Source organism: Bacteroides sp. ET225, assembly GCF_024733745.1.
Classification (GTDB): Bacteria; Bacteroidota; Bacteroidia; order Bacteroidales; family Bacteroidaceae; genus Phocaeicola; species Phocaeicola excrementipullorum.
Genome location: NZ_JANRHN010000030.1, coordinates 1 through 40,586 on the forward strand (window position 1 = coordinate 1; position 40,586 = coordinate 40,586).

A 40,586-nucleotide genomic window follows, 5' to 3' on the forward strand; every position below is an offset into this window, starting at 1 on the left:
AACGGAAATGCCTCAAAAACTCATCCCAAATCAGCACACGATAAATTCAAAACAGTTTCTAAGAATAAGCGATTCACAAGCTTTCTTCAATAATGCGGACAATGTCACTGCTGCCAGAGGAGGATGTGTCAGAATAAGAAATGACTGTCAAAAAGCCATGCCATGCTGACACATCCGCTGTGCCTTTGTCATTTGTAAAGAGCCTTGCCCAGATCTTCCAGTCCGGCTTCTCCCGGCAGTCCCGGATAAGCTTTCTTCATACCCTCCACAAAGTCATGTGCAGTGCCGTTTGCGCCGAACACCTCTTTCATTTTCTTCAGATAAGCGATCTTGAACTCTGCCGCATCACGTTTTGCCGCACCGCCGTGTCCGCCAATAAACAGTTCCGCTCCGGAGTTCATCGCCTTTTCTGCTTCTGCGATTTCAGCATCGATTGCTGCCGGAGAAGAAACCTGCAGGTGGCTGACATGCGCCTTTGCCGGAGCCCAGTGCGTATAATAAGCCTTGCCGCCTATCAGGATACTTGCGCCGGGAAAATCCATTGCTGCACCGTGCCCGAACGCAAAAGTCACTCCTGCCCATGTCTGCTCCGTGCCGAAAGCCACTTCCGAAGCCTTGCCCGTAGGCATATCAGTCAGTGCATCGCCGAAAGCCTGTGCAAAGCCTTTCATCATGCCGCTGTAAATCTCTCCCTTCGTAAATTCGGGCATACCCTGAGCCATCACCACATCATGACTGCCGGTCCCTCCCACGTGATAGTCCGTAATGCGTTTCTCAACCATCTTGCCCAGGTTCGACAAATAAGAGTCAAATTCATGCACATTCTCCTTAAACAGAGGCTGTTCCATTGTCACAAGCGCATCCTTGCCCTCGATGATATAGCTTGCATCACCCAACGCATCGTTGGTGTAATACACATGCAGTTGGAAATTGCCAAAGTCATGCACCTCGAAACGTCCTTTTTCCTGTGCCACAACTGCAACTGCCAAAAGATTGAACAAAATAAATAATGCCTTTTTCATTGTTTTCTGCCTTTTTATGATAATACCAAGTTTACTTGTCAATACCCGATAGTGAACCGTTCGCAGTGGTGCTTCGGTGTTTCCAGTTCATCCACCATTGCCACCGCATAGTCTTCCACAGAGATGCGGCTGTTACCGTTTTCGTCTACGATAAGGTCGTCCTTGCCCAAACGGAATTTCCCTGTCCGCTGTCCCGGCAACAATGTCCCTGCAGGTGAGAAGAACACCCAGTCGATGTCTTTCTCGTTTATCAGCGTGTTCAGATAGAACTCTCCGAGCGATTTCACACCGCCCATGATGGCATCGGGAATTGCGCCGGAATCGACCACACGAAGTCCTGGAGCGCAGAACAGCGTGCCTGCACCGCCTACGCACAGCAGCCTCTTTACTCCCGACTGCTTGGCCGCCTTCAGAATCAGCGGATAATTGCGCAAGGTATCTTCGTAGATATTCGGATTTGTCCAGCCGGGATTGTATGCGCTGATAACGGCATCCCTGCCTTTGCAGGTTTCAGACAACGCCTCCGTATCAGTTACATCGGCCTTTACAACTGCCAAGTTGGGATTTGATACGCCAATCTTTTCGGGGTTGCGCACCACCGCTGTTACTTTGTGGCCTCTCGCCAACAACTCGTTCAGGATGGCGGTTCCAACGAATCCGCTCGCTCCAATCAATGTTACATTTTTCATAATCCTACATATTAAAAAACTTATTACTTACTAAAAGAGCCTTTGTTTCTTTTGCATTGCAAATGTAGGGATAGTTTCTTGATCCCACAAGAAGTCACTTGATAGTCAGATACTTACCTAAAAGTAACGACTGTTGGGTATGAGCCACTTACTGACAGAATTATTTTAAAAAAAGTTTCTTGCTGCCTGAAAGGAATTTGCTTAGCTCTGCAGAGTGGACGGAATAATCCAATAAGAACAGCACACTGATGAGCTGGAGAAAAGAGCAAGCGAACACAAACTCGCTGCCCTCCCCTGCCATTAACCCAGGCGTTCTAATTCATGGAAACAGAGAAAACATGCATGCCGCCCTGAAAGGCGTAAGTTATTTGCAGGTCGTATGCATTGCAGATTGACTTGACCAGCGCAAGCCCCAGTCCTGTAGATCCCTCCCTCGCAGAGTTTCCTTTATAAAAACGTTCGAAAATCCGCTTTCCGTCAAGCGGGGCGTCACCCGTATCAGCTATCTCAAACGATGAAGACGTGAAACGGACCGAAATCTCCCCTCCTTCCTTTCCATGTACAAAAGCATTCTTCAGCAGGTTAGTCACCAGCACTGTAGCCAGCGATTCGCTCATTTCCAGGCGGAAACACCCCTGCTCGTCTACGTTCACCCGAATCCGACGGTAGGAGTACGCTTCCTTATAATCCTCCAGATACGACTCAAACAGCTTATCCAGGCACACCGTACGGACATCGCTGAACTGGCGGTTGTCTATCTTGCAGAGCAGAAGCAACGAACGGTTCAGCCGCGTCAGATTCTCAAGCGTCTGATGCGTCTTCATCAGTTCCGAAAGCTGCTTCTCGTTTAAAGAATCATCTTCCATCATCATCTCCAGCCTGTTCCGGCAGATGGCAAGCGGGGTCTGCATCTCATGCGAAGCGTTGCCGATAAACAGTTTCTGCTGCTCAAACAATTCGTGGCTCCTTTCCGATGCAGAATTGATGGCCTTGTTCAGCTTGCGGAATTCCACAATCGGCAATTTCTCGTCCAGCTTCACGCTCGTATCCCCCAAATGATAGTTCTCCAGCCACTTCAGCAAGTGATAAAGCGGTTTCATGTTGCGGTGGAACACCCATGCGTTCACCGCCAGAATCATCAGGAAAAGCAGGACATACAGAAACACGATCCATCCCAATATCGCACGCTGCAAGTCGAACTTCTCGATGGTAGGCGTATAGACCACCAGTTCCATGAAAGTCCCGTCATCACGCTGGAAGATTGTCATCAGCACACGCGCAGGTTCTTTTTCAGACTTTTCGGTAATATAAACCATCTCATCACGATACGAAATGCGCGGGTAAGCGCGCGCATAGCTTTCGCTCACCTCATACAGAAAATACTGGTTGTTCGATCCGTTGCTGGCATCAGGCATTTCTTCTCCCGACAGCGAACGCACAATCAGCGACTCTGCATAAGTTTCCAGCGAGTCGTCCACTTCATCGTTCACTTCCTCCATCACCGCCAGGTAAAACAGCACGGCCCAGCAAGTGAGAATCACTATCAATGCGGCCGACATGCGCCACATCACGAGATGAAAAAGTTTCATTCTACCACAAATTTATATCCGATACCATACACAGCCTTCAACTCAGGCGTAGCTCCGTTTTCCTTCAGATGTTTGCGCAGATTCTTTATCTGGGCATAGATGAAATCGAAATTGTCCACCTGGTCTATATGGTCGCCCCATACCGCCTCGGCCAATGTGCTCTTGTTGACCAGCCTTCCCGGGCGCGCCATGAAATAGAACAGGATGTCATACTCCTTACGGCTCAGTTCCACTTCCTTTCCGCCAATAATCACCTTGAACTGGTCAGGCATGATTTCGATGTTTCCATACTGCACCTTTCTTTCTCCCTCCCTCATGTTGCGGCGGAACAGACTTTTCAGGCGTGCATGCAGTTCGGCCAGATGATAAGGCTTCGGCAGATAGTCGTCTGCGCCCAGATCAAGTCCCTTCACCTTGTCTTCAAGCGAGTCTTTTGCCGAAAGAATAATGACGTTGGTGCGTTTGCCCATGGCATGAAGCTCGTCAAGCAAGTCGAGCCCCGACCCGTCGGGCAGCATGATATCCAGCAGGATGCAGTCGTAATCATAGTCCTCAATCTTGCGCAAAGCTGTCATATAGTCGGGTGCCTGCGAAACGACATAACGTTCCTTTTCAAGTGAACGTGTAGTGATTTCGCGCAAATCCGCATCGTCTTCTACCAATAGAATTTTCATAGCCTGAGTCAAATTTTGATTTTACAAATATAGTCTTTTCAGACAAATGGAAAAAATTTTTGCTTTCCATTGACAAGAAAGCCGCTGCTTTGCAAAGCAACGGCTTTCTTTCGGTGCCAGAGCATCCGCTCCGGACAAGTGTCATAAATAAAGTATCCGATTATTCGTTGAACCAGCGGACATAGCAGAAGTCCTGACGGTGCGGCATGTCAGCATTCTTCGGGAACATACGGTAAGAAACCTTGAAGCTTCCTGCATTTGACAGGCTGGCCGTCAACTGGAATGTATACAGGTCGCCTTCGTTCTTCACCATTTCCATTGGAGAAACCGAGTAAATATATTCCTTTCCTTCAGCGTTAGTGTAAGTAACCACCATTTCAATGCCGACAGCATCCTTCAGTCCCTTCTCGTCAACCACACAAGTGATGGTGTAGTCTTTTCCACTCTCAACATTGCCCTGACGCAGTTCCTGGTCTTTGCTGAGTGAAACTACCTGAATAGAATCCCATTTGGCCACAACTTCTTCTTTCCATGCAGCCAGTTCCTTAGCCTTGGCAAAGTCGTTGGCAATCAGCTTGCGGTAACGTTCAGCCTCCTTGTTGTAGAACTTCGAGAAATAGTCGTCAAGCTGACGCTTCATTGTGTAGTGCGGAGCAATCTGTGCGATAGAATTCTTGATTGTTCTGATCCATCCTTCAGAGAATCCCTTCTTGTTGCGCGCATAGTACAGCGGAAGAATTTCTGTTTCCAGAATGCTGTAGATTGTTGCAGCATCCAACTGGTCCTGATGTTCCTGATTCTGGTAAGTACGCTTTTCCGTCAACGCCCAGCCTGCACCTTCACGATAACCCTCGAGCCACCATCCGTCGAGTACGGAGAAGTTGATGACACCGTTCATCAGCGCCTTTTCGCCCGATGTTCCGGATGCTTCAAGCGGACGTGTCGGCGTATTCATCCAAATATCAACGCCCGAAACCAGACGGCGGGCAAGCTTCATGTCGTAGTTTTCCAGGAAAATGATCTTTCCGAGGAATTCCGGACGCTTGGAAATCTCAACAATCTTCTTGATCAGTCCCTGACCTGCACCATCGTGCGGATGAGCCTTGCCTGCAAACAGGAACTGAACCGGATAGTCCGGATTGTTGACAATCTTGGCCAGACGGTCCAAGTCGGTGAACAGCAGGTGCGCACGCTTATACGTTGCAAAACGGCGGGCGAAACCGATCAGCAGCGCGTTCGGATTGATCTTGTCCATCAAAGCCACCACGCGCGAAGGATCACCCTGGTTCTTCAGCCAAGAATTGCGGAACTCGTTGCGGATATAGTTGATCAGCTTGTTCTTCAGTGCCACGCGCGTATTCCAGATTTCTTCATCGGGCACATTATAGATGCGTTCCCAAATCTTCGCGTTCGACTGGTCCTTCATGAAGTTCTTGTCGAAGTATTTGCCATAGAGTGCCTTCCACTCAGAAGCGCACCATGTCGGGAAATGCACACCGTTCGTAACATATCCCACGTGGTTTTCTTCGGGGAAATATCCTTTCCAGATACCGGAGAACATCTCCTGTGAAACTTTCCCGTGCAGCCAGCTTACACCGTTCACTTCCTGACAAGTGTTGCATGCGAAAGTAGACATGCAGAAGCGTTCATTCGAATCGCCCGGATTGGTACGTCCCAAATCCATCAGATCCTGCCAGCTGATGCCCATACGTTGCGGATAACCGCCCATATATTTTCCGAACAGACCTTCGTCAAAGTAGTCGTGGCCTGCGGGAACCGGAGTATGCACGGTATACAACGAAGAAGCGCGCACCACTTCGAGTGCTTCGTCAAATGACAGACCGCCTTCTACGTATTCGCACAGACGCTGCACATTGCACAGAGCCGCATGTCCTTCGTTGCAGTGATAGATATCCTTCTTGATACCCAATCGCTTGAGCAGCAGCACACCGCCGATACCCAACAGAATTTCCTGCTTCAGACGGTTTTCCCAGTCACCGCCATACAGCTGGTGAGTGATGGGACGGTCGAACTGGCTGTTCATTTCGTTGTCAGTATCCAGCAAATACAAAGGCACACGTCCTACATTAACTTTCCACACGAATGCGTGTACATAATAGTTAAGATACGGCACATCCAGCACAAGCGGCTGTCCGTTTTCATCGTTCACGCGTTCGATAGGCAGACTTCCGAAGTTCTGCGCTTCATAGTTTGCAATCTGCTGTCCGTCCATAGACAGGCTCTGAGTGAAATATCCGTAACGATACAGGAAGCCTATACCGCACATGTCAACATTGCAGTCGGAAGCCTCTTTCAGGTAGTCGCCGGCCAAAATACCCAGACCGCCGGAATATATTTTCAACACATGGGTCATACCGTACTCCATGCAAAAATAAGCTACAGACGGGCGCGTAGAATCAGGCTTTTCGCTCATATAAGCCTTGAACTTTGCATAAATTTCTTCAATTCTCCCCAATACCTCTTTGTCTACAGACAACGCCTCCAGTTTTTCATAGCTCAGACGTTCCAACAGGGCGACAGGGTTCTGTCCTACCACACTCCACAGTTCCGGATCGAGTTCTTTAAACATTTCAATTGCTTCATCGTTCCATGACCACCAAATGTTGCGGGCCATTTCTTCCAGCATCTTCAATGATTCAGGAATACGAGATTTCACAGTAACCTCTTTCCAAACAGGAGCATTCGCACAATTTGTTTTAATTCTCATATCTCAAAAACTTAAAAAAAATCACAAATCAGTTGTCTTTTCGAGCCAGACGTTCCGTCCTGTTCCGCAGAGCGAAATCGTATGCCTCATAATAATATTTTATAAAATGCTTCCACAAGGCTTTTTCCGCAATATTTTCCGCTTTCTGCCGGATAGCAAGCACATCCTTTCCGTCAAGCGAAGAAAATTCAGAAACCGTATCCTTAATGGCATCGGCCACTTCCGAATAGTTGTAATCGGTGCGGTGGATAACTTTCACGCCGTCTTCCAGCATGCCATAATGTCCTTCAACCGAGTTCACCCACAGTCCGAATCCCGACAAGTCTGTCGTGATGGTCGGCACATGGAAAGCCACGCTTTCAAGCGGCGTATACCCCCACGGCTCATAATAAGAAGCATAGACAGTGAGGTCAAAGCCGATAAGCAAATCATAGTACGGCATATTCACGATACCATCCCTTCCGTCAAGATAACAGGGGACAAAAATCACCTTCACTTTCGTATCGGCCGCATTTGATATGTTCAGATACTTCAGCATGTCCAGCACCTGGTCGTGGCTCATATTGTGAAGCCAATGGGTGATAAACGGCACATGCAGCGGAGTATCAAACTTTTTGTCGCTGGCCAGACGCTCCTTCAAGTCTTCGCGGGCATCTCCCACCCATCCGGGCACATTGATGAATGCAACCACTTCCTTCTTCAGGTTTTTGTCGCGCGTAAGGCGGTTCAGGGCTTCCAGATAGACATTTATACCTTTGTTCTTGAACTCATAGCGTCCGCTGGTTCCCACAATCAGCGCATCCTCACTGATATCAGTACCCAGCAGCTTGTTTGCCAGATTCAGCAGAACCCCGCGTGCCTTCCTGCGCTTTTCGCTGAACGCATCGCCCTTGGGAACGAAATCGTCCTCAAACCCGTTCATCAAAACCACATCAGCAGGCTTGTCAAGCAATTCCTTGCATTCATTATTGGTAATTTCACTTACGGTGGTAAAGCAATCAACATTGTGCGCTGTCTGTTTTTCGATGGAATGTTTCGATTCCATATTCAGTTCGCGCGACATCTGGTCACCGTTGTAAGCAAAAAGATAATCATAGAGAGGCTTGTTGTTGCCGGCGATCGACCTGCCGATGGAAGTGGCATGTGTAGTGAAGATTGTAGCAATCTGCGGCAATGTTTTTCGGATATATAAGGCGCCCAATCCGGTCATCCATTCATGGGCTTGATAAATGACATTGTCTGAAGGCTTCAGGCAGAAACGGTAAAAACTTTCCAGCACTTTTCCTGCGGCATAGGAGAACATCGACGCTTCATCATAGTCACCGTAAGCGTGCAGCGAATCAACATTGAAATCTATCCACGCCTGCGTATAGATATCGTTTTTCTTAGCATAGAAAGGCGTAAAATCAACCAGAATGGCCATCGGTTTGCCGGGAATATTCCAGCGGCCCACTCTCACATTAAGCCCGTCCTTCTCTACCGCATGTTCACGCCATGCCTTCAACAGTTCATCATCAGAAATAAACGAAGGATTATCCTTGCCTTTCCAACAGTCAGGGCCAATAAAAAAAATCCTGTCCGGAAAATCTTCCTGCAAAGTTTTTGCTCGTGTTGACAAGACGGTATAAATACCTCCAACTTTATTACACACTTCCCAACTCGATTCAAAAATGTAATCAGGTTTCAAAAGCTGTTTCATCATCAATTTTTTTTATCCGGCGCAAATGTACAAAAAAACCTTGAATTTGAGCAATTTTTGCTCAAGAAACTACAAAAACTTAATAAGGAGGACCGTTTTTTTTACAAGCCACACACACAGGGCATATCCACAGCAATCCGGCAAACGCAAATCCCGGAAACGTCAGCGCAACAGCAAAACACAAAAGCCCCGCCTTATGCTTTTTCAGGCACAGGCAGAGCTTTTCATTTATACACCTTTAAACAAAATGAATTTTTACTTATTTGCGTGCTTCGGCGATATAGCCAAGAGCCTCCTTACACTTTTCAGTAACGTAAGCCCAGTCTTCTGCAGCCACCTTGTCTTTCGGGAAGAGTTTGGAGCCCATGCCCACACAGAAAACACCCGCCTTAATCCAAGAGGTCAGATTTTCCTGAGTCGGCTCTACTCCGCCGGTAACCATCAGCTTTGACCACGGCATCGGAGCCAGCATACCTTTCACCAGTTTCGGCCCAAGCACATCACCCGGGAAAACCTTGCAAAGGTCGCACCCAAGTTCCTGAGCAAAACCTACTTCTGAAACGCTGCCACATCCCGGAGTGTATGCCACCAGACGACGGTTGCAGACTTTTGCTATTTCAGGGTTGAACAGCGGACCTACCACAAAGTTGGCACCTAGCTGCAAATAAAGGGCAGCCGTAGCCGGATCAACGACAGAGCCGACACCCATCGCCATTTCAGGACATTCCTTGGCAGCAAACTTAACAACTTCAGCAAACACTTCGTGCGCAAAGTCACCGCGGTTGGTGAATTCAAACGCACGGACACCGCCGTCATAACATGCCTTTACAACTTTCTTCGCAACTTCCGCATCCTTGTGATAGAATACGGGAACCATTCCGGTTGAACCGATCTTGTTCAACACAGCTATCTTATCAAATTTTGCCATTTTATTTCCGATTTACAGGATTCATTTATAAATTATCTCTGAACACGTCCGCTTGCATCACCGCCAGCCAAAGCTTCAACTTCCTCAGCAGAAACCAGATTGAAGTCACCGTTGATGGTATGCTTCAAGGCTGATGCCGCAACAGCAAATTCCAAGGCTTCACCCTGATTCGGTTTGGTGAGCAGTCCGTGAATAATACCTCCGGAGAACGAGTCACCGCCTCCTACACGGTCAATAATCGGATTTATATCATAGTGCTTAGACACGTAGAAGTCCTCACCGTTATAAATCATAGCCTTCCAGCCGTTATGCGTTGCGGAGTAAGATTCGCGCAGCGTAGAAATGACATATTTGAATCCGAATTCCTTTGCCATTGCAGTAAAGATACCTTTGTACCCTTCCGCATCGGTCTTTCCGCCTTCAACGTCAGCATCCGGCTTGAATCCCAGACACAGCTCCGCATCCTCTTCGTTGCCGATACAAACGTCCACATACTGCATCAGCGGCTTCATGATAGACTGCGCCTTTTCTTTTGTCCACAGCTTCTTGCGGAAATTCAAATCAACGGAAACAGTTACTCCATGACGCTTCGCAGCCTCACAAGCCAGCCTGGTAAGTTCAGCAGCCTTGTCAGAAATTGCCGGAGTAATGCCCGACCAGTGGAACCAGTCAGCACCTTCCATGATAGCGTCAAAGTCGAAGTCAGAAGGATCAGCCTCAGCGATTGCAGAATGAGCGCGGTCATAAATCACCTTGCTCGGACGCATGGATGCTCCTGTTTCAAGATAATAGATTCCCACACGGTCGCCGCCACGAGCGATGTAATCGGTTTTCACGCCATACTTGCGCAATGCGTTCACTGCGCTCTGCCCGATTTCGTGTTTCGGCAGCTTAGTTACGAAATAAGCGTCGTGTCCATAGTTGGCACAGCTCACAGCCACATTTGCTTCACCACCGCCATAAACAACATCAAAGTTGTCTGACTGAACAAAACGAGTATTGCCCGAAGTAGACAATCTCAACATGATTTCGCCTAAAGTAACAATTTTTCCCATTGTAATTCTTTTTATGCTTGTTGTAAAATTAATGTGTCTTCCAAACACAGCGGACTTCAATTTTATGACAAATCTCCCGTTCTGTGCACGCACACAAAGGTACGATTAATTTTTTAAATACCAAAAAAAGTAATATATTTGTATCGATAATAATTTTTTTTACAAAAAGCTCTTCATGAAGACAAACATAGACAATCAGCAAGAACGGATTCGGATCAAGGACATCGCACGCCTGGCAGGAGTTTCCGTAGGAACAGTAGACCGGGTGCTTCATTCACGCTCCGGCGTATCAGCAGCCAGCCGGGAAAAGGTAGAAGAAATCTTGCAGCAACTTAACTATCAGCCGAATATGTACGCAAGCGCCTTGGCATCAAATAAAAAATACAGGTTTGCCTGCCTCTTTCCGGCGCACGCCGAAGAAGACTACTGGGTAGATGTAGAAAACGGAATGGGCCAGGCCATAACCGCCTTTTCAGACTTCCACGTATCGCTCCAGTCTTTCTGCTACGACCAGTACGAATCCGGATCATTCACAGAAGAGGGAGAAAAAGTGCTGAACGCGCGCCCCGACGGTGTAGTTCTTTCACCCGCCAGCGAAGAAGAAACCAAAGAACTTGCACACAAACTGCGGGAGGCCAATATACCTTATATATTTATAGACTCAAATATTCCCAATCTTTCTCCACTCGCCTTTTTCGGACAACATGCCCAGAAAAGCGGCTACTTTGCAGCACGTATACTTCACCTGCTCGCCATGGGAGCTAATGAAATAGTCGTATTCCGGCTGATTTATGAAGGACGGCTAGGCTCCAACCAGCAGCTCCACCGCGAAAGAGGCTTTTATGAATACATGAAAACATGTTGCCCGGAGATGAAGATAAGGGAACTGAATCTCTATGCGAAACAACCGGAGCAGAACGAAAAACTGATGAATGAGTTTTTCAGCGCCCACCCGGACATCAAGTGCGGCATTACCTTCAATTCAAAAGCGTATATAATCGGCGAATACATGCAAGCATACGGGAAAAAGGACTTTCATCTCATGGGATATGACCTGCTGCGAAGAAATGTCGCATGCCTTCAAAACGGCTATATCGACTTCATTATAGCCCAGCAGCCCACCGTTCAGGGATACGACAGCATCGAATGTCTTTGCAATCATCTGATCCTCAAGAAAAGGGTAAAGAGCTGCAACTACATGCCTATCCACCTGATTTCTGTAGACAACATCGACTTTTACTTCGACACACATGTCTATGACAGTGCGAACGACTGACATTCAGACGGAAAAGTGTTATATTTGCGCGTTCTTAACTACAGATATGGAAAATGGACTATAACAAACTGACCCCTATTGTCAACAAGCCGAGCGCATGGGCCTTAAGCCCGTTAGCGGTATTCTTGTGCATGTACCTTGTCACATCGTTAATAATCAACGACTTCTATAAAGTGCCCATTACCGTCGCTTTCATGGTGGCTTCCATCTACTCAGTGGCAACAACCAAAGGACTGAGTCTGAACGACCGCCTTATCCAATATTCCAGCGGAGCAGCAAACAAAAACATCATGCTCATGATCTGGATTTTCATCATGGCGGGAGCCTTTACCGAGTCGGCCAAAGCAATGGGTGCTATTGACGCCACCGTAAATCTCACCATGCAGCTGCTTCCGGGAAACCTGCTTCTTGCAGGAATCTTTCTTGCATCCTGCTTCATCTCCCTGTCAATCGGAACTTCTGTAGGAACGATCGTCGCACTCGTTCCCGTTGCAGCAGGCATTGCTTCCAAAACGGATGTCAGCGTCGTATTCATGACTGCAATCGTAGTTGGGGGAGCGTTTTTCGGCGACAACCTATCGTTCATTTCCGACACAACCATTGCCGCCACGCGCACTCAGGGCTGCGTAATGCGCGACAAGTTCCGCGTTAATTTCATGATTGCAATACCCGCTGCCCTCGTTGTCTTCATATACTATATTATATACGGCAGCCACATAGAAGTCACCCATCCTGCCAGTCCGGTCGAATGGGTCAAAGTGATTCCATACATTATCGTATTAGGCACTGCCATAACCGGACTGAACGTGATGCTTGTGCTGATTCTCGGAATACTCTCGGCAGGCATCATCGGCATGTGCTATGAAAGCTTCGACGTGTACGGCTGGTTCGGAAGCATGGGACAGGGAATCGTAGGCATGGGAGAACTTATCATCATTACCTTAATGGCAGGAGGCATGCTCGAACTCATACGCTTCAACGGAGGGATAGACTACATCCTGCATAAGCTTACCCGGCATATCAAAAGCAAACGGGGAGCTGAACTGAGCATTGCCGCCCTTGTGAGCCTGGCCAACGTCTGCACCGCCAACAATACCATTGCCATCATTACTGTCGGGCCTCTCGCCAGTGACATTGCCGACGAGTATCATGTGGACAAACGGAAAAGCGCCAGTATCCTTGACACATTCTCGTGCGTGGTGCAGGGCATCATTCCTTACGGAGCACAAATGCTGATAGCGGCCGGACTGACGCAGCTTTCTCCTCTCAGCATCGTCTGTTACCTGTATTATCCGATGGCTTTAGGCATAGCGGCACTGCTCAGCATCCTGCTGCGTTATCCCAAGCGTTACTCCTGAATGCGGCTGCATGATAAAAAAGTCAATCCGTTATTTGTATATCTCGAAAGAAAACTCTACCTTTGCATCCGCAATTGAGGATGGTTCCGTAGCTCAGCTGGATAGAGCAACAGCCTTCTAAGCTGTGGGTCCCGCGTTCGAATCGCGGCGGAATCACTTAAAAGCTTTACAAATATCACACATCACACAAGGATGGTTCCGTAGCTCAGCTGGATAGAGCAACAGCCTTCTAAGCTGTGGGTCCCGCGTTCGAATCGCGGCGGAATCACTTAAAGGATCGGACAATATCTGAAAATAAATCAGATTTGTCCGTTTTTTTGTTGCAATTTCTTATCTTTGGGGCAATGTATAAACATCGCCTTCTATGGACAGGAAACGAAAAAGAATACTTCTATATATCTCTGCGGGAATCCTGCTGGCTGCCGCAATTTATGTCTCACTCCCTTATTACGCACGCCAGGCACTGATTCATCTGATGCCCGTCATCGACGACCTCAACACATTTCATCGTGACACGGTGCATAACACCCCTTCTGCGGTATGGTTCTGGCCCCATACCAACGACTATAACCGTCATCGCCTTTCACCCGAAGATTCCGCTTATCTGGATGAGCTGAAAACTGTAGCCTTTCTCGTTATCCAGCACGACAGTATTGTATTCGAGAGTTACCGGAACGGGTGGAACGACAGCCTTACATCCAACATCTATTCAGCAACAAAGACCATAGTAGGACTTCTTGCCGGAATAGCTCTTGACGAAGGAAAAATCCACAACCTTGACGATCCGGTAAGCACTTACATTCCTCAATACACAAAAGGAAAACAAAAAGAAGTAACAGTCCGCAACCTGCTCACCATGAGTGCCGGGATGGACTGGGACGAATCGTATGCCTCCCTGTTCTCCGTAACGACCCACGGCTATTACGGAAACGACCTGTACAAGCTAGTTACAGAACTGGATGTCAACGAACAACCCGGCATACAATATTCTTACCGGAGCGGCGAAACGCAGTTGCTGGCATTTGTCATCGAAGCCGCCACCGGACAGACGCTCAGCAAATATGCGGAAGAAAAATTATGGAAGCCGATGCAGGCGGAACGCAATGCCTACTGGCTTTTAGACAAGAAAGGCGGTGACGAGAAAGCATTCTGCTGCTTCCATACCACCGCCCGTGACATAGCGCGCCTTGCACGGCTCATGCTCCATCGCGGAAACTGGAACGGTCGGCAGCTTGTTTCGGAAAAGTACTTGAGCGAAGCCATGACTCCCGCATCCTACCTCAAAGACCAATGGGGCAAGGATTCGCTGGACTATTATGGTTTCCAGACATGGATCATGCACTACCGCGGACAGACAAACCCCTATATGCGCGGTATGCTCGGACAATATGCCATAGCCATCCCCTCACACGATGCGATCGTTGTCAGGTTGGGACACAAGCGAAGCGACATATACCGCCGTGAACTTACCACCGACATTATCCGTTACATGGACATCGCGATGAAAATACTCAACCGCTGACAATTACTTGTTATTCTTCACGAAAGCAAGAAAACGGTTCAGACCGTCCGCTACCCTTTCACGCGGACAGGCAAGATTCCAGCGCATGAAGTTATCGCCATCCTTACCATAAATCGCTCCCGCATTCAGCCAGAGCTTTGCTTCCTTCTGAAGCCTTACGCCCAGTTCTTCCGAAGGAATGTGAAGAGCGGAACAGTCCATCCATGCGAGGTAAGTGCCTTCAAGCACCGCCAGCGGAAATTCCGGCAGATTCACTGCACAGAAATCCTTCATGAACTTGTAGTTTTCCCCAATATAGCCTACGAGCTGGTCAAGCCATTCCTCCCCTTCATTGTATGCCGCAATGGTAGCAATTACGCCGAACGGATTCACGTCGCACACTTCGTTGACATTGATGGCACGGTCTATCTTCCGGCGGATTTCATCGTCCGGAGCGATTATATTTGCAATCTGCAGTCCGGCAATGTTGAAAGCCTTGCTTGGAGAAATGCAGGTAACTGAATGCTTCAGGAATTCTTCAGAAATGAAAGCAAACGGCAGATGCTTGTGTCCTGGATAAACCAGCTCGCAATGGATCTCGTCTGAAATGACCAGCACATTGTGACGGATGCAGATTTCGCCCAGCCTTACCAGCTCTTCATGCGTCCACACTCTTCCGGCTGGATTATGAGGATTGCAGAGAACCAGCACTTTGGCGCGCGGGTCTGCCGCCTTGCGCTCCAGATCTTCATAGTCCATACGGTAAGTCTGTCCGGCATAGATAAGCGGATTGCTCAAGATTTCACATCCGTTGTTACGCACCGAAGAAAAGAAACAGTTGTAAACAGGAGTCTGGAGAATCACCTTGTCACCCGGCTCAGTCATAGCCTTGATAATTGCCGAAATAGCCGGAACCACCCCCGAAGTATAAATGAACCAGTCCTTCTTTGTCTTCAAGCCGTGCCGGCGGTCCAACCAGCTGATTACAGCCTGGTAATATTCGTCCGGCACACGGGTATACCCGAAAATGCCGTGAGCCACACGTTTCTGTAATGCTTCCACGATGGCAGGGGCCGTTCGGAAGTCCATATCAGCCACCCACATGGGCAGCATCTCAGAATCGGCAGAAGCATCCCATTTGATACAGTTCGTGTTCCGCCTCGAAATCATTTCATCAAAATTGTATTTCATCTTCTATGCTAAAATATGTTAGGTTTGACTTATCTTGTATCGTTTTTCCATCCATTTGCCGCGCTCCAGACGTATCAGAAAAATCGTTCCGCGGAAACACAGCTCGATGCACATGGCCAGCCATACTCCTCGCAGCCCCATAGTCGGAGCCAGCCAGAAAGCGAGCGTCAGGCGCACCGCCCATATACTGAAGAAATTCATCAGACTGGGCACCAGCGTTCCGCCTGCACCCACAAACACACCGTATGCAACAATAGACGCAGCAAACATCGGTTCGGCAAACGCCTCTATGCGCAACACAGAAGTGCCCAGTGTGCGAATTTCTTCGACAGGCGTCATTATACCTATAATCTGGGGAGCGAACACGTACATCAGCACGCCCATAAACGCCATTACGCCCATTCCCATATAAACCGTCATACGCGAGAATCTCCGTGTCAGCTCCCTTCTTCCGGCACCCAGACTCTGCCCCACCAGGGTTGTAGCCGCATCCGAAATACCGTAGCCCGGCATATAGCAAAGACTTTCGGCAGTGATGGCAAACGAATTGGCTGCAATGGCAATAATGCCGAGCGGGGCCACGATTACAGTTGTCATGATTTGCGCCCCGCAGATCACCACATGCTCCAGTCCCATAGGCAGACTAATATGGGCTGCCTGCTTCAAAACGGCTCTGCGCGGAATAAACCGGCCCTTCTCGCCCGTAAGTTTCAGTTCAGGCGAGCGGGTAACCAGGTAACCCATCATCAACGCAGCCACAACGACCTCGGCAAAAACCGTTCCCAAAGCAGCTCCTTCCACTCCCAAGCCTGCCCCCGGCATCCGGAACGTGCTGCCGAACAGCTCCACATCGCGCGTAGGGAATATCAGGAAGAAATTGAATATGACATCAAGCACACACATCAGTATGTTCAGCATACTCGGAATACGCATATTGCCGCTGCACCTGAGCATGCCTCCGGCCAGAAAGTTCAGTTGCAGCATAGGCAAGAAAAGCGAAAAAATGAGAAAGTACAGCGAAGAATCGCGCCGTATAACCGGATCTCCTCCCAGCCAACGGGGAAGCGAACCGCTGATGGCTACCCCGGCCAGTCCAAGCAGCAGACTGAAGACAAAGACGGAAACGATTGACTGGCGCAGCACAGCCCGCGCCCTTTCCATATCGCCGGCTCCTATCAGATGCGCCACCTGCACGGAGAAACCCGTAGCCGCAGCAGAACATACTCCCCAAAACAGCCACGTTGTTGTAGATACCAGTCCGATGGAAGCCGACGCATTGGCTCCCAGACTTCCCACCATCGACGCATCGATATACTGCATAAGGATGGACGAAAGCTGCGCCACAATTGCGGGCACACTCAGTTGGACGGTCAGCCATAATTGCTGCCTTCCTGTCATGGGCTTTCCCTGACGGATCATCGCCAGCAGGCTGTTGGTTTCGTTCTTTATCTTGCTCACTTTGTTTTTCTCTTTTTGACGCTGCAAAAATACAAGGATTGTCTGATATATGTTGTATATAAATTACGGCTTTCACAGATAATAACAGAAAAAGAAGGCTTGTCCTTTTCTTCGAGAGAAATTGCGAATTGTGTAACGAAGAACTGCCTGGTGCGCGTAGCAGACAAAATCCTGCCGGTGCACCGCTGGATTTCAATTTTTTCAGTTTAACTTTGTAATGGTTTAATCAAAAAAAACACAGAAGCAACATGAAGAAGCAATTCCTTTTCTCCCTGCTCGCCCTCAGCGCGGCGACGGGAGCCAAAGCCGACGGCAACGAAGCACGGCTGCTCCGCTTCCCCGCCACAAACGGCACGGACATCGTATTCTCCTACGCCGGCGACCTCTACACAGCACCCATTGCAGGCGGTGAGGCCCGAAGGCTGACATCGCACGTGGGCTATGAAATCTTTCCGCGTTTCTCGCCCGACGGCAAAACCATTGCTTTCACCGGCGAGTATGACGGCAACCGCGAGGTTTATATTATTCCCGCCGACGGAGGCGAACCCCGGCGTCTGACCTACACCGCTACCAATGCGCGCGACGATGTGGGCGACCGCATGGGGCCTAACAACATCGTGATGACCTGGACACCCAACGGCGAAGGTGTCGTCTACCGCAACCGCATCAGCGACGGCTTCGACGGACGCTTGTGGACAGCGCCTCTGTCTGACGGTATGCCTCAAGCTCTCCCTCTGCCCGAAGGCGGCTTTTGCAGCTATGCACCGGACGGCAAACGAATGGCCTACAACCGCGTCTTCCGCGAATTCCGCAACTGGAAATATTACCGCGGCGGCATGGCAGATGATATATGGCTTTACGATCCCGATGCCAAGAAAGTAGAGAATTTAACAAACAACGTGGCACAAGATATCTGCCCCATGTGGATCGGCGATGACATCTATTTTATCTCCGACCGCGACCGGACAATGAACCTTTTCGTCTACCACACCGCTACCCGACAGACGGAGAAAATAACCGACTATACCGACTACGACATCAAATTCCCCAGCACCGACGGCAAGCAGATTGTGTATGAACATGCCGGTTACCTCTACCGTTTCGATCCGCAGACAGGCAAGAACGAGCAGATCCGCATCACGCTCAACGCTGAAAACATCTATGCCCGCACCGAACAGAAGCATGTAGCCGACTATGTGACCGCAGCCAGACTTTCGGCCGACGGTAAACGCCTGGCCGTAACCGCACGTGGCGAAGTATTCGACGTGCCCGCCACAAAAGGTGTAACGCGCAACATTTCCCGTACCCCCGGCGCCAACGAACGCGAAGCCGACTGGAGTCCTGACGGACGATACATAGCCTACATCTCCGACCGCACGGGTGAAACTGAAATCTACTTGCAACCCGCTGAAGGAGGCGAACCCGTCCAACTGACCACAGGCAACGACACCTACATCCGCAGCCTCAGTTGGAGTCCCGACAGCAAGACTGTACTCTACACTGACCGCAAGAACCGTATTGTCACCGTAGACGTGGCCTCCAAGACAAAAAACATAGTCATGCAGAATCCCGAACAAGAATTCTACGGCGTGAACTTCTCACCGGACAGCCGCTGGATAACCTACACCAAGCCTGCTGCCAACGACTTTTCGGTAGTCTATGTCTACAACCTGGCCACAAAGCAGGAATATCCCGTTACGGAGAAATGGTACAATTCCTCTTCGCCCGTATTCAGCACTGACGGCAAATACCTGATTTTTGAATCCGACCGTGACTTCAACCCCATCTACGGACGTCTGGAATGGAACCATGTCTACACCCGCATGGGCGGCATTTACCTGGCTCTGCTGACAAACGACACGCCTTCGCCTTTCCTGCCCGCAGACGAAGCGGTGAACAGCGACAAGGAAGAGGAAGGCGGCAAAGTTCCTGCCAAGGACGCGAAGAAGAAAGATATCAAGACTGAAGACAAGGCTGTGGAGATTGCTCCCGAAGGAATCGCAGGCCGTATCGTCAAGCTGCCCCTATCTGCCGGCAACTACTGGAACCTGTACAGCGACGGACAAACCGTGTGGTACTACGGCGACAATGGCACGCACGCCTTCAGTCTGAAAGACCAGAAGGACGAACTGATAGCCGAGAATGCTGTCATGGCACCCATGGATGGCAGCAAAAAGGTTCTCTACATGCGCGGCAACTCCCTCTATGTGGGCGAACTGTCCACACAAAAGGTTACACTGGACAACAAGGTATGTCTGGATGACATGGTGGCTCCGATAGACTATCAACAGGAATGGGCACAAATCTTCGACGAAGCCTGGCGTGCCTACCGCGACGGCTTCTACGTAGAAAACATGCACGGGGTGGACTGGAAAGCCATCAAGGAGAAATATGCCGTGCTGCTGCCTTATGTCAAGACACGCCTCGACCTGAACTATATCATCGGCGCAATGATTGCCGAACTGGCATGCGGACATGCTTACGTCAACCCCGGTGAATATCCAAAGCCCGAACGTATCGGCATGGGCCTGTTGGGTGCCGAACTGAGCCGCGACGAGCAAACAGGCTTCTACCGTATCGACAGAATACTTCCCGGCGCACCTTATAGCGAAAAGCTCCGCTCGCCTCTCACCGAACCGGGCATGAACATTGAAGAGGGCGACTATATCACAGCCATCGACGGTGTGCCTACCACCTCCGTGCGCAACATCTACCAGCTTCTTATCGGCAAAGCAGGCGTACTGACCGAACTGAGCGTCAGCTCCAAGGCCGCAGCCGACGGTGCCCGCAAGGTTGTGGTAAGACCCACGGACAACGAATATCCGCTCTATCACTATAACTGGGTGCAAAAGAACCTGCGCCGTGTGGAAGAAGCCACCGATGGGCGCGTAGGATATATCTATATTCCCGATATGGGACCTGAGGGCCTGAACGAATTTGCCCGCTACTTCTACCCGCAGCTCGACAAAGAAGCCCTCATCATCGACGACCGGGCCAACGGCGGAGGCAACGTATCGCCCATGATCATCGAGCGCCTGCTCCGCAAGCCCTACCGCATGACCATGTCGCGCACGTCTACCCGGACAGGCACCATTCCCGATGCCACACAGTACGGCCCGAAAATCCTGCTCATCAACAAATATTCGGCTTCTGACGGCGACCTATTCCCCTGGAGTTTCAAAGCCAACAAGCTGGGTACGGTCATCGGTACCCGCACATGGGGAGGCATCGTGGGCATCAGCGGTTCCCTGCCCTATATGGACGGCACAGACATCCGCGTGCCATTCTTCACCAACTACGATGCCAAGACCGGCCAGTGGATTGTGGAGAACCACGGCGTTGATCCGGACATCCTCATCGACAACGATCCCATCCGGGAACAATCCGGTACAGACCAGCAGTTGGAAAAGGCCATCGAAGTAGCTCTCGAGCAGTTGAAAGAGCGCAAGCCTCTGCCAAGCGTTCCTGAACCTCGGACAATGAAAGATCTGGGAGTGAAATGATTCCGGAAATGCCAGAACCTGTTTTTTAACGACAGCATTCATTTCTGACCAACGGGAACATAGCGGCAACGGCATCAAGCGACAGCCGCTATGTTCCCAATTTTTAAGCGTACCCCGGCTCTGCCCCAGTCCGGACATCGCTTTCAAGAATGCTTTTCTGCTTTCGGAACATGCGCCGGCATCCCGCAGTTATCAGCTGCTTTCTTTTCAATTGGCGGCCGGCGAAACATAATTTATATCCTCCAGCCAGTCTGCCAGCATAGAATGACAGGCAGCAGTCTGCGACGAACGTATCCACAAGCTGGGTTCCATGAAATTCCCTTCCGGAATAAGGCGCTCGGCATCTGCTTCCACACCGCTGATGCCGCTGCTTGCACTCGACACGACAAGCCCGATATGCTTGCCAGCCATCCGGTCACCGTACCTGAAGAGAAAGGTCTGCATCGGAGCGGCCATGTTGCTCCACCACAACGGAGCGGCTACAATGATGATGTCATACTCATCCAGATTGTCTGCTGTCGTCCGGATGTCAGGGTAAGATGAAGCATCATCCGGATTGTTCCGTATGGCAGAAATCAGAGCGCTCCCTACAGCATAGTTGTTGGCCGCATAGTCAATTCCCTCTTCGGCCGGCTCTACGCGCAGCACATCCGCATCGATCTGGGTCTGCAAATCAGAAACAATGGTATGCACATTGTTCGTGAAACTGTAATATACGATCAACGTATTTCCCGTCACCGGATCATCCGCCGCGCCAGGTTCTCCCCCATTGCCACTGTCGACATCTTCCCCGTTGCTTCCGGGCTCTTCCGTCGGAGGTTCCTCCGTTGCCGGTTCGTTATCACTACAGGCTACAAAGCCTAATGTCAGTACTGTCATAAGCAGAAGATAAAAGAACTTTTTCATACGTATTTTATTTTTAGAAAATTTTCCATTCAAGCAATATTCACAAAACAGAAGCACGTCCCCGATAACATCCGAAAAATAAGCCTGAGCAAAATTAAACGACAGGCTCTTAATGAATGAAGATATTGTGCATATTTCTCAAATCACAGGCTTTTATTCCGGAGAAGTCTGTAAAACAGACAAACAGCCCTTAAGGTTCCGCCGGTCCGACCAATTCCGACGGATTGCGGCGTACCAGCAAGTCCACATCCTCCTGAGCCAGTCCGTTCCGTAACAGAGCCTCAATGCAGCGGCGCATTCCCTCAATCGGGTGCGGCATACCTGCCTGCCCCAGGTCTGTCGTAATGAAACTCCGTTCCGGATTGATGCGGGCAAAGGCAGCAAACGCCTCATCACTCAGCCGGATAAAATCCGGCAACCCGGTTCCCGGTCCCCAAAGGTTGGTAAGGTAACTGTATTCTATCCATGCGCCGAGATCGATGCAACGTTTTATCTGCTCGTGGGTCATCGTCCAGATGCCGGAATTGGCATGAGTGACGACAAATTTCCCTACACCCACCTCGCGTGCCTTGCGTGCCAGCGTGATACATTCTTCGGGCGAAGAATGGCCGGTGGCAAAGATGATGCCGGCCTCCGCACAGATTTCCATGACACGCACCACTTCAGGCAACACCCTGCCACTGTCGTCCAGCACAGGTATACCTTCTTTCTTGCCGCAGCAGCTCAGATTCTGATACACGGCATCCTGCGTAGGCATCCAGATGCACCGGCACAATCCTCCGGTAGTGTTCACCGCTTTCTCGGCAGCAAAGGGATTAACCCGCCCGCCATGCACACGGTTCATGCACATGCTGCCGAACACCTCGAAATCGGGTACTGCCTGACGGATAAGATAAGCGCGGTCGTGACAACTGAAGTCGTTAGATTTGAACATTACAGCACGATAACCCGTCCGCCGGGCATCACGGACAAACGAAAGTTCGTCCGTGATCCGAACTTTGCTGTCGGGGGCACAATGCAAATGAATGTCGCACACACCGTGCAGCATTCCGTCCGCTGTATTTCCCGACTGTTCTTTTGGGCTTTTTCCTGACACGAAAGCACCGGCAGAAAGCATACTGCCTGCCATCACCGCACCGCCTGCCGCCACGCTCCGCTTCAGAAACGTGCGGCGTGAGATAGTCGTTTTCAATTCCTCATACATTTTTATAAAGCAATCCTGATTTTCTACAAACTTGTGCGTATTTTCACCTGCCTACAACACCAAGAAGAACAATAGCAAAAGCTTTATTTGCAGCATAGACAATCAGCTGCATATCAAATGAGAGCAGGTTTCTGTTTCGGCACACCCACTGTTCAAGCTTCAGAAGCCCACCTGCTTCTGCTGTTCGGCGTTGTAGCGGTCGCCCGTCACCGGAATGGCGGCGACAGCATCTTCCAGCTGCTTCCATTCTTCAGCAGTCAGGGCAAAATCCAGCGTGCGCAGGTTCTCCTCGAGGTGCGAAAGCTTCGTTGTGCCGGGAATAGGAACAATCCACGGCTCTTTCTGCAAAAGCCAGCCGAGTGCAAGCTGCGCCGCAGTCATGCCCCGTTCGCGGCCGAAGCGCTGCAGGACATTCACTATACGGTAATTGGCACGCATGGCCTCGGGAGTGAAACGAGGCAGCGTAGTACGGTTGTCGTTGTGCGGATCGAATTCGGTATACTCATTCAGATCGCCGCCAAGAAAGCCCCGGTTCATCGGACTGTAAGGCACAAAGCCGATCCCTAGCTCACGGCATACGTCCAACACACCGTTCTTTTCCACATCACGGTGCATCAGGTGGTACTCGCTCTGGATAGCAGTCAACGGACAGACAGCATGTGCCTTGCGGATGGTTTCAGCACTGACCTCACACATTCCCCAGTGCAAGACCTTGCCTTCCTTCATCAAATCGGCGATAGTCCCAGCCACGTCCTCCACCGGCGTGTTGCGATCAAAACGGTGTTGGTAGAACATCGGGATGACATCGGTACGCAAACGTTTCAGCGATTCCTCACAGTAACGGCGGATGGTAGCCGGACGGCTGTCCTGACGTCCGGTAGCCTTGCCGTCTATGACTTCGTGTCCGAACTTGGTCGTCACGTTTACCTTCCCATGGAATGCGCCGAGAGCCTCACCAGCCAACTCTTCGTTGTTCAACGGACCGTAGATAATGGCAGTGTCGAACAGCGTCACGCCCCGGTCCATTGCCTCATGAAGCAGGCGGATACACTGCTTCTTGTCGGGATGACAGCTCCGGTTGTAAGTCATGCCCATCACGCCGAAGCCCAACGCTGATACCTCAAACGCCGCCTTTCCCGTGCCCAGCGTGCGGCGAGCGGCAACGGTTGCTGCTTTCGCATCGCCGGCAGACGTTGCCTTGCTTCCGGAAGCCGCACCAGTGGCTGCCTGTATCTTATCCAAAGCCGGAGAAACGGCCAATGCAGCACTCACGACAGCCGCCGTTTTCAGAAACCCCCGACGGCTGAAACCTTCTTTGTTGTTCAAATTTCCCATGTCTTTACTTTGATTAAAAGTTCAATGAATTGAAAAAGCCCCGTCCACCAGCAATGCATGGCCGTCAACAAAACTTGCTTGCGGACTGCACAGCCACAGCACAGCGTCGGCAATTTCCTCCGGCCTTCCCAGCCGCCCGGCAGGAATGTCACGCACCAGTTCCTTTTCCAGCGCAGGATTACGCCGCATCAGGTCTTCTGCCATCGGCGTGCGGATAACACCCGGACACACGGCATTGATACGGATGCCCTTTGCAGCATAGTCAATGGCTGCCGTGCGGGTCAGTCCGATGACTGCGTGCTTGCAGGCGATATAGGCAGCCTGCCCGGGGAAACCTGTCACGCCGCCCTGCGACGAAGTATTTACTATCGCCCCGCCACCCTGCTTCAGCATTTGCAGGATTTCGTAACGCATACAGTTCCACACACCTTTCAAGTCGACAGCTACCGTACGGTCAAACTCATCGTCTGTAATCTCCGCCATCGGACGTTGCGGTGTCTGGATGCCGGCATTGTTCAAGGCCGCATCCAATCGTCCGTAGGCAGAAACAATCCAGTCTATCATTTTCCTTACTTCCTGCGTGTCCGACACGTCACAGCGGTAAGCCACAGCCTTGCAGCCTTCTGCCGCCAGTTTTGTAGCCTGTTCCGCAGGTTCCTTGATGTCAGCCAATACAGTAATATAGCCCGCTTTGGCAAACGCTTCGGCGCAGGCAAGGCCGATACCCATTGCGGAGCCGGTAACGAGAGCTACCTTTCCGCTTGCTGATGTTGTTTCCATATCCAATTGATTTATCATATTTTATGTTCTGAAGCAAAGGTAGCGAGTTTGGGAAATACAGGCTTTGCCCATCGGCTCAAAATATTTTGTTCTGAAGATCAAAGCGCAAAAGAAAGCAGCAGATCCGGTTAAAACAGCTTCCGGTCCTGCCGTCATTTTCAGACGGTCTGACCTACTTGATCTTCAGTCCCGGAATCAAGGGCTTTGTGTCAATCAGTTCCAGATTCTTTACCATCTCCTGCGTGCCCTGTTTATACTTCAGGAAATGCGGCGTCTTCAGGTGGCTCTCGTAAGCGGCGCGGTTGGCATAGATCTCAAGAATGGTGATTTTGTCGGGCGCATCCTTCTCGGCTGTGGCATAAAGGGTGAGCACGCCCGGTTCCAGCCGCATGGAAGCTTCTATTTCCTCCTTCAGATACGCATTGTATTCGTCCAGCCGGCCTGCATCGACAGTTATTTTCGATAGGCGTACCAAGTTGTCCTGAGGCGAATCCGCCGGTTTGGCTGCTTCCTGGCTGATGATACGCAGTGCCTTGATTGCCGCAGGAAAGCCGATATACGGAAGACATTGGATGACCGCAGCCGTCATTTCTTCGGGCGTGTTGCCCGCATTGATGTTGCCGTGAAAGTGCGACTGCAACTGGCTTTCCGCCTCAAGTGTGGTCAGAATGCAATAGCCGAGCAGTTCCTTTGCCTTCAGGCTGAGTGCTCCGCGAGTATATATTTCGCCAAAGAAACAGTCGGTCAGGAAACGTGATACATCTTCGCCCATTCCGCCGGGCACGCCTTCCATCACGGCGGAGATCCCTCCGCGATACAGTTTGTCCTGAATTGCTTTGCCTTTCTCGTGTCTGTTTTCTTCGGTAACGGTTGTCCGGTTATCCAGAGGAAGGCTGATGTCTCGTTCCCTGAACACCTCGTTCACCGTTCCGACAGCGTTGAGCATCTTCGGAAAGCCGATGAAAGGAGCTGTCAGATACATCGCCTCACGTAGCTCCACGGGTGTGACACCCACATTCAAGGCGGCTCCTGCATGAGCCTTCAGTTGCGGAAGCGTCTGCATGGTGGCAAGAGTGACGCAGGTTATCATTTCACGCTGCTTCATGCTCAGGCTGCCCGTAGCAAACACTTCGCCAAATATGAATTTCTGGAGAATGTCCATCATCTCCGGATCCGTACCCTGCCCGGTCAGAGCCTCGCCTCCGAAAAGGGTGCGATAGTTTTCCTTGCACATTTCTATCCGATCCGTCTTGCTGCCGGTTTGCGCCGCTGCCGGCAACAATCCTGCCAGCAGAAAGGCTGTAAGAACAATCTGTTTTCTCATATCGCGCAATATCTGTTATAAACTTTTCCCCAATTGATAAGCCTGCTCTCCATAGCGCGTGTTGCGTATGGAACCTGCCGTCCAGACACCCGAAGCAACTACCTCGCCCACGCTCTCCCAGCCAAGATAATCCATCAGCGTGCGGTAATGCAGAAGCATAGGCTCCGCTTCCTTTTTCGCGGTATCAGCGTACGTCATCAGGTAAGCGGCCTTCTTGTAATGGCCTTTGATTTGTCCGTTGATGGCATAGAAGCGATCGATTACCCGTTTCATCTGTGCCGAGATACCGAAATAATACATCGGAGTGGCAAAGACCACCATGTCGGCCGCAAGAAGATGCGGACGCAGCTCGTTGAAGTCATCCTTTATCACACACGGGCCGTCCATGCCGCAACGGTTGCATGCGCGGCAAGGTTCCACCTGTTTGAAGGCACAGTCGAAACGGTAAATTTCATGCCCTTTCTCCTGCGCCCCTTTGATAAACTGTTCCGCAAGATAAGCGGAATTTCCGTTCCGGCGGGGACTGCCGGTCAATACTGTTATTTTCATTGTGCTATTGTTTTTAGTGTTCAAACTTCCAACGGCTTTCACGATGCCGCTTCCCAAGACAACGCTCCCTGCAGCCGCAAGCAGGGATTTGCGAAAAAAGTCCCTGCGTTCCATCACTTGCGCTGTTTAAGTGCTTTTCCAAGCGACGTGCATGGCGCGATTTCCTCCCCTGTCCGCAGGTAAGTATAGCCGGGCATCTCAAAGAGAACGGGCTTCAGCCTGCTGTAGTCCGGTTTTCCCTTATCATTGAGGACGCTCTCCTCAGCATAGGTATTCGCGATCTTGCAGATGAAGTTGTCGAACGTATCGGTTTCGTAATTGTCGACCACCTCACATTCCATCACCAGCGGACTTTCATCAATGACCGGAGCTCCGGCTTCGCCCGGATGCCAGGCAAACACTTCTGATTTGTCTACCTTTGCCCCACTGACACATCCCACATAGTCGGCACGCTCCAGCATGGCTTCGTCTACCATATTGACAGAAACTTTGCCTGTAGCCTTCACTCCCTGATTGGTGTAATGAGCCTTGTGCATGCTCAACATGATGCGGTCGTGCCCGATAATGCCCACATGGGCAACGAGCAGCCAGTTTACTTTTCCGTTTACTTCCGTACCCACCACTGCTGCGGGTGTGGGATACAATGCCAGCATATGGCCGATATTCTTTTTCATATTGTTTTCTGGTTTAAAAGTTGTTTTCCTGTTTTATGCCGAACAGCCGGGATGCATTGCCCCACAGAAACAGGTCCGCATACCGGGCAAGCTCTCCGTCGGCTGCAAGCGTTTCTTTCAGTCTGTTCAGGTTGTTCCGCAACACACTCTCCGGCAGATACGGATAATCAGACCCATAAAGGATATGTTCCGGCGAAGTGACGGCAAGCAAGGCACGGATGACTTCTGCCGTGGGATTGCCAGCCAGGTCATAATAAAGCCGCGACAGGTTACCCTCCCAGTCGATGGGCTGCATTGATCCGTTGGCTGTCATCGCCGGAAGAATGGATTTCATGCGCGGGATGGCAAGCGGAAGAAACGAGCCGCAATGCGGCACGACTACTTTCAGATTCGGATAGCGCACGAGGACGTTCCTCGCCAGCATATTCACTACAGCCCGTGTGGTTTCTGCCGGATATTCGTACATAGCGAGCGGCGTGGTTCGCACGATACCCTCATGACAAGGCGAAGGACGGTGCGGATGGATGATAACCACGGCATGACGTTCGTTCAGCACTTCCATCAGCGGGTCGAGTGCTTCATCACCCAAATACTATCCGCGGCTGTTGGTGGCCAGCTTGATGCCGTCAGCCCCCAACGTGTCAAGAGCGTACACAGCTTCACGGACAGCAGCATCCACATCGGGCAAAGGCAGGGAGGCGCAGAACCTGAAACGTCCGGGATGCCCGGCCTTCACCTTCGCCGAAACTTCATTAATCCAGCGGATGCAGGCGGCACTTTCCTCCACGTTGCCGTAATAGGGCTGCGGAGCCGGCATAGTCAGTACGGCACAGCCTATGCCCGCACTGTCCATAAAAGCAGCATGACGTTCCGTATCCCACCCGGGCAGCGGAAAGGTTTCTTCCAGTTCCGCACCGTGCCGCCGCAGCATTTCCTTATATTCAGGCAGGATGATATGCGCATGCACATCTACCGGCTTCTGCGCATAAAGCATGACGCCCGGCACCAAAGCGGCTATACAGGCTATGATTCGCTTCATTTCCATAATCCTGTCATTTGCCGGTCAGTGCCTCTTGGTCTTCAGGGTATCGTCCTCCAACTATCTCAATGCTGTCCAGGTGACGGCGGATGTCAGCCAGTTCTCCGTCCGTGAAACGCACGTCTGCGCCGCCGATATTCTCTTTGATGCGTTCGATGCGCTTTGTTCCCGGGATAGGGACAATCCACGGCTTCTGTGCCAGAAGCCAGCCGATGGCAATGCGGGCAGGACTCGTCTCTTTCCGGCGGGCCAATTCCTCTACATATTCCACCAAAGCTACATTATGCTTCAGGTTCTCCGGCTGGAAACGGGGTATGGCAGAGCGGAAGTCTGTCTGGTCGAATGTCGTATTGCGGTCGAAGCGTCCGGTCAGCATAGCCTTTCCCAACGGACTGAACGGAACAAAGCCGATGCCCAGCTCTTCCAGCGCAGGAAGCAGTTCCTTCTCCGGCTGGCGGTACCACAGGGAGTACTCGCTCTGCACCGCCGCAAGCGGACAGACGGCATGTGCGCGGCGCACCGTGGCAGGGGCAGCTTCCGACAGCCCCCAATACAGCACTTTTCCTTCCCTGATGAGCGAAGCCACTGTGTCCGCCACTTCCTCTATCGGCGTGTCAGGGTCTACCCGATGCTGATAATAAAGGTCGATGTGATCGGTACGCAAACGGCGGAGCGACCCTTCCACCGCCTTGCGGATGGTGGCGGGCTTGCTTGACAGACTTACGGGGCGTGCCGATGTGTTGAGGTCGGGCATATCCACCAGGTTGTATCCGAACTTCGTGGCGATGACCACCTTGTCGCGAACCGGTTCCAAAGCCTCCCCCACCAGTTCCTCGTTCTTGAATGCACTGTAAACCTCAGCCGTATCAAAGAACGTAACGCCCAGTTCAACAGCCTCGCGCAGTGTGGCGATGGCTTCTTTCCTGTCGGGATAAGGCGGATAGCTCTGCGTAAATCCCATACAGCCCAGCCCGACTTCCGAAACGGACAGTCCCTGTCTTCCCAATGTTCTCGTTTTCATGTCTGCTTATCATTTTTAAGTTATTTCTGACTACAAAATTAGGGTGATAAGGCGGAAAAGAAGATAACACATTTACTGACAAAACAAACCTATTTACGGAATATGCGGGCATCCGTACAAATGTCCCGGATTCATCAGAAAGACAGACGGAGCTTCGCGCTGAAAAGTCTGTCTTCAAGCTGAATATATGTATCTCCAGACTGAAGACATATATCTTCAGGCTGAAGATTTGCATCTCTAGACTGGAGATACAGATTGCTCCGCGGAAAGCTGCATTTCACTGCAAAACGCCCAGACGATTTTCCCGTACAGGCCACTTCCTTTCCGCCCTTATCCGGCCCGCACACCCAGGCATAAACGGCCTACCGGTTCAGCGAAAGCGTCACCGTCACACCGCCGCTTCCCAGTGCCGATTTCAGTTGCGCACCGTCGGCATTGTCTATTTTTCCGATCCGGGTGAAGTTCCACGAATTGGTCGAATAATAGATTACCAGGTATTTCCCCTGATAAAGGATAATGTCGCCGGGGCCAGTCGAAATCTGGCGGTCATTGCGCGGAAGATCCGTTCCCAGCGGACCTACCTTCTCCATGTTGCCGTAGTCTTCCATTTCCACGGTCACATCTCCTTCAGACAGCAGCTTCATCAGAGCGTCTGCCGAAGAATTGTCTGCCAAAGTAACGGTGAATGTCTTGCCGCCTTTGACTGTCAGTCTGATTGAATTTGTTTTCATGCTTTCATTCTTTTCTTTTGATTGCCCGAATATCGGCATTGCCGCCAACAGACAGGCCAACAGCGGAATAAACTTGATTGCTTTCATACAACGGATTTTTTCAGATGTCATATTTCCGGCCGCACAAGTCTTTCACAAAGGCCGGGTCGTCAAAATCGCCCACCACGGGCTTTCCTGTATCGCATGCCGCCACCGTTGCCATGTCTTCGTCCGAGAGCCTGAAACCGATGGAACCGAAGTTTTCTTCGATGCGCTCCCTGTGTACGGACTTCGGAATAACCGCGATACACCGCTGCATCAGCCAGCCAAGCTCTATCTGCGCCACGGTCTTCCCATACTTCCGTGCAAGCCGCGAAAGGACTGCATGGCTGAAGAGGCCGTTTCTGCCTTCGGCAAAAGGCGACCACGCTTCAAGAAGAATGCCGTTCACGTCGGCATACCGCTTCATCGGCTGCTGCTGGCTGAACAGATGTGTTTCTACCTGATTGACGGCAGGAACAACCTCAAAGTGTGCTGCCAGATCGGCCAGGCGGGGAATGCTGAAATTGCATATGCCGACGGCACGTGTGCGCCCTTCCCTGTAAATCCGCTCCATCGCCCGCCACGCTCCGAACACGTCGCCGAACGGCATGTGGACAAGATACAGGTCGAGGTAGTCCGTGCCCAACCGGGCAAGCGTGCGGTCGAACGCCCGCAACGTCTGTTCATACCCCATGTCCTGTATCCAGACCTTGGACGTGAGGAAGAAATCTCCGCGCGGAACACCGCTTTCTTTCACAGCTCTTCCCACCGCCTCTTCATTCAGATAGACCGATGCCGTGTCGAGCAGACGGTAGCCCGTGGCTATGGCATCGCTCACGCACCGGCGGCATACCTCGTGATCATCCACCTGATAGACACCGAAGCCCAGCATCGGCATCCTCACTCCGTTATTCAATGCTGCATATTCCATATTTCTTCGCTTTATCGGGATTACTTGTCAATCTGGCTTTCGGTGAACGGGTCGGCACGATGCCCCATCAGGTCTATCTTTGCATAAGCCGCATCAAACTCTTCCATTTCATAGGGAGTAAGGCGGACAGAAGCCGCACCGAGGAAGTCGTCCAGATGGCCGGGATTGGTCGTGCCGGGTATCGGAGCAATCCACGGTTTGCGGGAAAGCATCCATATCAGAGCGAACTGCGCCGGAGTAACCCCTTTCCGCTGCGCCCATTCCCGGACAAGATAGACCAGCGGCATATTGTGCTTCAAAGCCTCCGGCTGGAACTGCGGCAGGTTCCAACGGCGGTCGCCCTGCTTGAAACGGCTGTCTTCGTTGATAACGCCTGTAAGAAAAGCGCGTCCTAGCGGACAGTAGGGCACAAAGCCAATGCCAAGCTCCTGCAAGGTGGGGAATATCTTGGTTTCCGGCTCGCGCCACCAGATGGCGTATTCGCTCTGCACGGCACTGACCGGACAGACTGCATAGGCGCGGCGGATGGAACGTGCACTGGCTTCCGACATGCCCCAGTGCAGCACTTTCCCCTCCTGCATCAGATCCTTTACCACGCCTGCCACATCCTCCATCGGCACATTGGGGTCTACGCGATGCTGGTAGAGCAGGTCAATGTGGTCAGTACGCAAACGGCGCAACGAGCCTTCCACAGCACGCCGGATGTGGTCGGGGCGGCTGTTCAAAGCGGTCGGCTGTCCCTCTTCCACGCCAAAGCCGAACTTTGTTCCTATCTTTATCTTATCCCGGAACGGGGCGACGGCTTCGCCCACCCACTCTTCGCTGGTATGCGGCCCGTACACCTCAGCCGTATCAAAGAACGTGACACCCTTGTCGTACGCCCTGCGGATAAGGGCTATCATGTCTTTCTTCCCGTACTTTCCGCCATAATAGCCCACCATAGGCAGGCACCCTAAACCAATGGCAGACACATTCAGTCCGCCCAAACTGCGCTGTTCCATATTTCCTCCTTGCTTTGATTCATCGGACATCCTGTCAGGCTGTCCGTTCGAAGAAGATGGCGTGCCGGCAAAAGCGCCCGACACTCCCGCCATTGTCCCGGCGGCAAGCAAGGCATAGCTCGATGCCTGCTTCAGAAAATTTCTTCGGTCCATAATCTATGATTCTATGAATTAACTTCAATGCAAAGATAACGGACCGCCATCAGAAGGAGAATAACCTATTTACTGACGATTGTAACTGATTTACGGATTGTTTTCCCATAAACGACGCTTCCATCCGTACCCGGTTTTTCGGATGCAGATGGAAGCTGAGATGCCCTTCACGCCGAAGTGCTGTGCGGGCGTGCCTACTTCACGCCGATTGCTTTTTTCAGTTTTTGCAGCAAGTCGATATCTCCCGGCCTCATCTTTCCGTTTCTTGCTGGAGGAACGTTCAGAATCAGGATATTGTCCTGTGCCGTGGCACGCTGATAAACCTCCTTCAGTTCGGCCACAGACTTATAGACCGTGTCGGACGTATGGTAGAACCAGCGTTTGGAAATACATACCGTAGACTCGAAAGGCATGTAATACTTTTTGCCATTGTGGACAAACAGTTTCGGATCCGGATCGGCCGGAAGCATCGGGTCACCCAAACGGAAGTCGCTCGGAAAATACCGGATCGGATCGCCCTCCTTCTGCTTGTCCGGCTTGATATTCACCGATTCCTTCGGAGCGTCGGGATCGTTGGAGTTGGCATCCTGACCGATGCTCCAGTTGATTCCAATCTGACACTGAGGCTCGCGTTTCTTTATCGTTTCATAAATTTCCCTCACAGGCCAGCGGTAACTGGGTTTCGCCCAACTGCCGTCGAACCAGAACTCCACGATCCGGGTGTATTCCGACGTGATGTCCATCAGTTCATCCAGCTGCGCCAGCATGTATCTGTTGTAGGCTTCATCGCTCTCCGGATTCTGAACGTCGGGGTTCACTTTCCTGTCCCACAGTGAATAGTACAGCCCCAGACGGATACCCCGTTTCCTGCATTCCCGTGCCACGGCTTTCACCACATCGGTCGCATTGCCGGAACGGGCCACATCATAGTCCGTATACCGGCTATCCCACATGCAGAATCCATCGTGGTGTTTCGCCACCAGAATGACGTATCTCATGCCGGCATCCTTTGCCGTTTTTATCCACTGTGCAGCATCAATCGTATCCGGTCGATACGAGCCGGGCGGCAAACTGCCATCCGACCACTCCGTATCATTAAATGTGTTGATGCCGAAATGGATAAACATGCCGTACTTCCTTCTGATCTGCTGCTTCTGATACCTGGAAGGCTTTTCCGAAGGACGCGGCTCGTACACTTGCTGCGCCGAAACGGGCAAAGACAAGAGCAAGACTGCCAGCACAATTGCACAAGCCACCTTTATGCCAATGTTTTTCATACAATACGATTGAAAATCTGTTGATATATACAAGATTCTACACACATCTCACTTATGTCCATCATTCATTCGCCATCGGCACGGACCAGAACCTTTCTCGACGACAGCCGCTGTGAATCCGGTCCCACCATGATAACAAACTCGCCCGGTTCTACCACATATTGCATCTTGTTGTTGTAAATCTTAAATGCTTCGGGAGGCAACGTAAAGTTCACGGTCTTCTGTTCTCCGGGCATCAAAGTGACGGAAGAGAAGTCGCGCAGCATTTTTTCCCTCGGCACTACGGTTGCTACATTGTCACGGATATAAAGTTGGACAACTTCACGGCCTTTGCGCTTTCCGGTGTTCCTGATATCAACGGAAACGTTCAACGAATCGCCGATGCCAAGTGTTTCTCTGCTGACCGACAGATTGGAATACTCAAACTGCGTATAGCTCAGTCCAAACCCGAACGGGAACTGGGGGCCTTCGGGCAAATCGCCCGGCTCTATCTTGGTAAACGTCCTTCTTTCATTATAAGCTACAGGAATCTGTCCGCTGTGCCTCGGGAAAGTCTGGGTCAGCTTCCCCGAAGGATTCTCCTTTCCGCTCAGCAGCAAGGCAACAGCTTTGCCGCCCATCGTACCGGGATGCCATGCTTCCAACACGGCGTCGCTTGCCTCAAGCACTTCTTCCAACACAAGGGGACGCCCGTTGAACAGTACGGTCACAACCTTTTTTCCGCATTTTCTGACTGCTTTCAACAGATTTATCTGATCCTGCGGAAGCTCTATCTTGCCCATCGTCACCGCCTCGCCACTGTTTTGCGCGCTTTCGCCCAGGCAGACGATTGCGATATCGCTTTCACGGACTGCTGCAACGGCAGACGACACATACGCATCGTTCAGTTCTCCCAGCTTGCAGCCTACAACCTTAAAGTCCGCTTCGGGCATCACCTCCTTCAGCCCTTCCTCCACACTGACAGCCTCTTCCGTCTGTCCCTTCATGCTCCATCTGCCCAGCAGATTGGTCTTGTCCGAAGCAAAAGGACCGACAACGGCTATCGTGGCAGGTTTCTCTATCGGCAAAGCCTCGTCCCTGTTCTTCAGCAGCACCATGGTCGGCACAGTCAGCTCGCACGCCAGGTCAAGGTTTTCCTGCGAAAGCAAAGTCCGCTTTTCCCTCTCCGCATCAAAGTAAGCATACGGGTCGTCAAACAGTCCGAGGCGGAATTTTACGACAAGTGCCTTCCGTGCCGCCTCTGTGATGTCGTCTGCAGACACGGCATTCTCTTTCGCCAGATCCAGCAAATGACGGCTGTATTGCGAAGAAGCCATATCCATTTCCAGCCCGCTGTTCATGCCCCTGCAGGCAGCTTCCTTGCCGTCGGCCGCAGCCCCTTCGGCAACGGCATGACTCAGGGTTGTCCAGTCGGAGATAAGCAGTCCTTCAAATTTCAACTGTCCGCGAAGCACATCATGATTCATGAACCGGTTCATGGTGACCGGCTCTCCGTCATACGAAGTATACGAACACATCAGCGTCCCCACGCCGGCATTGACGGCAGCCTGAAAGGGAGGCAGATACTGTTCCTGCAAGTCGCGCAACGAAAAGTCCGTATTCTGATAATCGCGTCCTCCCCTTAACGCTGCATATCCGGCAAAATGCTTTACGCATCCCATCAGCGTTTCTTTATCCTTCAAGTCCTCGCCCTGAAATCCCTTTACACGGGCGGCAGCCAATGCCGCCGACAAAACAGGGTCTTCGCCAGAGGTTTCCATGATACGCCCCCAACGAGGATCATTGGAAACATCCACCATAGGGGCATAAGTCAGCTGGATACCGGCGGCAGTAGCTTCCTTAGCGGCTAATGCGGCTCCCTTCCTCACCGATTCACGGTCCCAGCAACACGATTCGCCCAACGGGACAGGCAGAATGGTCCGATAGCCGTGGATCACGTCTTCATGAAAGATCAGCGGGATACCGAGGCGGTGCGACTCTACAGCTTCTTTCTGCAACGAACGGTTCAGTTCCGCCCCGTTAGCTTTCAGCAGCGCGCCGATCTTTCCTTGCCGTATCTTGCTTCTTACAGCCGAATCCTGACTCGCATAGTACGGAACCAGATTCAGCTCGGCAATCTTCTCTTCAAGCGTCATCCGTGAAAGCAAATCCTTCACACGCTCATCGACAGAGGCCGACTGGTCTTCGTATACTTCCATCCGGCCGTTCCGGTTAAGGTCAGTCCAGCCTTTGTGATAAAAATTCCCGGAAACTTTTTTCCCTTTGGCTTGTGACGGCATCGTCTGCGCCAGCAAGCCCGCCGCAAGCACCGCGGCCAAATAATAAAAGCTTTTCATAGCCTGTTTTTCTATTCGTCAAACAACATAAGGATAAAGATGATATTCAAACACAAAAAACATAGGGACACAAAGTCCAAATCCGGAATCCTCCTCTGCAGCTTTGTGTCCCTGTGCCAGCTTATGCAGGCAGCCCGGTCAATACTCCACCTTATAATCTTTCTTGAACGGTTCTCCTGCCCATGCCTTCTTTGTAGTCCAGTCGGCTGGAGCGTCCGTCCAGAACGGATCATCGGCAGGCAAGCCCAACGGCAGGAAACTCAGCGTCGCCATATAAAGGCTGCCCGTAGAAGTATAGCCGTCCGCTATATTCGGCTGATGGCCGTTGAAGCCCAGCACGAGCCATCCGTCTGCATCGAAGTTCTGGTTTCCGTCATACATGTTGCGATGTACGGCAGTAAGGGCGCAACGCACCTGTGCTGGCTTGATTCCTTCAGGAAGCTTGTGACGCAAAGCTGCATCGGCCAGCGACTGGAAGGCAGCGGTACGATAGGTCACCGAACGTCCGAAGGCCGGATAAGTTCCGTCCGGACCGATAATGCGTTCACAGAATTCAGCATGGCGTATCATGCGGTTCAGGGCCTGCTCATATTCCTTCTGACTTGCCCAACGCAAAGGAACCAGCGTTTCCAGCATAGCCACCATCATCGGATTCAGCACATACGAATTGTAATAGTCCATGCTGAACTTGCTTCCGTCGCTGTACCAGCCGTCACCCACATACCATTCCTGTATTTTGTTCTTCGACATACGCAGGCGGAACTGGTCGGCTTTTTCGCCCTGCTGCAGCAGAAAGGCTTCGGTCAGACCGGTAAAGAGCAACCAGTTGTTGTAGGCACCCGTACGGTCGCGCAAGGCTTTGAACGAATCCAGAAAACGTTTCTTCGTCACGTCATCCAGCGGTTCCCACAAAGCTTTCGGGGCACGCAGAAAAGCATGAACCACATAAGCCGCATCTACGATGGGCTGCGCCTGCTTGGTGAAGTTCAGCATGTCGGGCGATGCCGGATCAACAGCGTTCTTCAACCCTTTCAGAACCTCTTCGCGCATCTGCTTGCGCAATTTACCTTCTTCCGTATCGTCATCAGGCAAGGCCAGCCAGGGAGCCACGCCAGCCAACGTACGGCCTACAGCTTCCAGATGGGTTATTTCATCATACCCGGCAGGATTGCCGCTCGGTGATTCAATCGGCATATTCTTGCGCAAGGTCCCTTCCGCCAGACTGTGTATGACAGGATAAGAAATTTTCCACAGCCATTTCACCCATTGTTCACGGTCCTGCGCACCGGTGGACATTTCCAGTTCCGCCTTTTCTTTTTTGTTCTTCGCCTGTACCGGTACGGCAGGCAACATCAGCACTGCCACCAACAGCAGCACCAAGCAATTCATTTTTTTCATAACCTTTTTATTTAGTTCAACATTACGATTCTCTTTTCGGGATATCCGCCAAATGCCTTACTTTGTCTGCTTCGCATTTACGCCGGACATCCGCCGTTTGAAATATTTCTCAAAAAACAAGATCTGATAATCGATCAAATTAATCCAATATGTCCAGTTATGCTCTCCCGGACGAACGATGAAATCGTGTCCGACACCGCAGTCCTGTAAAAGCCGGTGCAGCTCCAGATTCACTTTCAGAAAGAAATCCCCACTGCCGCAGTCGACAATCAGAGCCAGGTCACCGTCTTTTATCCGGCCTGTCTGGCTGATAACCGTATGCTCTTCCCACCGCTGCCGGTTGTCGGCATATGCGCCCAACTGCCTGCTTATCCCCCAGTTGCCAGGAAAAGGACGGATATCCACTCCGCCGCTGGTACTTCCTGCCGCACCGAACACGTCCTTATGCCGCATGGCGTTCCACAGCGCACCGTGTCCGCCCATGCTGTTTCCTGTTATGGCACGCCCGTTTCTCGATGCGACTGTCGCGTAATGACTGTCAGTATACTGCACCAGTTCTTTGGAAACAAACTCCTCAAACCGATAGTCCGGATTCAAAGGACTGTTCCAGTACCAGCTGTCCTTTCCGTCGGGACAAACAAACATGATGCCTTTCTCGTCTGCAATGCGAAGCAGTTCGGGCTTATATTTTAGCCAGCTCTTCGCATTGTTGCCATACCCATGCAGCAGATATATGACCGGACAGGCCTCCGGCTGTCCGGCACAAGCCTGCCGGGGAACTATATAAACTACCTGCACGTCCCTGTTCATGGAAGGGCTTTTCACCCAAACCGTATCCACACGCGATGCCTGAACCGACAAGACGGCCATCCATACCGACAAGACGGTCATCCAAAAAACTGCTTTTCTCACCTTCACTTTTTTTTGAAACAAACGATTTTTATCCTGTCATGCACTATCTGCCCGCATGTGCCCGGATCTTCTCCAATGCGGCGGCATACCGTTTCCCGAACTCCAGCTGGGCCTCCGCACCGAAATGCGGATCCTCTGTCCCCGGAAAGGCAGGTTCCAGTCCGTCGGAAGACACACATGCCGATTCTGGCAGTTTGCCGGGCACCGACTCCAGCATACGGTTATATGCTTTGATGTCTTTCTTTCCGGCCCACTTCCACTGCCCCAACTGCCCGATAATGACAGGCACATGCGCATCCCCCGCCTCATTCCGCAGATTTTCCATCAGCGCAATCAGTCTTTTCTCATACTCTTCCGGTGCGATCCGGTCCGGACCGCTGCAGTTGCTTTCGCCCTGATGCCACAAAATCGCTTTCAATTTGCCGGAACACAATGCCTGTTTCAGTCTTTCTACAGTAGCCTCATAGAGTTTCTGTCCCTTTTCCCATTGCTGGATGCTGCTTCCGCCCCGTGCATTGACAACCAGTCCCACCTGATGTCCTTTCTGCGCTACGCATTGGGCAAAAGTCCACGCCGGTCCCAACTGCTGCATGGAAAGGTCTTTCCGGATATTGGAGTATGCATTCAGCGGAAGACGGGCAGGTTCAAACCCGCCTTCTCCGTTCATCAGCCACACGTTTTCGAGCGTGTCATCCTGCATGTCCGCAGGAACGGGAGCACGCCCTGCCATGTTCGACTGGCCGATGCACAGATAGATGTCCATTTCTTCAGAAGGAGAGAGCACGGCGGCATCCGCACAGTCCGACGGCATACGGCAGGCAGCATTCGAGAGTTGCAGTAACCGGCTGTTGTCCGCCCACAGGAAAAGATAGCCGAAAGCGATTTCCGCCAGCAGAAACTCTTCGCGGGAAGGAAACAGATCTTCTTTTCCCTGATAATACGTGCCATTGGAGTTCCGCCCCTGCATGCGCAGCATTTCATCCTCGCGCACCTTCATCCAGTCGGCCGCAGATGGTTTCATGCCCTTGTCCAGCCCGAAACAGTGAGCTATCACATCCATCAGCCAGCAGTTCACCTGCTTGCTGGTGCCCCAGTCGTTCCCCTCCGGGAAATAAATTTCATGAGTCGCCTCTCCGTTCTTACCTCGCACGTACATAGTATGTCCGTCGAACTGCTGATTGTTCAGTGCATTATAGATACGGTCACCGTTGAACAGCGAAACCTCCATCGCCTGTTTTCCCGCCAGCACATAAGGCAGCACATTGATGGCATTCTGCATGAAAGCCACCGTATAGTCCACATGCACGATGCCATGATTGACGACCGTTCCGTTTTCCTCCATGTTGCTTCCGTTCAGAAAGTCCTTCAGACAAATTCCGTTTACAGTCTTCCCGCTGTGAATATCCGAAGGGGAAGCATAGGCAGACAATTGCAGTCCCACTGCCCGGCGGTGCCATACGGGAGCGTTCGGGTGTTCGGGAAACATGAGCGAGGCCAATACCAGCATATCAGAGTTCCATGCGTTTTCTTCCGACTTGCTGTCGCCCTTGTAAATCACCTTTCCCGCCTTGTCTTTATAATAAGGAATCTTGTAGTCTAAAAAGCGGTCTGCTTCATACACGGTCATGCTACAGACTTGGGAGCGTGTTTCATCATCCAGTTCGTCCCACAGCAGCCAAGCTGCAAAAGCCGCCTGCGAAGCCCACCATGCGCTTTGCCACTGCTTTCCCCATCCCTTTTCTTCTCCGATACAGGCTTTATGACGGTAAGCCAGCGACTGGATCAGACGGACAGCTATGGCCTTTGCCTCCGATACCGGCACTCCTGTTACAGTTTCATCATAGACATGAAAGCGCAAAGCTACAGCCAGCGAAAACGCTACATGGCTGACCGGACGGATGTAATGTTCCGTATTCCCCTTGAAATCCAGGTATTTGCCCGTTTGGCTTCCATAGCCCTTTACCTTGTTGTACCAGTCGTTGACAGGATATTTCAGTCCCTGGCGGAAGAGCTGTATAGTCCGGTCCGCCAACGGATCGGCCAGCAATTCCGTATTCAGACGCTCCCAGCGAACGGGAGCAAGCGCAGTCTGCGCACCTGTTGTCTGCAATGCCGATACAGCTATCAGACAAACACAAAGCAAGCGAATCAGTTTTGTTTTCATAAGCAGTTTTTTCAATTAACAAAGCATCCGGCAGTTATGCACCCGGCACGACGAATGCAAAAGCACCGGAAACACAAAATTTACAAGGCCGAAATTAACATTTTTCTCTGCAACTCTGTGTCCCCCGTGCCTGTTTTTTGTATGCCCGCCGCAGATTCA

General features: G+C 51.3%; 29 protein-coding genes, 2 tRNA genes and 2 pseudogenes. 6 read left to right on the plus strand and 27 right to left on the minus strand.

Annotation, left to right across the window (positions count from 1 at the left end):
• Positions 1 to 188 precede the first annotated feature (188 nt).
• The 8 genes from NW212_RS11815 to NW212_RS11850 form a co-directional block, all read right to left on the minus strand.
• Positions 189 to 1,022: a hypothetical protein gene (locus NW212_RS11815; RefSeq protein ID WP_258338847.1), complete on the minus strand. Its 834-nt coding sequence runs from the start codon at positions 1,020 to 1,022 to the stop codon at positions 189 to 191.
• Between the two features lie 38 nt (positions 1,023 to 1,060).
• Positions 1,061 to 1,711, minus strand: coding sequence for an NAD(P)-dependent oxidoreductase (locus tag NW212_RS11820; protein ID WP_258338848.1), 651 nt, complete (start codon positions 1,709 to 1,711; stop codon positions 1,061 to 1,063).
• A gap of 314 nt (positions 1,712 to 2,025) precedes the next feature.
• Positions 2,026 to 3,300 carry a HAMP domain-containing sensor histidine kinase gene (locus tag NW212_RS11825; RefSeq protein ID WP_258338849.1) on the minus strand — a complete coding sequence of 425 codons (1,275 nt, stop codon included), beginning with the start codon at positions 3,298 to 3,300 and terminating at the stop codon, positions 2,026 to 2,028.
• Positions 3,297 to 3,974, minus strand: coding sequence for a response regulator transcription factor (locus NW212_RS11830; RefSeq protein WP_258338850.1), 678 nt, complete (start codon positions 3,972 to 3,974; stop codon positions 3,297 to 3,299). Before NW212_RS11830 ends, NW212_RS11825 begins: the two co-directional genes overlap by 4 nt.
• Positions 3,975 to 4,134: 160 nt before the next feature.
• The gene (gene glgP / locus NW212_RS11835; RefSeq protein WP_258338851.1) at positions 4,135 to 6,702 is read right to left on the minus strand and encodes an alpha-glucan family phosphorylase; all 2,568 of its coding nucleotides are present in this window, start codon (positions 6,700 to 6,702) and stop codon (positions 4,135 to 4,137) included.
• A 28-nt stretch (positions 6,703 to 6,730) separates the two neighbouring features.
• A complete protein-coding gene (locus NW212_RS11840) occupies positions 6,731 to 8,404 on the minus strand; it encodes a glycogen/starch synthase (RefSeq protein ID WP_258338852.1) in 1,674 nt (557 codons plus the stop codon).
• 256 nt (positions 8,405 to 8,660) lie between these two features.
• Positions 8,661 to 9,329, minus strand: coding sequence for a bifunctional 4-hydroxy-2-oxoglutarate aldolase/2-dehydro-3-deoxy-phosphogluconate aldolase (locus NW212_RS11845; RefSeq protein WP_258338853.1), 669 nt, complete (start codon positions 9,327 to 9,329; stop codon positions 8,661 to 8,663).
• Positions 9,330 to 9,361: 32 nt separating this feature from the next.
• The gene (locus tag NW212_RS11850) at positions 9,362 to 10,384 is read right to left on the minus strand and encodes a sugar kinase (protein WP_258338854.1); all 1,023 of its coding nucleotides are present in this window, start codon (positions 10,382 to 10,384) and stop codon (positions 9,362 to 9,364) included.
• Between the two features lie 175 nt (positions 10,385 to 10,559).
• On the opposite strand from NW212_RS11850, the gene NW212_RS11855 reads away from it, so the two are divergent.
• The 5 genes from NW212_RS11855 to NW212_RS11875 all read left to right on the plus strand — a co-directional run bounded on the left by NW212_RS11855 (position 10,560) and on the right by NW212_RS11875 (position 14,540).
• Positions 10,560 to 11,660: a substrate-binding domain-containing protein gene (locus tag NW212_RS11855; protein WP_375337988.1), complete on the plus strand. Its 1,101-nt coding sequence runs from the start codon at positions 10,560 to 10,562 to the stop codon at positions 11,658 to 11,660.
• 53 nt (positions 11,661 to 11,713) lie between these two features.
• Positions 11,714 to 13,018 carry a Na+/H+ antiporter NhaC family protein gene (locus NW212_RS11860; protein ID WP_258338855.1) on the plus strand — a complete coding sequence of 435 codons (1,305 nt, stop codon included), beginning with the start codon at positions 11,714 to 11,716 and terminating at the stop codon, positions 13,016 to 13,018.
• An 82-nt stretch (positions 13,019 to 13,100) separates the two neighbouring features.
• A tRNA-Arg gene (locus NW212_RS11865) sits at positions 13,101 to 13,174 on the plus strand.
• Between the two features lie 38 nt (positions 13,175 to 13,212).
• A tRNA-Arg gene (locus tag NW212_RS11870) sits at positions 13,213 to 13,286 on the plus strand.
• Positions 13,287 to 13,382: 96 nt separating this feature from the next.
• Positions 13,383 to 14,540 carry a serine hydrolase gene (locus NW212_RS11875; protein ID WP_258338856.1) on the plus strand — a complete coding sequence of 386 codons (1,158 nt, stop codon included), beginning with the start codon at positions 13,383 to 13,385 and terminating at the stop codon, positions 14,538 to 14,540.
• A gap of 3 nt (positions 14,541 to 14,543) precedes the next feature.
• Here NW212_RS11875 and NW212_RS11880 read toward each other — a convergent pair whose 3' ends face one another.
• Entirely contained in the window at positions 14,544 to 15,710 is a 1,167-nt protein-coding gene (locus tag NW212_RS11880) for a MalY/PatB family protein (protein ID WP_258338857.1), read from the minus strand.
• Between the two features lie 18 nt (positions 15,711 to 15,728).
• Positions 15,729 to 17,129 (minus strand): MATE family efflux transporter, encoded by a 1,401-nt coding sequence (locus tag NW212_RS11885; RefSeq protein ID WP_375337989.1) that lies wholly within the window; start codon positions 17,127 to 17,129, stop codon positions 15,729 to 15,731.
• A gap of 287 nt (positions 17,130 to 17,416) precedes the next feature.
• On the opposite strand from NW212_RS11885, the gene NW212_RS11890 reads away from it, so the two are divergent.
• Positions 17,417 to 20,671 (plus strand): S41 family peptidase, encoded by a 3,255-nt coding sequence (locus NW212_RS11890; protein ID WP_258338859.1) that lies wholly within the window; start codon positions 17,417 to 17,419, stop codon positions 20,669 to 20,671.
• Positions 20,672 to 20,878: 207 nt separating this feature from the next.
• Here NW212_RS11890 and NW212_RS11895 read toward each other — a convergent pair whose 3' ends face one another.
• The 17 genes and pseudogenes from NW212_RS11895 to NW212_RS11975 all read right to left on the minus strand — a co-directional run bounded on the left by NW212_RS11895 (position 20,879) and on the right by NW212_RS11975 (position 40,427).
• Complete coding sequence (locus NW212_RS11895; protein ID WP_258338860.1) at positions 20,879 to 21,577, minus strand: flavodoxin; 699 nt, start codon at positions 21,575 to 21,577, stop codon at positions 20,879 to 20,881.
• A 190-nt stretch (positions 21,578 to 21,767) separates the two neighbouring features.
• A complete protein-coding gene (locus NW212_RS11900) occupies positions 21,768 to 22,769 on the minus strand; it encodes a twin-arginine translocation signal domain-containing protein (protein ID WP_258338861.1) in 1,002 nt (333 codons plus the stop codon).
• Positions 22,770 to 22,940: 171 nt separating this feature from the next.
• Positions 22,941 to 24,116 carry an aldo/keto reductase gene (locus tag NW212_RS11905; protein WP_258338862.1) on the minus strand — a complete coding sequence of 392 codons (1,176 nt, stop codon included), beginning with the start codon at positions 24,114 to 24,116 and terminating at the stop codon, positions 22,941 to 22,943.
• A 21-nt stretch (positions 24,117 to 24,137) separates the two neighbouring features.
• Positions 24,138 to 24,896, minus strand: coding sequence for an SDR family NAD(P)-dependent oxidoreductase (locus NW212_RS11910; protein ID WP_258338863.1), 759 nt, complete (start codon positions 24,894 to 24,896; stop codon positions 24,138 to 24,140).
• Between the two features lie 172 nt (positions 24,897 to 25,068).
• A complete protein-coding gene (locus NW212_RS11915) occupies positions 25,069 to 26,220 on the minus strand; it encodes a carboxymuconolactone decarboxylase family protein (protein ID WP_258338864.1) in 1,152 nt (383 codons plus the stop codon).
• Positions 26,221 to 26,235: 15 nt separating this feature from the next.
• Complete coding sequence (locus tag NW212_RS11920; protein ID WP_258338865.1) at positions 26,236 to 26,769, minus strand: flavodoxin family protein; 534 nt, start codon at positions 26,767 to 26,769, stop codon at positions 26,236 to 26,238.
• 134 nt (positions 26,770 to 26,903) lie between these two features.
• A pseudogene (locus tag NW212_RS11925) lies at positions 26,904 to 27,443 on the minus strand (flavin reductase family protein); the annotation flags it as partial.
• 13 nt (positions 27,444 to 27,456) lie between these two features.
• Positions 27,457 to 28,488: pseudogene (locus NW212_RS11930) on the minus strand (amidohydrolase family protein).
• A gap of 7 nt (positions 28,489 to 28,495) precedes the next feature.
• On the minus strand, positions 28,496 to 29,503 hold the full coding sequence (locus NW212_RS11935; RefSeq protein WP_258338866.1) for an aldo/keto reductase: 1,008 nt from the start codon (positions 29,501 to 29,503) through the stop codon (positions 28,496 to 28,498).
• A 362-nt stretch (positions 29,504 to 29,865) separates the two neighbouring features.
• The gene (locus NW212_RS11940) at positions 29,866 to 30,321 is read right to left on the minus strand and encodes a cyclophilin-like fold protein (RefSeq protein ID WP_258338867.1); all 456 of its coding nucleotides are present in this window, start codon (positions 30,319 to 30,321) and stop codon (positions 29,866 to 29,868) included.
• 13 nt (positions 30,322 to 30,334) lie between these two features.
• Positions 30,335 to 31,186, minus strand: coding sequence for an aldo/keto reductase (locus tag NW212_RS11945; RefSeq protein ID WP_258338868.1), 852 nt, complete (start codon positions 31,184 to 31,186; stop codon positions 30,335 to 30,337).
• 20 nt (positions 31,187 to 31,206) lie between these two features.
• Positions 31,207 to 32,340: an aldo/keto reductase gene (locus NW212_RS11950; protein ID WP_258338869.1), complete on the minus strand. Its 1,134-nt coding sequence runs from the start codon at positions 32,338 to 32,340 to the stop codon at positions 31,207 to 31,209.
• Between the two features lie 194 nt (positions 32,341 to 32,534).
• A complete protein-coding gene (locus NW212_RS11955) occupies positions 32,535 to 33,617 on the minus strand; it encodes an alpha-L-fucosidase (RefSeq protein WP_258338870.1) in 1,083 nt (360 codons plus the stop codon).
• A 65-nt stretch (positions 33,618 to 33,682) separates the two neighbouring features.
• A complete protein-coding gene (locus NW212_RS11960) occupies positions 33,683 to 35,953 on the minus strand; it encodes a glycoside hydrolase family 3 N-terminal domain-containing protein (protein WP_258338871.1) in 2,271 nt (756 codons plus the stop codon).
• Positions 35,954 to 36,091: 138 nt separating this feature from the next.
• The gene (locus NW212_RS11965; protein ID WP_258338872.1) at positions 36,092 to 37,351 is read right to left on the minus strand and encodes a DUF2264 domain-containing protein; all 1,260 of its coding nucleotides are present in this window, start codon (positions 37,349 to 37,351) and stop codon (positions 36,092 to 36,094) included.
• 57 nt (positions 37,352 to 37,408) lie between these two features.
• Positions 37,409 to 38,242: an alpha/beta hydrolase family protein gene (locus NW212_RS11970; protein WP_258338875.1), complete on the minus strand. Its 834-nt coding sequence runs from the start codon at positions 38,240 to 38,242 to the stop codon at positions 37,409 to 37,411.
• 64 nt (positions 38,243 to 38,306) lie between these two features.
• The gene (locus tag NW212_RS11975; protein ID WP_258338873.1) at positions 38,307 to 40,427 is read right to left on the minus strand and encodes a sialate O-acetylesterase; all 2,121 of its coding nucleotides are present in this window, start codon (positions 40,425 to 40,427) and stop codon (positions 38,307 to 38,309) included.
• Positions 40,428 to 40,586: the final 159 nt, after the last annotated feature.

Bases quoted from the DNA above. Each gene is read 5' to 3' on its own strand.
- NW212_RS11815 (WP_258338847.1), bottom strand. From the start codon at position 1,022: ATGAAAAAGGCATTATTTATTTTGTTCAATCTTTTGGCAGTTGCAGTT.
- NW212_RS11820 (WP_258338848.1), bottom strand. From the start codon at position 1,711: ATGAAAAATGTAACATTGATTGGAGCGAGCGGATTCGTTGGAACCGCC.
- NW212_RS11825 (WP_258338849.1), bottom strand. From the start codon at position 3,300: ATGAAACTTTTTCATCTCGTGATGTGGCGCATGTCGGCCGCATTGATA.
- NW212_RS11830 (WP_258338850.1), bottom strand. From the start codon at position 3,974: ATGAAAATTCTATTGGTAGAAGACGATGCGGATTTGCGCGAAATCACT.
- glgP (WP_258338851.1), bottom strand. From the start codon at position 6,702: ATGAGAATTAAAACAAATTGTGCGAATGCTCCTGTTTGGAAAGAGGTT.
- NW212_RS11840 (WP_258338852.1), bottom strand. From the start codon at position 8,404: ATGATGAAACAGCTTTTGAAACCTGATTACATTTTTGAATCGAGTTGG.
- NW212_RS11845 (WP_258338853.1), bottom strand. From the start codon at position 9,329: ATGGCAAAATTTGATAAGATAGCTGTGTTGAACAAGATCGGTTCAACC.
- NW212_RS11850 (WP_258338854.1), bottom strand. From the start codon at position 10,384: ATGGGAAAAATTGTTACTTTAGGCGAAATCATGTTGAGATTGTCTACT.
- NW212_RS11855 (WP_375337988.1), top strand. From the start codon at position 10,560: ATGAAGACAAACATAGACAATCAGCAAGAACGGATTCGGATCAAGGAC.
- NW212_RS11860 (WP_258338855.1), top strand. From the start codon at position 11,714: ATGGACTATAACAAACTGACCCCTATTGTCAACAAGCCGAGCGCATGG.
- NW212_RS11875 (WP_258338856.1), top strand. From the start codon at position 13,383: ATGGACAGGAAACGAAAAAGAATACTTCTATATATCTCTGCGGGAATC.
- NW212_RS11880 (WP_258338857.1), bottom strand. From the start codon at position 15,710: ATGAAATACAATTTTGATGAAATGATTTCGAGGCGGAACACGAACTGT.
- NW212_RS11885 (WP_375337989.1), bottom strand. From the start codon at position 17,129: ATGATCCGTCAGGGAAAGCCCATGACAGGAAGGCAGCAATTATGGCTG.
- NW212_RS11890 (WP_258338859.1), top strand. From the start codon at position 17,417: ATGAAGAAGCAATTCCTTTTCTCCCTGCTCGCCCTCAGCGCGGCGACG.
- NW212_RS11895 (WP_258338860.1), bottom strand. From the start codon at position 21,577: ATGAAAAAGTTCTTTTATCTTCTGCTTATGACAGTACTGACATTAGGC.
- NW212_RS11905 (WP_258338862.1), bottom strand. From the start codon at position 24,116: ATGGGAAATTTGAACAACAAAGAAGGTTTCAGCCGTCGGGGGTTTCTG.
- NW212_RS11910 (WP_258338863.1), bottom strand. From the start codon at position 24,896: ATGGAAACAACATCAGCAAGCGGAAAGGTAGCTCTCGTTACCGGCTCC.
- NW212_RS11915 (WP_258338864.1), bottom strand. From the start codon at position 26,220: ATGAGAAAACAGATTGTTCTTACAGCCTTTCTGCTGGCAGGATTGTTG.
- NW212_RS11920 (WP_258338865.1), bottom strand. From the start codon at position 26,769: ATGAAAATAACAGTATTGACCGGCAGTCCCCGCCGGAACGGAAATTCC.
- NW212_RS11935 (WP_258338866.1), bottom strand. From the start codon at position 29,503: ATGAAAACGAGAACATTGGGAAGACAGGGACTGTCCGTTTCGGAAGTC.
- NW212_RS11940 (WP_258338867.1), bottom strand. From the start codon at position 30,321: ATGAAAGCAATCAAGTTTATTCCGCTGTTGGCCTGTCTGTTGGCGGCA.
- NW212_RS11945 (WP_258338868.1), bottom strand. From the start codon at position 31,186: ATGGAATATGCAGCATTGAATAACGGAGTGAGGATGCCGATGCTGGGC.
- NW212_RS11950 (WP_258338869.1), bottom strand. From the start codon at position 32,340: ATGGACCGAAGAAATTTTCTGAAGCAGGCATCGAGCTATGCCTTGCTT.
- NW212_RS11955 (WP_258338870.1), bottom strand. From the start codon at position 33,617: ATGAAAAACATTGGCATAAAGGTGGCTTGTGCAATTGTGCTGGCAGTC.
- NW212_RS11960 (WP_258338871.1), bottom strand. From the start codon at position 35,953: ATGAAAAGCTTTTATTATTTGGCCGCGGTGCTTGCGGCGGGCTTGCTG.
- NW212_RS11965 (WP_258338872.1), bottom strand. From the start codon at position 37,351: ATGAAAAAAATGAATTGCTTGGTGCTGCTGTTGGTGGCAGTGCTGATG.
- NW212_RS11970 (WP_258338875.1), bottom strand. From the start codon at position 38,242: ATGACCGTCTTGTCGGTATGGATGGCCGTCTTGTCGGTTCAGGCATCG.
- NW212_RS11975 (WP_258338873.1), bottom strand. From the start codon at position 40,427: ATGAAAACAAAACTGATTCGCTTGCTTTGTGTTTGTCTGATAGCTGTA.